Origin of the sequence: Schlegelella aquatica, from assembly GCF_026013905.1 — a bacterium.
In the GTDB taxonomy this organism is placed as follows: Bacteria; Pseudomonadota; Gammaproteobacteria; order Burkholderiales; family Burkholderiaceae_C; genus Caldimonas; species Caldimonas aquatica.
In genome coordinates this window covers 2,687,605-2,742,766 of the sequence record NZ_CP110257.1, presented here as the reverse complement: position 1 = coordinate 2,742,766, position 55,162 = coordinate 2,687,605, and the positions used below count along the sequence as shown (strand labels likewise).

The window sequence follows — 55,162 nt, the reverse complement described above, 5'->3', positions numbered from 1 at the left end:
CCCTCTACAGCTGCCCGGTGCCGGTGATCGGCCGCATCCAGGGCGATTGCTACGCCGGCGGGGTGGGCCTTGCGGCGGTGTGCGACGTGCTGGTCGCCGCCGAGGGCGTGCACTTCTGTCTGTCGGAGGCCAAGCTGGGTCTCTTGCCTGCGACGATCAGCCCGTACGTCATCCGCGCGATGGGCGAGCAGGCCGCTCGGCGCTACTTCGTCACCGCCGAGCGCTTCAGCGCAACCGAGGCGCACCGCCTGGGCTTCGTGCACGAGCTGTGCGCCCCGGAGGCGCTGGATGCCAAGGTGGAGGCCATTGTGCAGGCCATCGTCGCCAACGGCCCGCAGGCGGTCAAGGCCTGCAAACGGCTGGTGCAGGAGGTGGCGGGCCAGCCCCTCTCCGCCGAGCTGCGCGACGACACGGCCCGCCGCATCGCCGACATCCGGGCCAGCGACGAGGGCCGCGAGGGCGTGCGCTCCTTCCTCGACAAGCGGCCTGCCGCGTGGACCCAGCGGCAAGGGGTGTGAGAATGTTCGACAAGATCCTGATTGCCAACCGCGGCGACCAGCCGGCCCCGGCCGGCGCAGCGGCGAAGCCACAGCGCCTGGCACGCGCAGCGTGCGCAGGCGATCTCGCCGCGGGAGTCTGAAAATGTTCGACAAGATCCTGATTGCCAACCGCGGCGAGATCGCTTGCCGGGTGGCCGCCACCGCGCGGCGCCTGGGCGTCAAGACGGTCGCCGTCTACTCCGACGCCGATGCGCAGGCCAAGCACGTGCGCGCCTGCGACGAGGCGGTGCACATCGGCGGCTCCGCGCCGCGCGACAGCTACCTGCGATGGGAGCGCATCATCGAGGCGGCCCGTGCCACGGGCGCCCAGGCCATCCACCCCGGCTATGGGTTCCTCAGCGAGAACGAGGACTTCGCCGCGGCCTGTGCCGAAGCGGGGCTGGTGTTCATCGGCCCGCCCGCCTCGGCGATCGCGGCCATGGGCAGCAAGGCCGCGGCCAAGGCGCTGATGGAGCAGGCCGGCGTGCCGCTCGTGCCCGGCTATCACGGCGACCAGCAGGACGCCGACTTCCTGATGGGCGAGGCCGACCGCATCGGCTACCCGGTGCTCATCAAGGCGAGCGCCGGCGGCGGCGGCAAGGGCATGCGGCGAGTCGATCGCCCCGAGGACTTCATCGAGGCGCTGGCCTCGTGCAAGCGCGAGGCGCAGGCCAGCTTCGGCGACGACCACGTGCTCGTCGAGCGCTACGTCACCCGCCCGCGCCACATCGAGATCCAGGTCTTCGGCGACACGCAAGGCAACTATGTCTACCTCTTCGAGCGCGACTGCTCGGTGCAGCGCCGCCACCAGAAGGTGCTGGAGGAGGCGCCTGCCCCGGGCATGACCGAGGCGCGCCGGCGCGAGATGGGCGAGGCCGCGGTCGCCGCCGCGCGCGCGGTGGGCTATGTCGGGGCGGGCACGGTCGAGTTCATCGCCGAGCAGGATGGCCGGTTCTACTTCATGGAGATGAACACCCGCCTGCAGGTCGAGCACCCGGTGACCGAGGCCATCGTCGGCCACGATCTGGTCGAGTGGCAGCTGCGCGTGGCGGCCGGCGAACCGCTGCCGGCCCGGCAGGAGGACCTGCGCATCCGCGGCCACGCCATCGAGGCGCGGCTGTGCGCCGAGAACCCCGAGGCGCAGTTCCTGCCCGCCACCGGCCGGCTGGAGGTGTTCCGCACGCCGCCGGCCAGCGAGTTCAGCGTCGCCCCCGTGCGGCTGGACGCCGGCGTGCGCGAGGGCGACGAGATCTCGCCGTACTACGACTCGATGATCGCCAAGCTCATCGTGTGGGGCGACACGCGCGAGCAGGCGCTGGCCCGGCTCGATGCGGCGCTGGCGCACACGCACATCGTCGGGCTGCACACCAACGTGGCGTTCCTGCGGCGGGTGGTGGGCAGCCGCTCGTTCCGCGAGGCCGACCTCGACACCGCCCTCATCGAGCGCGAGCGCGAGGCGCTGTTCGGCGTCGAGGGCGTGCCGCTCGCCTGCGCCGTGGCGGGCGTGGCCGCCTGCGTGCTCGGCGAGGAGCGCCGGCTCGAGACGCCCGACCCCTGGTCGCGCCGCGACGGCTGGCGCTTGCACGGCATGGCGCGCCGCCGCATGGAGCTGGACGTGGCCGGGCAGCGGCATGTCGCCTTCCTCGACTACCTGCACGACGGCAGTCATGCGCTGGAACTGGGGGGCGAGCGCCTCGCACTGCGCAGCCGCGAGCTCGGCCAGGACCGCTACGACGTGCAGCTCGGCCAGGCGCGCTGGACGCTCGCGGTCTACCGGCGCGGCGAATCCTTCGCCGTGTTCGCGCCGCAGGGTGCGACGGCGGTGCAGTGGGTCGACGCCATCGCGCACGCCGGCGAAGGTGCTGGCGAGGGCGGCCGGCTCACGGCCCCGATGCCCGGCAAGCTCATCGCCTTGCACGTGCAGGCCGGGCAGGCCGTGAAGAAGGGCCAGGCGCTCGCGGTGATGGAGGCCATGAAGATGGAGCACAGCATCGCCGCGCCGATGGACGGCGTGGTCGAGGAGGTGCTGTACGCGGTGGGCGACCAGGTGGCCGAAGGGGCCGAGCTGCTGCGGCTCAAGACTGCTTGAGGCGCGGCGTCCGGCCGCCCGAAGCCGGGCCGCCACCCGCGCGGTCTGCCCCAAGGCGAAGATCCGAGGCGAGGCGGGGCGTCAGCGGGCGTCCTCGTCGCCTGGGGCTGCGGCTCGCGCCGCGCGGGGAGCCAGGTAGCGCAGCCAACGCTCCCACCAGCGCGCCCCGGGGGCCACGCCCGGCGTGCCCTGCAATGGGCCCGGCGGTGGCTCGGAGAGCCCGAAGCCCGACGTCTGGGCGGCCCAGGGGCTCGCATGGGGCGCGCGGAGTGCGGGGCCGGGGTCGGGCGTGGGCGTACTCGCGCCTCTGAAGGATTCGGCCAGCCCGCGCAGTTCGGCGTCGTCGCAGGCCAGACAGACGTTGATCACGTCGAGTGCGTAGTCTTCGCGTTTGAGCATGGCGCCGATGTCGATCCCTTCGCCCAGATGCCGCAGCAGCCCGAAGTGGATCTTCGTGGCCAGATGCAGGCGATGGTTGGCGTCCATGAAGCAAGTCCTTGTGGGAGATTGTCCCTTTGGCCCGCCGGGAGGCCCATCCCTCAAACAGGTGAAAGGCCGCGCCGGCGTGCAGAATCCGAAGTGGCCCACGCCACTGCGCATGGAGTAATGATGGTGTTGCCTACCCGTGTCACCCTGGTCGACGTCGGCCCCCGCGACGGGCTGCAAAACGAGAAGCAGCCGGTAGAGGCCGAGCACAAGATCGAGCTGGTCCACCGTCTGCAGGCCGCGGGCCTGCGCGAGATCGAGGTCACCAGCTTCGTGAGCCCCAAGTGGGTGCCCCAGATGGCCGACAACGCCGAGGTCATGGCGGGCCTGGCGCGCCGCCAGGGCGTGCGTTATTCGGTGCTCGTGCCCAACATGAAGGGGCTGGAGGCGGCGCTGCCCACCCGGCCCGACGAGGTCGTCGTGTTCGGGGCGGCCAGCGAGGCGTTCAGCCAGCGCAACATCAACTGCTCTATCGAGGAATCGATCGAGCGCTTCCGCCCGGTGGTCGCGCAGGCCCATGCCCACGGGCTCAAGGTGCGCGGGGCGATCTCCTGTGCGCTGGGCTGCCCCTACCAGGGGGAGGTGCCGCTGGACGAGGTCGAGCGCGTGGTGCGCCTCATGAAAGACATCGGCGTCGATCATGTGGGCGTGGCCGACACGATCGGCGTGGGCACGCCGCACAAGGTCCAGGCGGCGATGGAGCGGGCGCTCAAGCACTATCCGCTGCACGAGGTGAGCGGCCATTTCCACGACACCTACGGGCAGGCGCTCGCCAACATCTACGCCTGTCTGGAGATGGGCATCCACACCTTCGATGCGAGCGTCGCGGGCCTGGGCGGCTGCCCCTACGCGAAGGGGGCCACCGGCAACGTCGCGACGGAGGACGTCGTCTTCATGCTGCACGGCCTCGGCATCGAGACCGGCATCGACCTGGACGCGCTGGTCGACGCGGCCCGCTTTATCTCCGACGTGCTCGGACGCAAGCCGGTCTCGCGTGTGGCCAACGCCCTGCTGGCCAAGCGCACCCCGGCTGCGGCCGCAGGGAGGGCGGGCGAATGACGACCGTGCTCGACGAGCGTCCCGAGGGCTTTCGCCGGGTGGCGCACTTGCTGGCCTCGCTCGGCCACCCCCACGCGCCCGTGTACCTCGAGGTCGCGGCGCGCACCGCGCAGGAGGCCGCCGACGCCTTGCGCGTCACCGTCGGTCAAATCGCCAAGAGCGTGATCTTCCGCCGCAAGGAAGACGATCGCGCCGTGCTTGTGGTCACCTCCGGCGACAAGCGGGTCGACGAGAAGAAGGTGGCCGCCCTGGTGGGCCCCATCGGCCGGGCCGATGCCGAGTTCGTCAAGGAGCGCACGGGCTACAGCATCGGGGGCGTCTCGCCGGTGGGCCACGCGAGCCCGCCGGTCACGCTGATCGACCGTGAGCTGTTCCGCTTCGACGAGATCTGGGCCGCCGCTGGCCACCCGAACGGCGTATTCCGGCTTTCGCCGAAGGAACTGGTCGCGCTCACCGGCGGCGCCCCGGTGGCGGACGTCGTGCAGGGCTGAGATCGAGATGACCCGCCCACCCGCTGTCGCCGTCCGCAGCCCGTGCGTTGGCGTGTGCCGCATGGATCCCGCCACAGGGTGGTGCGAGGGGTGCCTGCGCACCATCGACGAGATCGCGTCGTGGTCCAGCCTGAGCGACGAGGACAAGCGCGCCGTGTGGATGCGGCTGCGTGAGCGGCGCCACGACCGAAGGGCGCAGGCCCGCAATCCTGCCAGCGGGAGCACGCGATGAAGCGCATCACCTTCTACTTCGACGTCGTCTCGCCCTACTGCTGGCTGGCGTTCGAACGTCTGCCGGTCGCACTCCAAGGGATCAGCCACGAAGTGGAGTACCAGCCGGTGCTGTTCGGCGCCATGCTCAAGCACCACGGCCAGCTCGGGCCTGCCGAGATCGCCCCGAAGCGCGCCTGGACGTACCGCCACGTCCTGTGGCTCGCCCGGCGCCACGGCCTCACGTTGCGGCTGCCCGCCGCCCATCCGTTCAATCCCTTGCCCTTGCTCAGGCTCGCACTCGCCTGCGGCGAGCCCGGCACGCTGCCCAATCGCCATGTGTGCGAAACGCTGTTCCGCCACGTCTGGACGACGGGAGACAACGCCGACGACCCGCAGCGCCTGGAAGCCCTCGCCCAGGCGCTCGCGCCGCGCCGCGCCCCGCAGGGCGAGGACGTGAAGACCGAGCTGCGCGCCGCGACGGAGGACGCCGTGCGGCGCGGCGTGTTCGGCGTTCCCACCTTTGCAGTGGACGACCGGCTCTTCTGGGGCTTCGACGCTCTCGACATGCTGCGCGCCTGCTTGCAGGGAGATCCCTGGTTCGACAGCGAGGACTGGCACGCCGCCGCACGCTGGCCTCGCGGCGCCTCGCGCCGCGAGGGCTGAGCTCCCCGACGTCCCCCGCCACGGCGGGGCACCCGGCAGCAGCTGCGTGCCGGGGGCCACCGATCGGCGCACAATGCTTTCCTTCAGCGCAGGCGCCGCCGGGGTGGCCTCGCTGCGCAAGGAGCAGATCATGAAGATCGCGGTGATGGGCGCGGGGGCCGTCGGCAGCTACTACGGGGCGATGCTCGCGCGTGGCGGGCAGGAGGTCGCCCTCATCGGGCGCCCCTCCCACGTCGAGGCGGTGCAGGCGGGGGGGCTCGTGCTGGAGGCGACGTTCGGGCGCTTTCGTGTGCCGATGCGCGCGAGCACGGACGCTTCGGCCGTGCGCGATGCGGACCTCGTGCTGTTCTGCGTGAAGTCCACCGACACCGAGGCGGCCGGGCGCGAGATGGCCCCTCACCTCGCCCCGCACACGCAGGTCTGGAGCCTGCAGAACGGTGTGGACAACGCCGAGCGGCTGGCCGCGGTGCTCGGCCGGCCGGTCAGTCCGGCGGTGGTGTATGTGGCCGTCGAGCTGGCCGGGCCGGGCCATGTGCGCCACCACGGCCGCGGCGAACTGGTCGTGCCCCCCGGGCCGCACAGCGAGCGTCTGGCGCCCGCCTTCACCGAGGCGGGTGTGCCTATCGCGTTCAGCGAGCACGTGCGCGGTGCGCTGTGGGCCAAGCTCATCCTCAACTGCGCCTACAACGCCCTGTCGGCGATCACGCGTCTGCCGTACGGCGTGCTGGTGCAAGGGCAGGGCGTCGAAGCGGTGATGCGCGACGTCGTGCGCGAGTGCCTCGAGGTGGCCCGGGCCGAAGGCGTCGAGGTGCCGGGCGACGTGTGGGAGGCCGTGCGTCGCATCGCCCAGACCATGCCGTCTCAGTACTCCTCCACCGCGCAGGACCTGATGCGCGGCAAACCCACCGAGATCGACCATCTCAACGGACACGTCGTGGCCCGCGGCGAGGCACTCGGCGTGCCGACGCCCGTGAACCGCGCGCTGTGGGCCTTGGTGCGGTTGATCGAGCGGCAGGTGCCGGCGCGCTGAACCCTGCGCGGGAGGTCGCCCGCGCACCGAAAAAGTCACGGCTTCGGCCCTCTGGACGGATATACAGTTGGCATCCGTTCCGCCCCGCCGACGCCGTTTGCCCGTGCCCTCTGTCCTCGCCCCGGATCTGGATCTCGCCGCGCCCGCGCAGGGGCCGTGGTCGAAGCTGAACGAGCAGCAGCTCGAGGCGGTGCAGCACGGCGTGGGCCAACCCTCGGCGCCGGCGCTGCTGGTGGTCGCCGGCGCCGGCAGCGGCAAGACCATGACCCTGGCCGCGCGCGTCGCGCGGCTGGTGCTCGCCGGGGCCGATCCCCAGCGCCTGCTGCTGCTCACATTCTCGCGCCGCGCCGCGCAGGAGATGGAGCGCCGCGCCGGGCAGCTGCTGCAACAGGCCCTGGGGCAGACGAGCACGCGACGCCCGCCGGAGTTGCCGTGGGCCGGCACCTTCCACGCGATCGGCGCGCGGCTGCTGCGTGAGTACGCCGCCCGCGTCGGGTTGTCCGAGCAGTTCACCGTGCTCGACCGGGGGGACGCCGAGGACCTGATGGGCTGGTTGCGGGAAGAACAAGGCCTGGGCCGGACCCACAAGCGCTTCCCGCTCAAAGGCACTTGCCTGGCCATCTACTCGCGTGCCGTCAACAGCGAGGAACGCCTGGTGGATGTGCTGCAGCTGCACTACCCCTGGTGCGCGGAGTGGGCGGCGGAACTGAAGGGGCTGTTCCGGGCGTACGTGAGCGCCAAGCAAGCCCAGCGGGTGCTGGACTACGACGACCTGCTGCTGTACTGGGCCCAGATGATGGAAGACGGCCGCCTTGCCCGGGAGTTGGGCGAGCGCTTCCAGCACGTGCTGGTGGATGAGTACCAGGACACGAACCGGCTCCAGGCTCGCATCCTGCGCGCGCTCAAGCCCGACGGCCGCGGCCTCACGGTGGTGGGCGACGACGCGCAGGCGATCTACGGCTTTCGCGCGGCCGAGGTGCGCAACATCCTCGACTTTCCTTCTCAGTTCGAGCCGCCGGCGCGCGTCGTGACGCTGGAGCGCAACTACCGCTCGACCCAGCCGATCCTCGATGCCTCGAACGCGGTGATCGAGCGGGCCGCCGAGCGCCACGCCAAGCGGCTGTGGACGGATCGGCGCGACGGCCCCCGACCGCAGCTCGTCACGGTCGAAGACGACATGGCGCAGGCGCGCTGGGTGGCCGACCAGGTGCTGGCGCACCGCGAAGGCGGGCTCGCCCTGCGTCGCCAGGCGGTGCTGTTCCGCTCCAGCCTGCACAGCGCGGCGCTCGAACTCGAGCTGATGCGGCGCAACATCCCATTCGTGAAGTACGGCGGCCTCAAGTTCCTCGAGGCCGCGCACGTCAAGGACGTGCTCTCGTTGCTGCGCTGGGTGGAGAACCCGCGCAGCCGGCTGGCCGGCTTTCGCGTCGCACAGCTCGTCCCGGGCATCGGCCCGGCGGCAGCGCGCCGGCTGCTGGATGCGATCCACGAGCAGGCCGATCCGCTTGCTGCGCTGGCCGCGTTCAAGCCGCCTTCGGCGGCGGCCGGCCAATGGCCCGAGCTGGTGCGCGCATTCACGCGCCTGCGTCGCGGCGAGGTCGCGTGGCCCGACGAGGTGGCGTATGCCGTGCAGTGGTACCGCCCGATGCTCGAGCGGCTGTACGAGGACGTCGCCGTGCGTCTGGCAGACCTCGACCAGCTGGCCCGCATCGCAGCGGGCTATTCCAGCCGCGAGCGGTTCCTCACCGAGTTGACGCTCGACCCGCCGGAAGCCACCAGCGACGAAGCCGGTGCCCCCGGCCGCGACGAGGACTACCTGATCCTGTCGACCATCCATTCCGCCAAGGGCCAGGAATGGCAGGCTGTCTACCTCCTCAACGCGGTGGACGGATGCATCCCCTCCGATCTGAGCACCGGCGAGATCGCGCAGATCGAGGAAGAGCGGCGCCTGCTGTACGTGGCGCTCACACGCGCGCAGCGCCACCTGCATGTGATGGTGCCGCAGCGCTTCTACGTGCATCAGCAGTCCCGGCTCGGCGGGCGCCACGTCTACGCCTCGCTCACCCGCTTCATCCCCGAGCCGGTCTCGCGCCTGTTCGAAGCCGTCGGGCCGCTTACGCCGGACGGCCAAGCGCGCCCGCAACCGACCGGGGGCGACGCGACACTCGACGTGCTCGCGCGGGTGAGGGCGCAGTGGGACTGAGGCGCGGGGGCCCAGTCGTGCCGCAAGCACGGCACCCGTTCGGCCACGCACCGCGCCTGGACGAGCAAGTACGCCGGCGCCACGGTCGCCGCCACGGTCGCCGACCTGGCCCGCGAGCGCGGAGCTGAGCACGAACGGCAGCAGCCCCGAGCTCAGGCCGTCGAGGCTGCCGATCGCGAGGGGTCCACGCGGTTCAGCCCGGCCGCTTCATCTGACAGGAGGTGGGCGTGCTGGACACGTAGGCGTCGTAGACCTTGACCGGCTGGAAGTTCAGGCCCGTGTTCTCGACGCTGTAGTTGAGCTTCGCGTCGGCCTTCTGCCACACGGAGATCCACAGCGGCTGCTGCAGCTGGTGGTCGGCACGTCGCATCTCCACCTCGCCGCTGTAGCTCTTGAACTTCAGCCCCTCCATCGCCGCGGCCACCTTGCCGGGGTCGACGGACTTGGCCTTGGCGATCGCCTGCGCCAGCAGCGCGTAGGCATGGAACACCGGGCCGTGGCTCCAGTCGTCGTTGAAGCGGGACTTGAACTCGTCGCCGTACTTGCGCACGTCGCCGCCCATCGCGGAATGCCGCGTGGACACCTCGAACACCTTGCCCGCGCCGGCGGCGCCGATCGCGGTGGGGCCGCCGGTGAGGCTGGCGTAGTAGGTGTAGAAGTTGACGTTCAGCCCCGTCTCGTTGGCCGATTTCACCAGCAGCGCAAGGTCCGAGCCCCAGTTGCCGGTGATCACCGTGTCGGCGCCGGAGGCCTTGATCTTGGCCACGTAGGGCGCGAAGTCGCGCACCTGCGCCAGCGGGTGCACGTCGTCGCCGACGATCTGCACGTCCGGGCGCTTACGCGCCAGCGTGTCCTTGGCGTAGCGCGAGACTTGGTGGCCGTGGGTGTAGTTCTGGTTGATCAGGTAGACCTTGGAGACGGCCTTCTGCTCCTTCAGGAAGGTGGAGAGCGCCTCCATCTTCATCGACGTGTCGGCATCCACCCGGAAGTGCCAGTAGTTGCACTTGCTGTTGGTCAGGTCCGGGTCCACGGCCGCGTAGTTGATGTACAGCACCTCCTTGCCCGGGTTGCGCTCGTTGAACTTGGCCACCGCGTCCGACAGCGCCAGCGCCGCGCTCGAGCCGGCACCCTGCACCACGTAGCGGATGCCCTGATCGGTGGCCGACTTCAGCGCGTTCAGGGTTTCCGACGGGCTGAGCTTGTTGTCGAAGGTGACCAGCTCGAACTTCACGCCCGACGGGTTGAGCTTGGGGTCGTTGTTGAACTTCTCGGCGAAGAACTGGAACGTCTTCAGCATGTTCTGGCCCACCGGGGCCATCAGGCCGGACAGCGGGTCGATCCAGGCGATCTTCACCGTCTCCCCCTTGGCCTGGGCGAAGGCCGCGCCGCTGAAGGCGAGCAGCACGGCGAGCGGGACGGCGTGGCGGTCGAACGTCATGGGGGATCCTTCAGTGAGCGGGGTGGGAATGGAGAAGGTGGTCTTTGAACTGCTCGCGCAGCTTCAGCTTCTGGACCTTTCCGGTGGCCGCGTGCGGCAGCGCCTCGACGAACACCACATCGTCGGGGACCTGCCACTTCGCGACGCGCCCTTCGAAGAACGCGAGCAGCTCCTCGCGCGTGAGGGCCGCGTCGGGCTTGCGCACCGCGATCAGCAGCGGGCGCTCGCCCCATTTCTCGTGACGCGCGGCGATCACGGCGGCCTCCTGCACCGCGGGGTGCGCCATCGCCACGTTCTCCAGGTCGATGGAGCCGATCCACTCGCCGCCGGACTTGATGAGGTCCTTGATGCGGTCGGTGATCTGCATGAACCCGTCGGCGTCGATGGTGGCGATGTCGCCGGTGGGGAACCAGGCGCCGCGGCCGGGCAGCTCCATCAGCGCGCTGCGCTCGTGCCGGTAGTAGCGCTCGATGATCCAGGGCCCGCGCACCACCAGGGCGCCGGCGCTGGCGCCGTCCCAGGGCAGCGGGCGGCCGTCGTCGTCCACCACTTCCATCTCCACGCCGAACAGCGCCCTGCCCTGCTTGTGCAGCAGGCGGTGGCGCTCGGCGGCCGGCAGGTGAAGATGCTTGGCCTTCAGCCGCGAGACGGTGCCGATCGGCGACATCTCGGTCATGCCCCAGCCGTGCAGCACCTCGACGCCGTACGACTCGAACGCCTCCATCATCGACGGCGGGCAGGCGGAGCCCCCGATCATCGCGCGCTGCAGGCTGGAGAACCGCAGCCCGTGGCGCCGCACATGCTCCAGCACCCCCAGCCACACCGTGGGCACGCCGGCGGTGAACGTGACCTGCTCGCGCTCGAACAGCTCGTACAGCGAGGCGCCGTCCAGCTGCCCGCCGGGCAGGACCAGCTTGGCGCCCACCATCGCGGCCGAGTACGGCAGGCCCCAGGCGTTGACGTGGAACATCGGCACGACCGGCAGCACCGAATCGCGCGACGACAGGCCCAGCGCGTCGGGGCAGGCCGAGGCCATCGCGTGCAGCACCGTGGCACGGTGGCTGTAGGCCACGCCCTTGGGGTCGCCGGTGGTGCCCGAGGTGTAGCAGATCCCGCAGGCAGCGTCCTCGTCGAGCTCGGGCCATTCGTACCCGCCGTCTTCGGCCTGCACCAGCGTCTCGTAGCACAGCAGCCCCGGCACGGTGGACGCCTCGGGCATGTCGGCCGCATCGGCCAGCAGCACGAAATGGCGCACGCAGCCCAGTTGCGGCCACAGCGATTCCACCAGCGGCAGAAAGCTGCGGTCGAAGCACAGCACCGCGTCCTGCGCATGGTGGACGATCCAGGCGATCTGCTCCGGATGCAGCCGCGGGTTGATCGTGTGGCACACGCGGCCCGAGCCGGCGCTGCCGTAGTAGATCTCCACGTGCCGGTAGCCGTTCCAGGCCAGCGTGCCCACGCGCTCGCCCGCGGCCACGCCCAGCCGCTCCAGCGCCTGCGCGAGGCGGCGCGCGCGCAGCTCCAGCGCGGCCCAGGTGGTGCGGTGCAGGTCGCCCTCGGCGCGGCGCGACACGATCTCGGTGTCGGCCGCGTGGCGCGCGGCGTGGCGGATCAGCGAGGACACCAGCAGCGGTGTCCCCATCATGCTGCCCATCAGCGTGTTCATCCCGCGCCTTTCCTCACTGCACGCTGATCTGCGCCTGCGTGAGCGAGGCATCGAAGACCAGCGTCGCGGGCCATGCCGGCCAGGTGACGCCGAGACTGGCATTGTTGGGGTCGCCGTTGCGCATGAAGGCGGCGATGCTCTGCATCATCGCGCCGGACAGCGCCAGCCGGCCCGGCTGGTTGGCGCTGCTGTTGACCGCGTTGGCGAACAGCGAGGGCCCGAAGTTGCCGAACACGAACGGCAGGTCGAACGCATGCGCGGCACCGTAGATGTCGTTCCACGGCGCGGGCTCCTGCGCCCAGCTGAACTTGTAGTACCAGACGTTGGACTGCTGCGTCTTCAGCGTGTTCAGCGCGTTGTCGCGGCTGGGGCCCATGAACACCGAAGCCAGCAGGGCCGTCTTGGCGTTCCAGCCGGTGCCGGGTGCCGTGACCGGCAGGTACGCCGGGTGGATCACCTGGTCGATCGTGACCGCGGCCGCCTGCGCAGGATCGAACATCTTCGCGAACCGTTCGGCGTCGCTCATGATGAAGCCCGGCGGGCCGCCCAGCAGCGTGAGGAAGGGCGCGAACAGCTTGCCTTCGTCGGCGGTGTTGCCGGCCAGCACCGGCACCTTGTTGTAGCGGCCGGCGGCGATCTCGTCGATCGGGTTCAGCGGCAGCACCGTGCCGTCGGGGATGGGGCCGCTTCCCGTCAGCCCCTTGGTCAGCAGCGTGGTCAGGATCGTGCCCGCCGGCTTGGCACGCAGGTAGTCGGCGATCTGCTGGTTGCTCTGCGTGGCCACGTAGGCCTGCGCGCCGGGCACATCGGCGGCCAGGCCGTCGGCGATCAGCAGCTGGTACAGCAGGTTGTCGGCCTGCGCCGCGTAGGTGGTCGCCGGGTTCAGCGTGGGGATGGTGCCGGCCGGCAGGTTGCTGGCCAGCGAGAGGCCGCCGGACAACGGGATCGCCTTGTGGAACAGGCCCGCCGCCTTCGGCGAGGCCAGCAGCGCCCAGGTGTTGATCGCGCCGGCCGACTGGCCCATCAGCGTGACGTTGCCGGGGTTGCCGCCGAAGTTCGCGATGTTCTGCTGCACGAACTTCAGCGCCTGCATGATGTCCAGCAGCGCGAAGTTGCCCGAGGCCTCCTCGGGGCTGGCGGCCAGCGCGTTGATCTGTGCGGCGTTGAAGAAGCCGAAGGGCCCCACGCGGTAGTTGGCCGTCACCACCACCGCGTTGGCGGTCTTGGCGAGGTTCGCGCCGTTGTAGACCGGATCGGCGGTGTAGCCGGAGATGTTGCTGCCGCCGTACACGAAGAACAGCACCGGCAGGTTGTTGTCGCGGTTGGCCGGGCGCCAGATGTTCAGGGTGAGGCAGTCCTCGCTGCCCACCGGGGTGTTCAGCGTGGTGCCGATGGTGGCGTCGTAGGTGTTGTTGCTGCCCGGGCCGTAGATGCGGCCGTTCTGGATGCAGGCGTTGCCGAAGGCCTTGGCGTCGCGCTTGCCGCTCCAGGCGTCGGGCTCGGCCGGTGCCCGCCAGCGCAGCGCGCCCACCGGGGGCTTCGCGAAGGGAATGCCCAGCCATGCGTAGGTGCCCGACTGCTCCACGCCCGCCACGGTGCCCAGCCGAGTGCTGCGCTCGGTGGGCGGCGGACCGTCGCTGCCGCCGCAGGCGGTGAGCAGCGTTGCCGCCAGGATGCACAAGCCGCCGGCGGCATGTCGAAGCTGTCTCATGGGGGTCTCCTCGTTCATGCTGGATCTGGGATGCCGGCCTGCAGACTACGGAGGCGGCCTGCACCGGACCATCGGAAATTTCCGAAAGCGCCTCGGGGTAAAGCCGCCTCTCGCCGGGGCCTCAGTGAAGACCCGAGAGCGACGCACGGCGCCCTCCTCACGACCGGTGCGCCCACCGTTCGATACATCCTGTTTCGCAGCCATCGGAAACTTCCGAGAACCGCTCCGGGGAAGCCCTGCGCCATCTGACGCCGGGCTTGCCTACCATGGACCGGTGCCCGACATGACCACCGACTTCGACCGCGCCACGCTCTCCGACGTGCCCTTCCACGCGATCGTGGAGCAGTCGGTGGCGGGCATCTACGTGCTGCAGGACGAGTGCTGCGTCTATACCAACCACACCTTCGCGGCCATCATGGGCTACACGCCCGAGGAAATGATCGGTGGCCACCTGACGAAGTTCATTGCACCGCACTTCCTGCCCGAGGTGCTGCGGCTGTACTACAAGCGGCTCAACGCCGACCCGCCCAGCATCCACTTCATCACCCACTTGCTGCACCGCGACGGGCGCGAGCTGCTGGTGGAAGTGCACGGCTCGCGCATCCTCTACCGCGGCCGGCCGGCGGTGATCGGCGTGGGCATCGACGCGACCGAGCGGCTGCGCAACGAGGAGGAGTTGCGCCGTTCGCGCGAGCAGTTGCAGCAGCTCTCGGCCTACACCCACCGCAAGCTGGAGGAGCAGCGCCTGAGCTTCGCGCGCGACGTGCATGACGTGCTCGGCGGCATGCTCACCTCCCTCAAGATGGACGCCACGCGCGTGCTGCGCCGCGCCGACAGCGCCGAGCTGCAGGAGCTCACGCGCGGGCTGATCGCGCTGACGCAGAAGACGATCGACACCGTGCGCGAGATGTCGGAGGCGCTGCGGCCCAGCGAACTGGAGCACCTGGACCTCGCGGCGGCCATCGCGCGAGAACTGGGCGAGTTCAGCGCGCGCTCGGGCGTGCCGCATACGCTGGACGCGCGAGCGCCCACGCCGGTGCGCCTGTCGCCCAAGCGTGCGATCGCGCTGTACCGCATCTTCCAGGAGGCGCTGACCAACGTGGCGCGCCATGCGCAGGCGGCGCGCGTGCGTGCGGCCCTCACGACCGAAGGCGACATGCTCATGCTGAGCCTCGAAGACGACGGCCTCGGCTTCGACCCCGCCGCGCAGGGCCGCAACGCACTCGGCCTGCTCAGCATGAGCGAACGCGCGCGCGAGATCGGCGCCGAGTTCAGCCTCGACTCGGCGCCCGGCGCCGGCACGCGGCTGCGCCTGCGTGCCCCGCTGCTGTAGGGAGCGCCGCCATGATCGACCTGCTGCTGGCCGACGACCACACCATCTTCCGCTCCGGCATCCGGCGCCTGCTGCTCGACGAGCCCGACATGCGCGTGGCCGGCGAGGCGCGCAACGGCAGCGAGGCGCTGGAGATGGTCAAGGAGCACCGCTATCACCTCGTGCTGCTGGACATCAACATGGACGGGCGCAGCGGCCTGGAGGTGCTGGAGTCGATCCGCGGCGCGGCCCCCACGCTGCCGGTGCTGATGCTGTCGATGTATCCGGAGGCGCAGTACGCGCTGGTCGCGGTGAAGGCCGGGGCGAACGGCTACCTGCCCAAAGACGCCGAACCCGCCGAGCTCGTGACCGCGATCCGCCGCGTGGCCGCCGGCGGCCAGTACCTGAGCGCGCGCGCCGCGCCGCTCGTGCAGGCGCAGCTGCACGGCGCCGACGAGCGCCCGCCGCACCAGCGCCTGTCCACGCGCGAGCACCAGATCATGCTGATGCTGCTCAAAGGCCTGTCGCTCACGCAGATCGGCGAGGAGATGATGATCAGCGTGAAGACCGTGAGCACGCACCGCACCCACATCCTCGAAAAGCTGGGCGTGGCCAGCACCGCGGAGCTGGTGCTGTATGCGGTGCGGCAGGGGCTGATCCATTGAGGGTTGGTCGCGGACGGGTGACCCCGCCGCCGCAGGACATCGAGGAGGAGGGGCGGCCACCGGCCGGCGCCGGGGGACACTCCGGCGACTGCGTGCCCCGCCGCCCAGGGCCCGCTCGATCTTCTTGGTAGGCCGTGCAGGGCTCGAACCTGCGACCAAAGGATTATGAGTCCTCTGCTCTAACCGACTGAGCTAACGGCCCCAGGGCGCACCCAAGACCGGTGCGCGCGAAAGCGTGGGATTGTAGAGCGGCACCCGGCGCGCGACCTACTTTTGACTCAGGGCATTGGAGACCAGCCGGGCGGTGATGTCCACGATCTGGATCATGCGGTCGTACGCCATGCGCGTGGGGCCGATCACGCCCAGCGTGCCCACCACCTGGCCGTCCACCTCGTAAGGTGCCGAGACGACCGACAGCTCCTCGTACGGCACCACCTGGCTCTCGCCGCCGATGTAAATGCGCACCCCTTCGGCACGGCTGGACACGTCGAGCAGCCGCATCAGCTGGGTCTTCTGCTCGAACAGGTCGAACAGCTTGCGCAGCGAGCCGAGGTCGCTGGAGAAGTCTTGCACCTGCAGCAGGTTGCGCTCGCCGGAGATCACCACGTCGTCGGTGCTTTCGGCGATCGCCTCGGAGCCGGCCTGCACGGCGGCCTGCATCAGTGCGGCGATCTCGCCGCGCAGCGCGTCGATCTCACCCTTGAGGCGCTCGCGCACCTCCTCGATCGTCAGCCCGGCATAGTGGCCGTTCAGGTAGTTGGTGGCCTCCACCAGCTCCGACTGCGAGTAGTCGTGTTGGGTGAAGATCACGCGGTTCTGCACGTCTCCGTCCGGGGCAACCAGGATGACCAACACCCGCCGGTCCGACAGACGCAGGAACTCGATGTGACGGAACACCGACGGCTTGCGCGGGGCGGTGACCACGCCGACGAACTGCGACAAATTCGACAGCAGCTGCGCGGCGTTGGCAATGACCTTCTTGGGCTGGTCGGGCTGCAGCTGACCGGCCACTTCGGGCGGGGCCTCGACCTCCAGCGGCCGCACGGTGAGCATGGTGTCCACGAACAGCCGGTAGCCGCGTGCGGTGGGCACCCGTCCGGCCGAGGTGTGAGGGCTGGCGATGAGGCCCAGCTCCTCCAGATCGGCCATCACGTTGCGGATGGTCGCCGGGGAGAGGTCCAGCCCCGACGCTTTGGACAGGGTGCGTGAGCCCACCGGCTGGCCTTCGGCGATGTAGCGCTCCACGAGGGCCTTGAGCAGGGTTTTCGCACGATCGTCCAGCATGCAAGTGATTGTAGGGCGGGGACTTTTTCCCGGGTAGCGTGTCGGGGCCGGCACTCCCCGCCAAGCGGCAGCGCTTCACGTTCCGGCGCAGGCGCTGTGGTGTAATCCTTCCATGCTTCCGCGCTTTCGTCATGTGGCCCTGATTGGCAAGTACCAGGCTCAAGGCATCGAGCCGGTGCTCAATGACATCGCGCAGCTGCTGCTGCGGCTGGGCGCCGAGGTGGCGCTGGAGCACGACACGGCGCTCAACACCTCACTGGCTGAGTACCCGATGCTCACCGTGGCCGAGATCGGTCTGCGCTGTGACCTGGCCATCGTCGTGGGCGGCGACGGCACCATGCTGCACATCGCGCGCGAGCTTGCCCGCTACGGCGTGCCGCTCATCGGCATCAACCAGGGGCGGCTCGGGTTCATCACCGACATTCCGGTGCAGGACGTGCGCGAGACGCTGCGCGAGATGTTCGCCGGCCACTACGAGGAAGAGCACCGCACGATGCTCGAGGGCCAGGTGCTGCGCGACGGCCATCCAATCTTCGACGGCTTCGCGATGAACGACGTCGTCGTCAGCCGCGGCGCGACGGCTGGCATGGTCGAGTTGCGGGTGGACGTGGACGAGCAGTTCATGGCCAACATCCGCGCCGACGGCCTCATCGTCGCCTCGCCCACCGGCTCCACGGCCTACGCGCTCTCGGCCAACGGTCCGATCCTGCATCCCGCGATCAAGGGCTGGGTGCTGGTGCCGATCGCCCCGCACACGCTGTCCAACCGCCCCATCGTCCTGCCCGACTCGAGCCAGATCACGATCGAGATCGTCGCCGGCCGCGACGCGAGCGCCAACTTCGATATGCAACGCCTGGCCAGCCTCCTGCACGGCGATCGCATCTGCGTGCGCCGTTCGGCGCACCAAGTGCGTTTCCTCCATCCGCGCGGCTGGAGCTACTACGCCACGCTGCGCAAGAAGCTGCACTGGAACGAGGGAGTGGGGGTCTGATGCTCAGACGCATCGCATTGCGCGATTTCGTCATCGTCAGCGAGCTCGAGATCGAGCTCGATTCCGGCTTTTCCGTCCTGACCGGCGAGACCGGCGCGGGCAAGTCCATCCTCATCGACGCGCTGCAACTTGCTCTGGGCAGCCGCGGCGACGCCGGCGTGGTGCGCGAGGGCGCCTCGCGCGCCGAGATCACGGCGGCCTTCGACCTGCCGCCCGCGCTCGTGCCCTGGCTGGAGGAGGCCGGCTTCGAGCCGGGCGACGAGTTGCTGTTGCGGCGTACGATCGACGCGCAGGGCAAGAGCCGCGCGTGGATCAACGGCAGCGCCGCGACGGTGGCGCAGCTCAAGGCCGCGGGCGAGCGTCTGGTGGACATCCACGGCCAGCACGCTTGGCAAAGCCTCACGCGCGCCGAATCCGTGCGGGCGCTCTTCGACGCCTACGCGGGCGTGCCGCTGGCGCCGCTCCAGGCCGCCTGGCAGGTCTGGCGCGAGGCGCAGGCGCGACTGGACGATGCCCGCGCCCGGCAGGCCGACCTGGATCGCGAGCGCGAGCGCCTGGCCTGGCAGATCGGCGAGCTCGAGAAGCTCTCGCCGGGCGAGCACGAGTGGGACGAACTCAACGCCGAGCACCGCCGGCTCAGCCATGCGCAGTCGCTGCTCGATGCGGTGCAGGGGGCCTTGGATGCGCTGTCCGAAGCCGAGGGCAGCGCCGACGAGCTGACGGCCCGCGCGGTCGATGCGCTGCAGTCCGTGGCCGAGTACGACGACAGCCTCGCGGCCGTGATCGAGGTGCTGCAAAGCGCGCAGGCCCAACTGCAAGACGCCTCGCACAGCCTGCACGGCTACCTGCGCCATGCCGACCTCGACCCGGCCCGCCTGCAGGAGCTCGACGAACGTCTCGGGGCCTGGGTGAGCCTGGCGCGCCGCTACCGCCGCCCGCCCGAGGAGCTGCCCGCCGTGCTGGCGGGCTGGCGCCAGGAACTCCACGAGCTGGAGGCAGCGGCCGACCTGGAGGCCCTGGAGGCCGCCGCGGCGACGGCGCGGCGCGAGTTCGAGCGGGTGGCCCGTGAGGCTGGACGCGCACGGCAGCAGGCGGCACCGCGCCTGGCCGCCGCGGTCACGCAGGCGATGCAGTCGCTCGGCATGGCGGGCGGGCGCTTCGAGGTCGCGGTCGTTCCGCTGCCCGCGCCGCAGTCGTGGGGGTTGGAATCGATCGAGTTCCTCGTCGCGGGTCACGAGGGGTCCACGCCCCGGCCGCTCGGCAAGGTGGCCTCGGGCGGCGAGCTCTCCCGCATCGCGCTGGCCATCGCCGTGACGACCAGCCAGCTCGGCGAGGCCGGCACGCTCATCTTCGACGAGATCGACGTGGGTATCGGCGGCGCCGTGGCCGAGACGGTGGGGCGCCTGATGAAGCAACTCGGCCGCGACCGCCAGGTGCTCGCCGTCACGCACCTGCCGCAGGTGGCCGCGTGCGCCGACCATCACTTCGTCGTCAGCAAGACCAGCCGCGCGGGCGTGACGACGAGCGCTGTGCAGACGGTCGCTGGCGAGCAGCGCGTCGCCGAGATCGCACGGATGCTGGGCGGCCAGCAACTGTCGGGTACGAGCTTCGCCCACGCGCAGGAGATGCTGTCGAGCGCCGCGGCTGCAGCCGCCCTCGCCCCGTCCCCGGGCAGCCCGAGCAAGACGCGCAGGCGCTCATGAATCCGACCCTGTCCGCCACTGCACCCGCGAGCGATCCCTTGCGTGAGCTGGTACTCATCACCGGCATCTCGGGCTCGGGCAAGTCGGTGGCGTTGCACGCGCTCGAGGATGCCGGCTACTTCTGCGTCGACAACCTGCCTCCCGAGCTGATCGAGACGTTCGTCTCGCTGGAACACTCGCGGTTCACGCCGCGCATCGCGATCGCCGTCGACGTGCGCAGCGCGCGCTCCTTGCCGCACCTGCTGCCCGTCATGGGCAAGCTGCGGGAGTCGGGCATCGCGATGAAGACCATCTTCCTCGACGCCTCGACCGACGCGCTCGTGCGTCGATTCTCCGAGACGCGCCGGCGCCACCCGCTCTCCCCGCCGGGCGACAGCGACGCCCACCATGCGCTGATGGAGGCGATCAACTTGGAGCGCGAACTGCTGTCGGACTTGCGCCAGGCCTCCAGCGTCGTGGACACGAGCGAGCTGCGTCCCGCCCAGCTGCGCAGCTGGATTCGCAGCTTCGTTCAGGCCCCGCCGGCCAAGCTGACGCTCGTGTTCGAATCCTTCGCCTTCAAGCACGGCGTGCCGCTGGATGCGGATTTCGTCTTCGACGTGCGCGTGCTGCCCAACCCCTACTACATCCGCGAGCTGCGCCCGCAGACGGGACGCGACCCCGACGTGATCGCCTACCTCGAATCGCAGCCGGAAGTGGGCGAGATGGTCGCGCAGATCGAAACCTTCCTGCGCCGCTGGCTGCCGGCCTTCGAGCAGGACCAGCGCAGTTACCTCACGGTCGCCATCGGCTGCACCGGGGGGCAGCACCGCTCGGTGTACTGCGTCGAACAACTGGCCCAGCGCCTGCGCGACCGGGGCGCGACCCTGGTGCGGCACCGCGAGCTGGACGCACGAGACTCCCCATGACCGCAGTACCCGAATCCACGCGTCTTGCGCTCTTTCCGCTGCAATCGGTTCTGTTTCCGGACGGACTGCTCGGACTGAAAGTCTTCGAGGCCCGCTATCTCGATCTCATCAGCACCTGCGTGCGCGACCGCGTGCCCTTCGGCGTCGTCGCGTTGCGACAAGGCCAGGAGGTGCGCCGCCCCGGCGAGCGCGTCGAGTTCGAGGCGGTGGGCTGCAGTGCCGAGGTGATCGAGATCGACGGCGCGCAGCCCGGCATCCTGCATGCGCGCTGCCGAGGCGTGCAGCGGTTCAATGTGCGCTCCAGCGAACAGCAGCCAGGCGGTCTGTGGGTGGCCGAGGTCGAGTGGATCGAGCCGGACGAGGCCGCCCTACCGGCCGAGGAGCACCTCGCCTGCGCGCAGGCGCTGGCGGCGCTCATCCGCACCATGCGCACCAAGGGGCCGGTGCCTTTCCTCGAACCCTACCGCTTCGAGGACGCCGGCTGGATCGCCAACCGCTGGTGCGAGGTGCTGCCGATCCCGCTGGCCGCACGCCAGAAGCTGATGGAACTGCCCGACCCGCAGGTGCGCCTGAAGCTGGTGGACCAGTTCCTCAAGCAAAAGGGGATCGTGCAGGCCCCGTGAGACGGGCCTCCAGCCGCGCGGTGGCCCGCCGTCCGGCGAGCGGCGTGCGCCGCAGCACCGGTGCCGGTTTCACCCCTGAAGCAGCCGCCGCAGCGGCGCCGGCAGGCCGACCTCGCTGAGCCGGGCGTAGGGGATCCACCGCGCATGCGGCCAGGCGGGGCGCTCGAGCGGCCGGACCTTCACCGGGTGCAGCACCCAGTCGAAGTGGGTCAGCGCGTGCTCCACGCGCGGCTGCGGCTGGGCCTCGACCTGCCAGCCGTCGAGGGCGGCGTGCAGGCCCTCGGCGCTGTCGAACTCCGGCAGGCTCAAGAGCCCCGCCCAGACGCCGCGAGCCGGGCGCGGCACGAGGCAGACCTCGCGCTCGTGCTCGATCCAGAGCCACCAGCTCTCGCGTCGACCGCGGGCGATGCGGCGCGTCTTGACGGGAAAACGCTCCGGCTGCCCGAGCGCGCGTGCGCGGCACAGCGACGCCACCGGGCAGAGCAGGCAGGTGGGCGAGCGCACGCTGCACAGCCCCGCGCCCAGGTCCATCAGACCCTGGGTGTAGGCATCGATGCCTTCGTCCGGCAGGAGGGCCTCGGCGTGCGCCCACAGCTCGCGCTCGGCGCGCGCCTGCGACAGGTCGCCTTCGAAGGCCAGCACACGGCCCAGCACCCGCTTGACGTTGCCGTCCAGGATGGCCGCCTTCTCGCCGAAGCAGAAGGCCGCGACCGCGGCAGCGGTGGAGCGGCCGATGCCGGGCAGCTCGGCCAAGCCCGCGGCGGTGGGCGGAAACCGGCCGCCGTGACGGTCGCGCACCTCCTGGGCGCAGCGATGCAGGTTGCGGGCGCGACTGTAGTACCCCAGGCCGCTCCACAGGGCCAACACCTCGTCCAGCGAGGCGTCGGCCAGCGCCACCACGTCCGGGAAGCGGGCCAGGAAGCGCTCGTAGTAGGCGAGCACGGTGGAGACCTGCGTCTGCTGCAGCATGATCTCCGACAGCCACACGCGGTAGGGGTCGCGCGTCTGCTGCCAAGGCAGCCGATGGCGGCCGTGCTCGCGCTGCCACGCGACGAGGCGCGCTGCGAACTCGCGACGCAGCATGTCCAGGTCGCTGCCCGCCGAGAGCGCGGCCGGGCCCGGGCGGCTCACCTCAGACACCGTCGGCTTGGGCCTCGAGCGGCAGCTCGATCGTCACGCTGGAGACCTGCACGTTCGGCAACGGCCCTGCGGCGGCGGCCTGCAAGGCCTGGACGCGGGCGGCCAGCTGGGCCTGCAGTTGCTTCAGGCGCGCTTCTTGCGATTCCACTTCGTAGATGCGCGCCTCCAGTTCCTGGCTCGCGCCTTGGGCACGCTCGAGCGACTCGCGCCGGCGCTTGAAGTTGCGGCGGCGGTCGCGCAACTGGGAGTCGATCTGGGCCGAGGCGGTCTTGTTCCACAGCTCGAGCTCGCCGCAGGCGCCCTCGAACACCACCCGCAGCTTGGACACCAGCATGCGCCGGAACTGCTCCAGGAAGCGCGCATTGGACAGCCGCACCGCGTACGACAGGCCCAGGTACTGCATGTAATTGCGCTCGATGAGGTCCAGGTCGCGGACGAAGCGCGTCAGGTCGGGCGCCTTCGGTGTGGCCAGGCCGAATCCGTACTCGGCGTTGAGCTTGGCGAACGACGCAGCCAGCATCTCCTGGATCTCGCCGCCCTTGCGCTGGGCGTCCTCGAGCCGCTCGCGCAGCGCCGCGCACATCTCGGAGAACGCCTTCTTGGCACCCAGGTTCAGCACCGCGTGGCGCAGCTTGTCCTGCAAGACCTCGGTGTGCTCGCGCAGCACGTCGTTGCCGATGGACACCAGCGCTTCTTTCAGCATGCGCGTGTGCACCGCGCGCATTGCCTGCACGTGGCCGATGCACTCCTCGAATTCGGCGCTCTCGGCCTCGGCCCGCTTCAAGAGCGCAGCGAGCATGCCGCTGTTCTTGCCTCGCAGGCTGCGCAGCTCGACGAGCTGCTCGGCCACCTGGCGCCGGCGGTCCGCGAGGCGCCGCCCCACATGGGCTTCGAGCTGCGCGAGGCCGTCGGTCACCACCTGCTCGATCACCTCGCGCCGCTGGGGCAGCAGTTGCTGCCCGAGAGCGTCCTCCAAGTCGAGGATACGACTGGCCCGCAGGTCGTCGGCATCGCCCGTCACGCGGCCCGCGAGCGCGAGTTTCGCGGAGAGGGGGAACACCCGGTTCTCGGGCACCTCGAGGATGCGGGCCGTCTGGGCACGCTGGCGGGCGATGTGGATCTCCACCTCGGCGTGCGCGCTCAAGGGGTCGGCCAGCGTGTCGATCTTGTTGAGCGCGACATAGCGTGCGAGCGGTTGCCCGCACAGGTGGTCTCGCCAGATCGCGAGATCGGTCTTGGTCACGCCGGTGTCGGCGGCCAGGATGAACACCGTCGCATGGGCCGACGGCAGCAGGCTCACGGTGAGTTCGGGCTCCGCGCCGATGGCGTTGAGCCCCGGCGTGTCGAGCACGACCAGGCCGCGCTTGAGCAGGGGGTGCGGGTAGTTGATGACCGCGTGGCGCCAGGCGGGCACCTCGACCAGGCCGTCCTCGCCGATCGGCGGGTTGTCCTGGGGGTGCTCGTCGTCCCAGAAGCCCAGCGCCCGCGCCGCCTCCACCGGCACCCGCTTGGTCTGTGTCACCTGGGTGAGCTCCTCGGCCAGCAGGTCGGGCCGCTTCACGTTCAGCGGCACTTCCCGCCAGGCGCTCGGGTGGGCGCGCAATTCCGTCAGCGACTGCGTGCCCAAGCGCGTGTCGATGTCCAGCAGCTTCAGCGAGGGCGGCTCGTCGGGGTCGTAGCTCAGTTCCACCGGGCACATCGTCGTGCGCCCCGGCGTGGCCGGCAGGATGCGCCGTCCGGTGTCGGCGAAGAAGATCGCGTTGATGAGCTCCGACTTGCCGCGCGAGAACTCGGCGACGAAGGCGACGACCAGCTTCTCGGCCGCCACCCGCTGTGCGAGCGATTCCAGCTGCTGGGAGGCGGGCTCGTCGAGCAGGTCGTGGTCGAAAAGGAATCGCGACAGCTCGCCGATCTGCGTTTGCAGTCCGGCGCGCCAGGCACCCAGCGCATCGAGTTTGTTCGCAAAGGAGGCAACCATGGAGATCCCGGGGCCGCTCGGGTCGTCGGCAGGCGGACTATGGTAGCCCAGCGTGTGCGCGGGGCGCCCAAGCGCCCGCCCGGCGGCGCGCCGGGATGCCGCGAAGTGCGCGCCGAGCGCCGGCGTTACGAGCGGTTTCGCGATCCGCCGCGGCCGCTCCCGCCCCGGCCGGCCCGCACGAGGGGGCTTCAGCGGCGCTGGCAGCGCGGGCAGTAGTACGTCGAGCGCTGGCCTTGCACGATGCGCCGTATCGGGCTCGCGCAGCGCGGGCAGGGCCGGCCCTCGCGGTCGTAGACCTGGGCGGTCAGCTGGAACTGGCCGCCGCGCCCGTGCGCGTCGCGGAAATCGCGCAGTGTCGAGCCGCCCGCCTCGACGGCCGCGTGCAGCGTCTGCCGCACCGCCTCGGCCAGGCGCTCGCAGCGCTCGGGCCCGAGGCGGCCGGCCTGCGTGCGGGGGTCGATGCCGGCCCGGAACAGCGCCTCGGACGCGTAGATGTTGCCCACGCCGACCACGACGTCACCGGCGAGGAGCGCCTGCTTGATGGCGGTGCGCCGCCCCCGCAGGCGCTCGCGCAGGAAACTGCCTGTGAACGCCGGATCGAATGGTTCGATGCCCAGCGACGCGAGCAGCTTGCGCGCCGGCTCCCCCTCCAGCGAGGGCGACCACACCACGGCCCCGAAGCGGCGCGGGTCGTGCAGCCGAAGCACGCCCTGGGAGGTGACGAGGTCGAAGTGGTCGTGGGGCCCCGGCGGGGGCGGGGCGGCCTGGAAGCCCAGCGACCCCGACATGCCCAGGTGCAGCAGCAGCCCGCCGCGGTCCAGCTCGACCCAGAGGTACTTGCCCCGGCGGTGCACGTCGCGCACCAGCGCCCCGGCCAACCCCCCCGGCTCGCAGCCCAGCGGCCAGCGCAGGGGCTTGCCCAGGCGCACCGACTCCACCCGCGCGCCGCGGATGCGGTCCGCAAAGCTGCGGCGGGTCACCTCGACTTCAGGCAATTCCGGCATGACGGGGAATTATCGGGGCCTCCGTAGAATCAGACGGCATGTGAAGCCGCAGCGCTTCGCCTCACCCGCAGAGACATCGCCCATGCCGGTCGCCGCCCCCCATTCCCTGCGCCTGCTGCTCGCCGCGGCCGGTTTGGCCCTCGCGTGCGGGCAGCCTGCCCGTGGCCAGGCGGCGGCCGATCCAGCCGAGTCGGTGGTGCGCACGCACGTCCCCTCGGCGATGGACGCGGAACTGTTCTACCAGGTGCTGATCGGCGAGATGGAACTGCGCCAGGGGCAGGCCGGCGTGGCCTACGAGGTCATGCTCGATGCCGCGCAGAAGACGCGTGACGAGGCGCTTTTCCGCCGGGCCGTCGAGATCGCGCTGCAGGCGCGCGCCGGCGACCAGGCGCTCGCCGCCACCCAGGCCTGGCGCATGGCCGTGCCCGCGTCGGCGGAAGCGCACCGTCTCACCGCCCAGGTGCTGGTCGGCCTGAACCGCTCGGCCGAGGCGCTCGATCCGTTGCGCGGGTTCCTGGCCGCGACGCCCGCCGCCGAGCGGCCGGCGGCCATCGGCCTGCTGCCCCGCCTGTTCGGCCGGGCGGGCGATCGCAAGACGCTCGCGAGCGTGGTCGAACAGGTGCTGCAACCCTACGCTGCGCAGGACGCCACGCGCGTGCCGGTGCTGCTGACCAACGCCCGGATGCGATGGCTCGCGCAGGAGCCCCAGCGTGCGCTGGAGCTGGCCCAGGAGGCCGCGCGGCTGGAGCCTGCCGCCGAGGGCCCGGTGCTGCTCGCGCTCGAGATGCTGCCCGGCGAGCCTCGGGCCGAGGCGCTCGTGCGGTCGTATCTCGACCGCAAAGCCGACGCCGCCGCCGTGCGGCTGGCCTATGTGCGCGCGCTGTTCACCAGCCAGCGCTATGCCGAGGCCGTCTCGCAACTGGAGCAGGCGACGCAGGCCGACCCAAAGGCCGCGCCCATGTGGCTGACGCTGGGCGCCTTGCGGCTGGAGCTCAAGCAGCCGCGCGAGGCCGAGCGGGCCTTGCTGCGCTACGTGGAACTGGCGTCCGCCAGCGCCGGCGCACCGGCCGAGGGCAGCACGCAGGCCGAGCCGGCGAGCGAGGAGGGCAGCGGGCCCGCCCCGGCCACTGCCGAGGCGCTCCGGCAGGCTTCGGCCGAGGGGCTCACGCAGGCCTACCTGCTGCTCGCCCAGGCCGCCGAGGCGCAACGCAACTACCGGCAGGCCGAGCAATGGCTCGCCAAGATCGACAACGCCGAGAGTGCGTTGTCCGTGCAACTGCGACGCGCGATGCTGCTGGCCAAGCAGGGCAAGGTGCAGGAAGCGCGGGAGCTGCTGCGGCGCACGCCCGAGCGCACGCCACAGGACGCGCGCGCCAAGCTGATGGCCGAGTCGCAGCTCATGCGCGAGCTCAAGCTCTGGGCCGAAGCGCACGCGGTGCTGTCGGAGGCCAACCGCCGCTACCCGGACGACGCCGACCTCCTGTACGAGCAGGCGATGATGTCCGAGAAGCTCGGGCGATTGGAGGAGATGGAGCGGCTGCTCAGGCGCGTCATCCAGATCAAACCCGATCACTTCCATGCCTACAACGCGCTCGGCTACACGCTGGCCGATCGGAACGAGCGGCTCGAGGAGGCCCGCACCCTCGTGCTGAAGGCGCTCGAGCTGGCGCCCAACGAGCCGTTCATCATCGACAGCCTCGGCTGGGTCGAGTACCGGCTCGGCCGCCGCGAGGAGGCGCTCAAGCATCTGCAGCGCGCGTTCGAGGCGCGGCCGGACGCAGAGATCGCCGCCCATCTGGGGGAGGTGCTGTGGATGCTCGGCCGACGCGAGGAAGCGCGTCGCGTGTGGCGCGAAGGTCGCGAGCGCGACGCGACCAACGAAGTGCTGCGCGAGACGCTCTCGCGCCTGAAGGTCGACCTGTGAGCGCGCCCGGCTCGTGCAGCGCGTGGCGCCCCGGTGCCCACAGCGCGGGGCTGCGATGGGCGGCTGCGCTGGTATGCGCCGCGTGGCTCGCCGGCTGCGCCGGGCTCCCACGTGCGCCTTTGGGGCCCGAGGCGCTGCCCATCGTGGCGGCAGGGCGGCTCGCGGTGCGGGTCGATCCCGGGGAGTTCGGCGAGCCGCCACGCATTTCGAGCGCGGTCTTCGAGTTGTCCGGTGCGCCGGAGCGCGGCGAGCTGAGGCTGGCCAGCCCGCTCGGCACCACGCTCGCCGTCGCGCGCTGGCAGCCCGGCGGCGTGTGGTTGGAGGCCGAGGGCCGCACGCGCGAGTTCGCGGACCTAGACGAACTCTCGCGCGAGGTGATCGGCGAGGTCGTGCCGCTGGCTGCGCTCTTCCACTGGGTGCGCCGGCAGCCGTGGCCCGGGGCCCCGGCGGCGCCGCTGGCCGGTGCCGCGGGCTTCGAGCAGCTCGGCTGGGCCGTCCACACCGATCGCGCCGACGAGGGCCTGATCGTCGCCGAGCGGCGCACGCCCCCACCGCCGGTCACGGTGCGCGTCAAGCTCGACTCGATATGACCGCCCCGCGCCGTTGCTCACCCCGCCGATTCCGAGTGCCACGATGAGGGCGTTGTACGACGTGCCGGCTCCGGCCAAGCTGAACCTGTTCCTGCACGTGCTCGGTCGCCGCGACGACGGCTACCACCTGCTGCAGTCGGTGTTCGTGCCCATCGACTGGATGGACACGCTGCACTTCGAGCGCCGCGACGACGGTCAGCTGCGGCGGCACGACCTGACCGAGCCGCTGCCCGCGGACGACCTGTGCCTGCGGGCGGCGCGCGCGCTCCAGGAGGCGAGCGGCTGCCGGTGGGGCGTGGACATTTCGATCGACAAGCAAGTGCCCAGCGGCGCCGGCATGGGCGGCGGAAGCTCCGATGCCGCCACCGTGCTGCTCGCCCTCAACCGCCTGTGGGGCCTGCACTGGCCGAGGGCTCGGTTGCAGGCACTGGGCCAGCGTCTGGGCGCCGACGTGCCGTTCTTCCTCGGGCCCGGGCCGGCGTGGGTCGAAGGCATCGGCGAGCGGCTTTCGCCCGTGGCCCTGCCCGCGGCCGATTACTTCGTCGTCAAGCCCGCCGTGAGCCTGCCCACGCGCGAGATCTTCGCCCACCCCCTCTTGGCACGCGATACAAGAGCTGCTATAGTGGAGGACTTTCTCGCCGACCCCGCAACTTTCGGCAAGAACGACCTCCAAGCGGCTGCTCGAGCGCTCAGCGACGAGGTCGGGCAAGCCGGGCGGTGGCTCGAGGCTCGCTTCGGCAACAGCCGCATGACGGGCTCGGGCAGTGCAGTGTTTGCGGTCGTTTCGGCGAGGAATGGCGCAGCGGCTGCAGCGCCCGGCAAGGAGGCTCGGTGGTTGAAAGAGCTTCCGGCCGGTTGGGTGGGTCGTCTGTGCCGCGGTCTGGAGCAGCATCCGCTATCGGGTTGGGCGTCGGACTGAAGACGATTTCGGGGCTCGCGCCCGGGCCTTCGGGCCAGGGGCGAGGGCCTGTGTAGGGGAGTCGCCAAGTCGGTTAAGGCATCGGATTTTGATTCCGACATTCGAGGGTTCGAATCCTTCCTCCCCTGCCAAAGCCATCGAGGAACCTCTGGACGGTCATTCGCAACGAGTGGCATCCAGAGGTTCCGTAGTTTTTGAGCGGTGCATGCAAGTGCCGCTTCGGGCCGATACGACGCTCGAACCACGCTGAAGACCCACGCCTCGACGGAGAGGAAGATGTTGTCCGACACGCTGCTGTTCACCGGCAACGCCAACCCGGCACTCGCGCAGGAAATCGCCAATCATCTGGGACTGCCGCTGGGGCAGGCGGCCGTGGGCCGCTTCTCGGATGGCGAGGTCTCGGTCGAGATCCAACAGAACGTGCGCGGCCGCGAGGTGTTCGTCGTGCAGCCCACCTGTGCGCCGACCAACGAGCACCTGATGGAGCTGTGCATCATGGTCGACGCGCTCAAGCGCGCCTCGGCTCGCCGCATCACCGCCGTCATTCCGTACTTCGGCTACGCCCGCCAGGACCGCCGCCCGCGCTCGACGCGCGTGCCGATCAGCGCCAAGGTGGTCGCCAACATGCTGGAAGTCGTCGGCGTCAACCGCGTGTTGACGATGGACCTGCACGCCGACCAGATCCAGGGCTTCTTCGACATCCCGGTCGACAACATCTACGCCTCACCGGTGCTGCTGTCGGACCTCAAGTCGCGCAACTACGACGACCTCGTGGTCGTCTCGCCCGACGTGGGCGGCGTGGTGCGCGCGCGTGCGCTGGCCAAGCAGCTGGGCTGCGACCTGGCCATCATCGACAAGCGCCGGCCCAAGGCCAACGTGTCCGAGGTGATGCACGTGATCGGCGAGATCGAAGGTCGCAACTGCGTGATCATGGACGACATGATCGACACCGCCGGCACGCTGGTGAAGGCGGCCGAGGTGCTCAAGGAGCGCGGCGCGAAGTCCGTCTATGCGTACTGCACGCACCCGGTGTTCTCCGGCCCCGCGCTCGAGCGCATCCGGGCTTCCGAGCTCGACGAGGTCGTGATCACCAACACGATTCCGCTCGCCGACGCGGCCCGGCAGATCCCCAAGATCCGCCAGCTGTCGGTGGCCTTCCTGTTTGCCGAGACGATCCGCCGCATTTCCGACGGCGAATCGGTCACGTCGCTGTTCGCGGAGCAGAACAACAACTTCTGATCCGCCACACCGGGCGGCCGAGAGGCTGCCCACCGCGGGGCTGCCTGCGGGCGGCCCGTGTTGCGTCTGGTCGCGGACGCTTATTGACTGGAGAGATGAATGAAATTCGTCGCATTTGAGCGCCAAGTGCAGGGGACCGGAGCGAGCCGCCGCCTGCGCAAGGCCGGCAAGGTCCCCGGCATCGTGTACGGTGCGGGCGAGCCGAAGATGATCGAGCTCGACCACAACGCGCTGTTCCACGCCATGAAGAAGGAAGCGTTCCATTCCTCGATCCTCGAGATGGAACTGAACGGGCAGGTCGAGAAGGTGCTGCTGCGCGACTACCAGATGCACGCGTACAAGCCGCAGGTCCTGCACGTGGACTTCCAGCGCGTCGACGCGAACACCCGCATCGTCAAGAAGGTGCCGCTGCACTTCGTCAACGAAGAGAACTCGCCGGCCGTCAAGACCGACAAGTGCACGATCAGCCACGTGGCGACCGAGCTCGAGATCGAGTGCCTGGCGTCGGTGCTGCCCGAGTTCCTCGAGGTCGACCTGGGCAACCTCTCCAAGGGCCAGTCCCTGCACGTCAACGACCTGAAGCTGCCCAAGGGCGTGAAGGTCGTGACGCACGGCAAGCCGAACCCGGTGATCGCCGCGGTCGTGGCCCCGGCCGAGGAAACCGAGGCGGAGGCTGCACCCGCGCCGGCTCCGGCCCCCGCGCCGGCCAAGGGCAAGGGCAAGAAGTAATTCCCGAGCCGCCACGGCTGTGCCGTCACGAAGCCCCGCCTTGGCGGGGCTTCGTGTTTTCTCCGCGCGTTCGACCGGCCCTTCGGAGGGAGTGCGGGCGCGCAAGCGCTTCCCGATAATGGCGAACCCATGATCCGACTTCTCGTGGGGCTGGGCAACCCCGGCCCGGAATACGAAGCCACCCGGCACAACGCAGGCTTCTGGTGGATCGACGCGGTCGCGCGTCGGCTGGGAGCCCGTCTGCAGCCCGACCGGGCCTACCACGGCCTCGTGGCCCGGGTGAGCCGGCCGCTGGCCGGGGTGGAGGGGCCGGTGTGGCTGCTCGAGCCGCAGACCTACATGAACCTCTCCGGCAAGTCGGTGTCGGCCCTCGCGCGGTTCTTCAAGATCGCGCCACACGAGATACTCGTGGCGCACGACGAACTCGACCTGCCGCCGGGACAGGTCAAGCTCAAGCAAGGCGGCGGGCACGCGGGGCACAACGGGCTGAAGGACATCCAGGCCCAGCTGGGCAGCGCCGACTACTGGCGCTTGCGACTGGGCATCGGCCACCCGGGCGTGAAGGCGGAGGTGGCCGCGTACGTGCTGCGCAAGCCCAGCCCCGAACACCGCGAGGCCCTGGAGGCGGCGATCGAGCGCACCATGGCGGCCGTCGAGCCGCTGCTCAAAGGCGACATGCAAGCCGCCGTGCGGCTCGTGAACGCCAAGCCTCCCCAGCCGAAGGCGCCGCCGCCTTCCGAGACCACCGCATCGAAACCCTCGACATGAAATCCCTCGCCCGGCTCCCGGCCGGTGTTCTCACCGGCGTCTGCCTCCTCGTCTTGCCCGCCGCCGCGCAAGAGGCCATCTACCGCTGCGGCAACGAGTACAGCCAGCGACCTTGCGAGGGTGGCCGCCAGATACGCCCGGCACCGCCGGCCAGTGAGGACGAACGCGAGGCCGCGCGCTTGACGCACTGGCGCCAATCGCTGCTGGCAGAGGAACTCGCGGGCGAGCGGCACAGGCAAGAGCGGGAGGCACGGGGCGGACCCTCCGGCATCCGTGGCCGTGTGGGAGCCGCCGAGCCGCAGGAGCCGCCGGCCCGCGAGCGCAAGCGATCTGCGCGGGAGCGCGGCGCCGAGTCCCGTCGGGGCGACACCTTCAAGGCCGTCGTGCCGAAGTCCCCGCGCCGCGCTCCCAAGTTCTGAGGGAGTGGGGCGCACGCCCCGGGGTCAAAGAGATAGGCCCGGCGCTCGGCCGCCCGGGGGCGAAGATACAAGAGCCGCACCCCAGGCCGGCAGCAGACGCTGTCTGCCTGCGGCTCGCCTCACCCGCGCGCTTCCTTCGGGCGGGCTTCCTTCAGGGGGCCTTGGGGGCGGACGCCGCAGCCCCTTCTTGTTCCGCGCGCCCCGACAGGCGCAGGTACTTCTGCCACAGCTGCTCGCGGCTTTCGACGTGCGCGGGGTTCACTGGAATGCATTCCACCGGGCAGACCTGCACGCACTGCGGCTCGTCGAAGTGGCCCACGCATTCGGTGCATCGGGCCGGGTCGATCACATAGATCTCGGGCCCCATCGAGATGGCCTGGTTGGGGCACTCCGGCTCGCAAACGTCGCAGTTGATGCACTCGTCGGTGATCATCAAGGCCATGGTGTGCCTACTCTCGAAGGTCGGGCGATCCGAAAAGACGTGGGGAGGTTCAGGCGCCGGCGGACTTCACCCGCTCTTGCAGGCGGCGCAGTACGGAGGGTGCCACGAACTTGGAGACATCACCGCCGAGCATGGCAATTTCGCGCACGAAGGTGCCCGAGACGAACTGGTACTGGTCCGAGGGGGTGAGGAAGACGGTCTCGACGTCCGGCATCAACTGGCGGTTCATGCCGGCCATCTGGAACTCGTACTCGAAGTCGCTCACCGCGCGCAGGCCGCGCACGACCACGCGCCCGCCTTGTTGCAGCACGAAGTCGCGCAACAGGCCCCGAAAGGCCATCACTTCCACATTGGCATAGGGGCGCGCTTCCTCTCGTGCGATCTCGATGCGTTCGTCGAGCGTGAACATCGTGCGCTTGTGGTGCCCCGCGGCGACCGCCACGATGAGGCGATCGAACAGGGCACTGGCGCGGCGCATCAGGTCCTCGTGCCCGAGCGTCATGGGGTCGAAGGTACCGGGGTAGATGGCAGTAAGGCGGGTGGGGGTCATGCAGCAACTCCTGCTCGGCCTGTGAGGTCAGTGTAGCCGCCGCAGCAGGCGGAATCGGACCGCGCCGGCCGTCTGCTCGCGCCACAGTTCCAGGCCCAGGCCTTCCAGGTCGACCGGCTCGGCGTCGGCCGATTCCAGGTAGATCCAGCCGCCCCGCGGCACCAGCCGGACGGCCTCGCGCAAGGCCGGGCCGAAGAGCCCGGCCGCAAACGGGGGGTCCAGGAACACCAGGTCGAACCGCTGGGGCTCGCAGCGGCGCATCCAGGCGAGCGCGTCGGTGCACACCACCTGCACCGCCTCGGCGCCTTGCAGGCGCTCCAGCACGGCGCGAAGTTGCTGCACGAGGCGGGGATCGCGCTCGAGCAGCACCACCTGCTGCGCCCCGCGCGAAGCCGCCTCCAGCCCCAACGCCCCGGTGCCGGCGAAGGCGTCCAGGCAGCGCCAGCCGCTCAGGTCCTGCCCCAGCCAGTTGAACAACGTCTCGCGCACGCGGTCGAGCGTGGGCCGCAGCCCCGGCAGGTCCGGCACCGGCAGCTTGGTGCGCTTCCAGCGGCCGCCGATCAGCCGGATCTCGTGCGCAGGGGGGCGGGCGGCGGGCTTGCTCATGATGTGCGGCGCGATTGTAGGCGCCGCAGGGCGAGGTGCCCCGAGCAGCGGCCGGGCTGCGGGCGAGGGGGTTCGTAGAATCGGATCTTGAAAGCACCCGGTATGTTCAGTTTCTTCAAGAAAAAGCCCAAGACGCAGGAGGCGCCGCCGCCTGCGCCCGCCGCCCCCGAGTCCGCCCCCGCGACCCCCGAGCCCGAGAAGCGTTCCTGGCTCGACCGCCTGCGGGGCGCTCCCGCACCCGCGTCTGCACCCGCGCCTGCACCGGCGCCTGCACCCGCGCCTGCACCGGCGCCTGCACCCGCGCCTGCGCCTGCGCCTGCGCCTGCGCCTGCGCCAGCCCCGCAAGCGCCGGCCATCTCCCAACCTGCGCCGGCGGTGCCTGAACCCGCAGCCGCGCCCGCGAGCGTGGCCGCCGCAGCCTCGGCGCGGGCCCCGGCAGCCGAGGTCCCGGCCGTCCCGCCCCCTGCGGCCGCGGTCGTGGAGGAGGCCCCGGCCGAAGAGGTGCAGCCGGCCGCGGCCGCCGAGTCGCGCCGCTCGTGGATCGAGAAGCTCAAACAAGGGCTGCGCAAGACAGGCACGAGCCTGACGCAGGTCTTCACGGGCACCCGGATCGACGAGGCGCTCTACGAGGAACTGGAGGCCGCGCTGCTGATGGCCGACGCGGGGGTGAAGGCCACGGAGTACCTGCTGCAGGACCTGCGGCGGCGGGTCAAGGAGTCCAAGGCCACGGAGCCCTCGGCGGTCAAGGCGCTGCTCGCGGACGCGATCACCGATCTGCTCAAACCGCTCGAGAAGTCGCTGGCCATCGGCTTGCACACGCCCACCGTCATCATGGTGGTGGGCGTCAACGGTGCGGGCAAGACGACCACCATCGGCAAGCTCACGCGGCGCCTGGCCGAGGCGGACCAGAAGGTGCTGCTCGCCGCAGCCGACACCTTCCGTGCCGCGGCACGCGAACAGTTGGCCGTGTGGGCGGACCGCAACCAGGTGGAGATCGTGAGCCAGGAAGGCGGCGATCCGGCCGCCGTCACCTTCGACGCCGTGCACGCGGGCAAGGCGCGGGGATGCGACGTGGTGATCGCCGACACCGCCGGGCGTCTACCGACGCAGCTCCACTTGATGGAGGAGTTGCGCAAGATCCGCCGTGTCATCACGAAGGCCGACCCCACCGCGCCGCACGAAGTGCTGCTCGTGGTGGACGGCAACACGGGCCAGAACGCGCTGGCGCAGGTCAAGGCGTTCGACGATGCGCTGCAACTCACGGGTCTCATCGTCACCAAGCTCGACGGCACCGCCAAGGGGGGCGTGCTGGCGGCCATCGCGCGCGAGCGTCCGGTGCCGGTGTACTTCATCGGCGTGGGCGAGAAGCTCGAAGACCTGCAGACCTTCGACGCGCGCGAGTTCGCGCAGGCGCTGCTCAGCTGAGAGCCGGCCCGTCGCGCCTGTCCCTGGCGGGGGTCAGCTCCGGCGCGCAGGCGCCAAGGGAATCGGCGTCGAGTCGAGGTCGTCGAACCAGGTCGACGGCGGCGGCTCGACGGCCCCCGCATCGGGCCGGGACTGCTCGCTTCTTGCGGGCGAAAGCGCGGGCACCTGTGGCGCGGGCACGGGACGACCGAGCGCCACGCTGGCCGGGCCTTCCTCCTGGGAGAGCACGATGCGAGCCTCCAGCAAGGCCTCACGAGCCGCCGCAGCGCCGGGCAGCCGGCCCTCGCGCCACACGTGCAGCGGGATGCCCGCGGCATGCAGCACGCGGTCCATGCGTGCATGGCGCCGCCGCGTGCGCTCGCTCTCCTGCGATTCGTCAGCGCGGACCTCGACCACGGCCACCACGTCGGTTTCCGCATCGCACACGACGAAGTCGGCGCACAGGTGGCCCACCCGGCGCAGCCACTCCGAGTAGGAGTGCCGCGTCGGCACTTTGAGAAAGCGGGCGAGCGGCACCTGGGCGAACACGACGTGCTCGGGCACCGCGTGTCTGAGCACCGCGTAGGCTTGGCGTTCGCAGGAGGTGAGGATGCGCGTGGGCTGCGGCGTCCAGGCCATCAAGGTGTCCAGGCCCTCGGCACCGCGCGCCTTCTTCGATTTGGTACTGCCTGCGGCCTGCGCGGCCCGCTGGCGCCACCACCATCCCGCCAGCAACACGGCGAGCGCGGCCACCGCGATCGCAAGCACCCACGGATCCATCGTCGATTCGCAACCAACAACACAGGAGCCCCATGCCGCACCGGACGGCCTGCCCCGGGAGGGGTCAAGGAAGCTGGGGGCTCTGTGGCGTTTCCCGATTCCCTGAGGGAGCGAGGACGCACCTTAGCGGCCGCGCGGCGAGCCGGTCAACGCAACGCAGGTAACGAAAGGTCTACGCCCCGATGGATGTGGAAAACCGCACGATCTGCGGGCGGCCTTCACGCAGGAACGGCGTTCGGCCGAGGTGTCAGCGCCCGCCCATGCCGGGCAGGCCCTTCATGCCGCCCATGCGCTTCATCATCTTCATGAGGCCGCCGCCCTTCATCTTCTTCATCATGCCTTGCATCTGCTCGAACTGGTTGAGCAGGCGGTTGACCTCCTGCACCTGCACGCCGGCGCCGGCGGCGATGCGGCGTTTGCGGCTGGCCTTGATGATCTCGGGCTTGCGGCGCTCCAGCGGCGTCATCGCGTTGATGATGCCTTCCATGCGGCGCACCTCTCGCTCGGCGCGCTCCATGTCGGCTTGGCCGGCCTTGGCCGCGATCTGCGTGGGCAGCTTGTCGAGCAGGCCGGACAGCCCGCCCATCTTCTTCATCTGACTGATCTGGGCGAGGAAGTCGTTGAGGTCGAAGCCGGCGCCGGACTTGACCTTCTCGGCGAGCTTTTGCGCCGCTTGCAGGTCGACGCCTTTTTGCACCTCCTCGACCAGCGCGACGATGTCGCCCATGCCGAGCACGCGGCCTGCGTGGCGTTCGGCATCGAAGAGTTCGAGCCCGTCGATCTTCTCGGACACGCCGGCGAACTTGATCGGCGCGCCGGTGACCTGCTTGACCGACAGCGCCGCGCCGCCGCGCGAATCGCCGTCGAGCTTGGTCAGCACCACACCCGTCAGGGGCAACGCCTCCTTGAAGGCGCGCGCGGTGTTGACCGCATCCTGGCCCTGCATCGCATCGACGACGAACAGCGTCTCGACGGGCTTGAGCTCGGCGTGCAACTGCTTGATCTCGGCCATCATGGCCTCGTCGATCGCCAGCCGACCGGCGGTGTCGACCAGCAGCACGTCGAAGTAGTGCCGCTTGGCGTGGTCCAGTGCGGCACGGGCGATCGCCACCGGCTGATCGCTCGCGCTCGACGGGAACCACTCGGCGCCCGCCGCCTTGGTCACCGTCTTGAGCTGCTCGATCGCCGCGGGGCGGTACACGTCGGTCGAGACGGTGAGCACCTTCTTCTTGCGCTTTTCGATCAGGTACTTGGCGAGCTTGGCGGTGGTGGTCGTCTTGCCGGCGCCTTGAAGGCCGGCCATCAGGACGACCGCCGGCGGTTGGGTGGCGAGGTTGAGGTCGCTCGTGCCTTCGCCCATCGTCGCGGCGAGCTCGCGGTGGACGACACCCACCAGGGCCTGCCCTGGCGAGAGCGAGCCGACCACCTCCTGGCCGAGCGCCTTGTCCTTGACGCGGGCAATGAAGTCGCGCACCACCGGCAGCGCCACGTCGGCCTCGAGCAAGGCCATGCGCACCTCGCGCAGCATGTCCTGCACGTTGCTTTCGGTGATGCGGGCCTGGCCGCGCATCTGCTTGACGAGGCGCGAAAGGCGTTCGGAAAGGGTCGATGCCATGGCGGACGAACGGCTGCAGAGGATGGGGAAGGGCCGTGCCAGAACGGCGGGCCGCGAAAGTACACTGTCCGGATGATTCTAGCTGCCGGCCCTGGGGCCCTGACGATGGCGCAGTCTTCCTTGACCGTGGCGGCCAGTGTGGTCGCCGTCCTCGCCTATGCACTGGCGCTCGTGGAGCACGAGCGCCTGGCTGCGGTGGTGCGGTGGTCGCTGCCGGTGGGATGGGCCGCACACGGCGCAGCGATCGTGCTGGAAGCCTCGGGTGTCGGTGCCGTGCATGCAGGGGCGCGCTTCGGCTTCGCGCCGGCCTTGTCGGTCACGGCCTGGCTGGTCCTCGCGGTCTACGGCATCGAGAGCCGCCAGGTCCCATTGCCCGGCGTGCGTCGAGTGCTGGCGTTGCTCGGGCTGTGCGCGGTGGGGCTGGCGCTGTTCTTTCCCGGCGAGGTGCGCCCGCATCTCACATCGCCCTGGATGCCGGTGCACTGGGTGCTCGGCATCGCCTCGTACGGGCTGTTCGGAGCCGCGGTGCTTCACGCGGCGCTGCTGACCAATGCCGAACGCAAGATGCGCGGACCGCGCGCGGCGGTCCCCGCTGCGCCGACGGGGCTGCCCCTGCTCAAGCTGGAGAAGCTCACCTTCCGGTTCGTCGAGGCGGGATTCGTGGTGCTGTCGGCGGCGTTGCTCCTCGGCTGGTGGTATGCATCGCCCTGGCGCTGGGACCACAAGACCCTGTTCTCGATGCTCGCGTGGCTGGTGTTTGCCGCGCTGCTGGCCGGTCGGCGCGCCTTCGGCTGGCGCGGTCGGATGGCCACACGCTGGATCTACACCGGGGCGGCCCTGCTGCTGCTCGCCTACGTCGGCTCGCGCTTCGTGCTCGAGGTGTTGCTGACCCGGGCGGCCGGGCCGGTGTGAAGGGCCGAGAATGAAGTACCTCATCCTGATCGGGGTGGTCGTGCTGGTGCTCTGGCTGGCCCGCACCGTGCGTCCCCGAGTCCGGGGCGACTCGCGCCATTCCGCGACCTCTGCCCCGCGCGCGCCGCAGCCCATGGTGCGCTGCGCTCATTGCGGGCTCCATCTGCCCGAGCAGGACGCGCTGCCCGGGCGCGGGGGCCACTACTGTTCGGAGGAGCATCGTCGTGCAGCAGGCGGATGAGGTAGGGCCCGAGGAGGGCGGCCGTCGATCGCCGCCGGCGACGAACCCCTGCAGGGGACGGAGGCCGGTGCGATGACGCGCAAGGACCGCCCGCGCGCGGCCGAGCGGGGCGCGCCGCGTGGGGACGCGACGATCGATTCGTGGTTCGCCGCGATCGGCGTGGGGCACGACACGCAACTCGAGGATGACGGCGAGTCGCGGCACGGGGCATGGGCCGGCGAGAAGGTGGATTCGCGTTTCCTCTCGCGCCAAGCCAAGCGCCTGATCGCCTCGCCGCAGCCGTCGTTTCAGCGCATCTACAGGGCCTTTCTCGGGGCGCGCGCCGCCGTGGGGCTGCTGCTGGTGGCCACCCAGATCGCGGCCTACCTGTCCGGCACCACCGGCACCCCGCAACACTGGGCGTTCCTCGTGTGCCTGGCCTATGCGGCGCTCACCGTCTGGATGTGGCGATCCCCCAGCTTCGGTGCGCGCGGCGACGCCTCCCCGCTCGGTCCGCACCGCCTGTCGCGCGGCCAGTGGATCTTCAGCATCGGCGTGGACCTTGCCGTGTTCGGCGTGCTGCACGTGGTCGCGCCGCGCGGCAGCGTCAACTTCGTGCCGCTCCTGGTGCTGCCGGTGCTCATGGCCGGCGTCCTGACGACCCGCATGTCGGCCCTGGCGGTGGCTTCGGCGGTCACTTTGCTGCTGCTGGCCGAGGCCTGGCTGCAGGTGATGGGCGGGGCGGACATCGCCGCGATCATGGCTCAGTCCGGCCTCGTGGGCACCGGCTTCTTCGTCATCGCGATCCTTGCGGGCGAACTGGCCGGGCGGCTGGCGCGCCAGGAACTCGCGGCGCGCGGCAGCATCGAGCTGGCACGCCAGCAGGCGCAGCTCAACCGCCTGGTCATCGAGGAGATGCAAGACGGCGTGCTGGTGGTCGACCGGCGCTCCCTGGTGCGCGCAGCCAATCCTGCCGCCCGGCGCCTTCTGGCCGCCGACGGGGTGGTGCGGCCGGCTCCCTTTCGCTTGCAGCAGCACGCGTCGTGGTTGCCGCTGGCCGAGGCGGTGCAGCGGGGGTTCGATGAGGGGCACTGGCCCGCGGCGGGTCGCGAGCTGACGCTCGTCTTCGGCAACGGCATCGCGCGTGACCTGCGCGTGCGCATGCGCTTCACCAAGCGCCGCGACGCGCAGATCGCGGAGGACTTGTGCGTGCTCTTTCTGGAGGACCTGCGCGACGTGCAGGCCCGCATCCGCCAGGAGAAGCTGGCGGCGATGGGCCGCGTTTCGGCGGGCATCGCCCACGAGATCCGCAACCCGCTCGCGGCGATCGCGCAGGCCAATGCCTTGCTCGCGGAGGATGCCACCATTCCCGCTCAGCGCCAGCTCACGCAGATGGTGGCGGACAACGTCGAGCGGCTCAAGCGCATCGTGGACGACGTGATGGAAGTGGCACCCGGCGGCCCGGCGGTGCAGGCGCCGGTCATCGACGTGACTGCCGCGGTCGGTCGCATCTGCAGCGACTGGGCCCGCACCGCCCGGGTGTCGCCCGGTGAGGGCAGCGCATTGCGTACGGAGCTCCCCACCGAGCCGGTGGCCGCGAGATTCGATGCTGAGCATTTGCGCCGGGTGTTGGTCAATCTGCTGGACAACGCCTTGCGCCATTCCTCGCAACAGCCGGGCAGCGTGGAGGTGCGGCTGGAAAAGCAGGACCAGGCGATCGTGCTGTCGGTCGCGAGCGACGGTCCCCCCATCGCACCCGACGTGGAACGGCATTTGTTCGAGCCCTTCTTCTCCACGCGCAGCCGCGGCACGGGACTCGGCTTGTATATTTGCAAGGAGCTGTGCGAGCGCTACGGCGCGAGCATCGACTACCGCCTGCGCAGCGGGCAATACGCCGCGCGCAACGAGTTCATGATCGTCATGAGCGCCGAGCCCCTTGCCCAGTACGACGAGCCGTCCGTCAGTCTGCATCTCGCCCGATGACATCCGCCTCCCACTACAGCCTCCTGGTCGTCGACGACGAGCCGGACTTGCGCACCCTCTACGAGCTCACCTTGTTGCGTGAGGGTTACGACGTGGAGACGGCCGCCTCGGTGGAGGACGCCTGGGCACGCTTGCGCGATCGCACCTACAGCGCGGTCATCTCCGACATGCGGCTGCCCGACGGCAGCGGGCTGGATCTGCTGCGCCGGCTGGAGGAGGCCGGGCGGCGCGAGAAGACCATCGTCATCACGGCCTTCGGTTCGCCCGAAAACGCGGTCGAGGCCCTCAAGGCGGGCGCCTACGACTACCTGACCAAGCCGGTGGACCTCAAGCAATTCCGCTCCGTCATCGCGTCGGCATTGGGCCGTCCGAATGCGGGGGGCGGCGCGTCGGCAGCGCCGGGTTCTGCCGCACCCGGCTCCGCGGTGCGTGGGGCGGGCCGATCGGCGGCGCCGGTGGTCGTTCTCACCGGCAGCAGCGGCGCACTCGATCGCATGGCAGGGCAGTCGGCCGCGATGCGGCAGGTCCGCGGCCTGATCGAAAAGGTGGCGCGCAGCATGGCCCCGGTGCTGGTGAGCGGCGAGTCGGGCACCGGCAAGGAGTTGGTCGCCCGCGCCATCCACGAGGGCAGTGCGCGGCGGGCGCAGCCGTTCATCGCGGTCAACTGCGGGGCCATCCCGGAGCAGTTGCTGGAGGCGGAGTTCTTCGGCTATCGCAAGGGAGCCTTCACCGGTGCCGCAGAAGACCGCGAAGGATTCTTCCAGGCCGCGCGCGGCGGCACGCTGTTCCTCGATGAGATCGGTGACTTGCCGCTGGCCATGCAGTCCAAGCTGCTGCGCGTGATCCAGGAGCGCGCGGTGCGCCCCGTGGGCGCGGTGAGCGAGGCGCCGGTGGACGTGCGCATCATCAGCGCGACGCACAAGGACCTCGGCGCGGAGGTCCAGGCCGGTCGCTTCCGGCAGGACCTCTACTACCGCCTCAACGTCATCCAGATCCGCGTGCCGTCGCTGCGCGAGCGGCTGGAGGACCTGCCGGCCATTTGCGAGCGGGTGCTCGAACGCATCGCGCAGGACGCGGGCGTCTGGCCCCCGCCGCGCCTCGCCCCCGAAGCGCTGGCCCGTCTCGCGCGCTACGCCTTCCCCGGCAACGTGCGCGAACTGGAGAACCTGCTGCATCGCGCGGTGGCCCTGACCGACAGCGAGTGGATCGACGAGAGCGACTTGGGCCTGCCCGATGCGGTGTTTGCCGACTCGCTCGCGCAGGAGCTCGAGACGCCGGTCACGCCGGCCCCGGCCACGCCCCCGGCTCCCGGTGAGCCGCCGCTGCCCAGCGATCTCGCGGCCTACCTCGATGCCGTCGAACGCGACATCCTGATCCGCGCGCTGGAGAAGCACCGCTTCAACCGCACCGCCGCGGGCGCGAGCTTGGGCCTGTCGTTGAGACAGATGCGCTATCGCATGGCGCGCCTGGGCGTGATGGTCGCCGAGCACGGCGTCACCGTGGACCCCGACGAGCCGTGACACTGCACCTGGTCCGTGCCGTGCCGGCGCCACCGGCGCAGGGCTGGACGCCCGACGGGTGGCACCGCGGTGCTCGATGGGTGCGCTCGCCCAATTTCGGCCCGCGGCCGGCCGGTGTCGCCGTCGACCTGGTGATCGTCCATTCGATCAGCCTGCCCCCTGGCGAGTACGGCGGGCCCTACATCGAGCAGCTGTTCACCAACACGCTCGACTGGTCGGCGCACCCGTACTTCGAGCAGATCCGGGGCGCCGAGGTCTCCGCGCATTTCCTCATCCGCCGCGACGGCGAACTCGTGCAGTTCGTCTCCTGCGACGACCGCGCCTGGCATGCAGGCGTCTCCTCCTTCGACGGGCGGCCCGCCTGCAACGACTACTCGGTGGGCATCGAGCTGGAGGGGCTGGAAGACCACCCCTTCGAACCGGCGCAGTACGCCAGGCTCGCAGCCCTGATCGGCGAGTTGCGGGCGCGTTACCCGATCGCGGCGGTGGCCGGACACGAGCACGTGGCGCCCGGCCGCAAGCGCGACCCGGGCAGGGCGTTCGACTGGGCAGGGTTGCGCGCGCGCCTGGGCGTGTGAGCCGCACCCATCGCCGCTGCGCCTTGCGGCGGTGCGACATCGAGGTGCGCCATCGAGGCGCGACGCGGCTTGCAAAGGCAAATGGGCTCGCAATGCCTCTGTGTGGAGGAGGTCGAAGGCAGACCCTCAATGAGCATGCGGGTTGCACGAGCATCGGCGGCTCGGAGCTGTGCGTTCATGCAAAAAATGAGCGGCTCGTCAATCCCTCCTTGCCCCCTCGTAAACACTATTCGTAGCGCTTGAACCTGTCATGGGCCCTAGATATAGTGTCCCGTCATGGTATGCTCCGCCCCTCGCAAAACGCCTGGCGCACCTCCTTCGTGCGTGCGCTTGGCACACATGTCCCGCGAGGGGTCGCCGGCCCCCAATGCGAGCGGCCGGCGTCCTGCGGGGCGCACCCACCCAGGCTTCGAGACGTGCGTGCGCGCCTCAGTCCCTTAGAGGCGCGCTCGTCGCTCTTTTGTTTTCTTGCAGCAGCAACGCAGAGAAAGGGAATGCCCATGCAAACCGTCACCAGCGCCGATCCCCACTTGGTCACGCCGGCCGCCGCGACCCGTCCCGTCGCCTCCGGCTCGGCCTACGCCGGCTACCAGATCATTCGCCGCAACGGCGCGGTGGTCGCGTTCGAGCCCAACAAGATTGCGGTGGCGCTGATGAAGGCTTTCCTGGCCGTGCATGGCACCCAGGGGGCGGCCTCGGCCAGCGTGCGCGAGACGGTCGACGGCTTGACCGAAGCCGTGGTGCGCGCGCTGCTGCGCTCGCGCCCGAGCGGCGGCACCTTCCACATCGAGGACGTGCAGGATCACGTCGAGCTGGCGCTCATGCGCGGCGGCCATCACGAGGTGGCGCGAGCTTACGTGCTGTACCGCGAGCGTCGCGCGCAGGAGCGTGCGCGCCAGCAGCAACAGGAGCCCGCGCCTCAGGAGCCGGTGCTGTACGTCACCGACGGCGGCGAGCGCCTGCCGCTGGACATGGGCAAGTTGCAGGCGCTGGTCGTCTCGGCCTGCGAGGGTCTCGGAGACGAAGTCCGCCCCGAGCCCATCCTGGCCGAGACCAAGCGCAACCTGTATGACGGCGTGGCGATGGACGAGGTCTTCAAGGCCGCGATCCTCGCCGCGCGCACCCTGATCGAGAAGGACCCGGGCTACACCAAGGTCACCGCACGCCTGCTGCTGCACACCATCCGCAAGGAGATCCTCGGCGAGGAGGTGACGCAGGCCGAAATGCACGAGCGCTATGCCGAGTACTTCCCCACCTTCGTCAAGAAGGGCGTGGAAGCCGAGCTGCTGGACGAGCGCCTGCTCCAGTTCGACCTCGACCGCCTGGGCCGGGCGTTGAATGCCGACCGCGACCTGCAGTTCGACTACCTGGGGTTGCAGACCCTGTACGACCGCTACTTCCTGCATGTGGACGGCGCCCGCATCGAGATGCCGCAGGCCTTCTTCATGCGGGTGGCGATGGGCCTGGCACTCAACGAGATCGACCGGGAGGCGCGCGCCATCGAGTTCTACGAGGTGCTCTCCAGCTTCGACTTCATGTCGTCCACGCCGACGCTGTTCAACTCCGGCACCCGCCGCTCGCAGCTGTCCTCGTGCTACCTGACCACCGTGCCGGACGACCTGGACGGCATCTACGAGGCCATCAAGGAGAACGCGCTGCTGTCCAAGTTCGCCGGCGGCCTGGGCAACGACTGGACCCGCGTGCGGGCGCTGGGCAGCCACATCAAAGGCACCAACGGCAAGAGCCAGGGGGTCGTGCCATTCCTGAAGGTCGTCAACGACACCGCAGTGGCCGTCAACCAGGGGGGCAAGCGCAAGGGGGCCGTCTGCGCCTATCTGGAGAGCTGGCACCTGGACGTCGAGGAATTCCTGGAGCTGCGCAAGAACACCGGCGACGACCGCCGCCGCACCCATGACATGAACACGGCCAACTGGATTCCCGACCTGTTCATGAAGCGGGTGATGGAGGACGGCGAGTGGACGCTGTTCTCGCCCTCGACCTGCCCCGACCTGCACGACAAGTTCGGCAAGGACTTCGAGGAGGCCTACACCCGCTACGAGGAGAAGGTCGCGCGCGGCGAGATCAAGCTGTACAAGAAGGTGCGCGCCGTCGATCTGTGGCGCAAGATGCTGACGATGCTGTTCGAGACCGGGCATCCCTGGATCACCTTCAAGGACGCCTGCAACGTGCGCAGCCCGCAGCAGCACGTCGGTGTGGTGCACAGCAGCAATCTGTGCACCGAGATCACGCTCAACACCAGCGACTCCGAGATCGCGGTCTGCAACCTCGGCTCGATCAACCTCGCCCGCCACATCAAGGACGGGGGCATCGACCACGACAAGCTGAAGAAGACCGTGCGCACGGCGATGCGCATGCTCGACAACGTCATCGACATCAACTACTACGCCGTCAAGAAGGCACGTGACTCCAACCTGCGTCACCGACCGGTGGGGCTGGGCATCATGGCCTTCCAGGACTGCCTGTACCAGCTGCGCATCCCCTACGCCAGCCAGGAGGCGGTCGAGTTCGCCGACCGCTCGATGGAGGCGGTGTGCTACTACGCCTACTGGGCGTCCACCGAGCTGGCCGAGGAGCGCGGGCGCTACTCCAGCTACCGCGGCTCGCTGTGGGACCGCGGCATCCTGCCGCTGGACACGCTCAAGCTGCTGGCCGAGCAGCGTGGCGGCTACGTCGAGGTCGACACCTCGGCCACGCTCGACTGGGAGGCCCTGCGCGAGCGCATCCGGCAGTACGGGATGCGCAACTCCAACTGCGTGGCGATCGCGCCGACCGCGACCATCTCCAACATCGTCGGGGTGGATGCCTCCATCGAGCCGTGCTTCGGCAACCTCTCGGTCAAGTCCAACCTCTCCGGGGAGTTCACCGTCGTCAACGAGTACCTGGTGCGCGACCTGAAGAAGCTGGGCCTGTGGGACGACGTGATGGTCATGGACCTCAAGCACTTCGACGGCTCGCTGCGCCGCATCGACCGCGTGCCGGAGGACCTGAAGCAGCTGTACGCCACCGCGTTCGAGATCGAGCCGCGCTGGCTGGTCGAGGCCGCCTCCCGTCGCCAGAAGTGGATCGACCAGGCGCAGTCGCTGAACATCTACATGGCCGGCGCCTCCGGCAAGAAGCTGGACGAGACCTACAAGCTCGCCTGGCTGCGGGGCCTGAAGACGACGTACTACCTGCGCACCATCGGCGCCACGCACGCCGAGAAGTCCACCGTCAAGGCCGGCCAGCTCAATGCGGTGCCCACCGGCGGCGGCGTCTCGGGCATGTCCGCCATCGAGCAGGCCGCGTTGGCTGCGCAGACGCAGATGTCCGCCGAGCCCGCCACCGACATCAAGTTCTGCTCGATCGACAACCCCGACTGCGAGGCGTGCCAGTGACGCGTGCGGTCGCCGGGTTGCGGCGCAGGCTCACGTCGCGAGAGCGACGTGAAGCGCAAGCGGGCCGCAGCCACAACCCCGACTGCGAGGCGTGCCAGTGACACGTGCGGTCGCCGGGTTGCGGCGCAGGCTCACGTCGCGAGAGCGACGTGAAGCGCAAGCGGGCCGCAGCCACAACCCCGACTGCGAGGCGTGCCAGCGACGCGTGCGGTCGCCGGGTTGCGGCGCAGGCTCACGTCGCGAGAGCGACGTGAAGCGCAAGCGGACCGCAGCCACAACCCTGACTGCGAGGCGTGCCAGTGAGGCATGGGTGAGTGAACGCGCGAGCGGCTTCACTCGCTCAACGACTCACCGACTCACTCTCACTCACCGAGGGCCGTGCAATGTGCGGCCCTCGTCCTTCTAACGTTGGAGAGCGTTCGCGAGCATCGATGACGATGCACGACCGCAACAGACGCGTCGTGCAAATGTCAAGAAGTGCTTGGTGTTTGCACACAACACTCTCATAATTCATCTTTACAGGAAGTCCACCATGCTGGTTTGGGAAGAAGAGTCCACTCCCTCGACACCGCATTCGACGAGCACCGCGCCCACCTCTCCACAAGCTGCGCGGGCTATGCCTTCATCGCCTTCTTTCGCGGACCCTGTCGTTGCCCACGCGACTGCGCTGCAAGCGGTCGCCCCCACCTCGGCTGCTGCCACCAAAGCACAAGCGCCGCTCGCCGCCTCCAGCGTGCAGTCGGCCAGCAAGCGCCGGGTCAACGTCGCCGACAAGCGCATCATCAACGGCCAGACGGACGTCAACCAGCTCGTCCCGTTCAAGTACAAGTGGGCCTGGGAGAAGTACCTCGCCACCTGCGCGAACCACTGGATGCCGCAAGAGATCAACATGTCTCGCGACATCGCACTGTGGAAGGACCCGAACGGCCTGACCGAGGACGAGCGCCGCATCATCAAGCGCAACCTCGGCTTCTTCGTGACGGCCGACTCGCTGGCCGCCAACAACATCGTCCTGGGCACCTACCGCCACATCACGGCGCCCGAGTGCCGTCAGTTCCTGCTGCGCCAGGCCTTCGAGGAGGCCATCCACACGCACGCCTACCAGTACATCGTCGAGTCGCTGGGCCTGGACGAGAGCGAGATCTTCAACGCCTACCATGAGATCCCGTCCATCCGCGACAAGGACGAGTTCCTGATCCCGTTCATCGACGCGATCATGGACCCGGACTTCCGCACCGGCACGCCCGAGAACGACCAGAAGCTGCTCAAGTCGCTGATCGTCTTCGCCTGCCTGATGGAGGGCTTGTTCTTCTACGTCGGCTTCACGCAGATCCTCGCGCTCGGCCGGCAGAACAAGATGACCGGTGCGGCCGAGCAGTACCAGTACATCCTGCGCGACGAGTCGATGCACTGCAACTTCGGCATCGACCTCATCAACCAGATCAAGCTGGAGAACCCGCACCTGTGGACGCCGGCGTTCCGCGAGGAGATCAAGGGCTTGTTCCTGAAGGCGGTCGAGCTCGAGTACCGCTACGCGGAAGACACCATGCCGCGCGGCGTGCTGGGGCTCAACGCTTCGATGTTCAAGGGCTATCTGCGCTACATCGCGAATCGGCGCGCCACGCAGATCGGCCTGGAGGAGCTCTTCCCGAACGAGGAGAACCCGTTCCCGTGGATGAGCGAGATGATCGACCTGAAGAAAGAGCGCAACTTCTTCGAGACCCGTGTGATCGAGTATCAGTCCGGCGGCGCCCTGTCCTGGGACTGAGGCGCGCGGGCACGAAACACGCTCTGCGGGTCATGAAGAACGGAAGAACAACAACAATGGCGGGCCTTGCCCGGCGGACGCAGAAGCCGCAGGCAGGGACCGCGACCCCATTCACCGTACCGGGGCGTCTCTCCAAGGCAGCCCGAGGGGCGGTGGATCGCCGTGCTGTATCGAGCGGTGCGGCGCTCTTTGCCACTTGATCAAGGAGAACTGTGATGGCAACTGCGAAGAAGGCTGCGGCCAAGAAGGCCCCGGCGAAGAAGGCGGCGGCGAAGAAGGCCGCTCCGGCCAAGAAGGCTCCGGCCGCCAAGAAGGCCGCCCCGGCGAAGAAGGCCGCGGTGAAGAAGGTCGCCGCCAAGAAGGCGGCACCGGCCAAGAAGGCCGCCGCGAAGAAGGCGGCGCCTGCGAAGAAGGCCGCGGTGAAGAAGGTCGCCGCCAAGAAGGCGGCACCGGCCAAGAAGGCCGTCGCGAAGAAGGCAGCGCCTGCGAAGAAGGCTGCGGCCAAGAAGGCCACCGCCAAGACCGCGGCGAAGAAGCCTGCTGCCAAGAAGGCCACTGCCAAGAAGGCCGCGAAGAAGCCCGCTGCGAAGAAGGCGGCTGCTGCCCCTGCTGCTGCCGCGGCGCCTGCGCCTGCGCCGAAGCCCGCGCCCGCTCCTGCCGCGAAGACCACGCTCAGCCCCCAGGCCGCGTGGCCCTTCCCGACCGGCGCGAAGCCCTGAGCGCCTTTCGCGATGTCTCACGAACCCGGCTGCGGCCGGGTTTTTTCATCGCGTCGATCTCTGTGAACACCTGTCGGCGCCAGCCGCCTTGGTCTGCGATGAGCCGCCCGTCCCCCGTCCCGCCGACGTGCCCCTACGCGCGCTGCGTGGAGCGTGGCGTCGAACTGCGTGTGGCGGCGGCGCCCAATGCCAAGCGCACCGAAGTGGCCGGTCTGCACGCCGACGCACTGCGCGTCCGGGTGCATGCGCCTGCCGTGGAGGGACGCGCCAATGAGGAGCTGCTGCGATGGCTTGCCAGGCAGCTCGACGTGCCGATGTCCGCCTTGACCCTCGTGCGGGGCGCACAGGCGAGGCGCAAGACGGTGCGCTGCGCCGTCGCGGCGCAAGAGCGCGACGCCGTGTGGGGGCGGGTGTGCGCCTTGTGGCCTCCGGAGGGCGGGGGCGAGGCGGCCTCATGACGCTGGCCTAGGGTCGCCCCGAACCGGGCCGCCACCCCCAGGGCCGGTGGCGTGAGGCCCGTGGCACGATGCCGCAGGGGCGGCGCTCCTTCCTCACTGCAGCTCGAGGGCCCGGCGATCGAGGCGGTGGTTCTGCGGGCCGGCGCAGGCGATCTTGATGGCGCCGACGCGGTTGCCGAGCTGGGCGCAGCGCTCGAGCGACCATCCTCGCTCCAGGCCGTACAGCAGGGCCGCGCGGAAAGCGTCGCCGCAGCCGGTGGGATCGACCACCGCCGTAGCCGCCACTGCGGGCACGTGCTGCTTCTCGCCGCCTTGCCACACCTCGCAGCCGTGCGCACCCAGCGTGACGACCACGCCGCGCAGATGCGGCATGCGGGAGAGGGCGGCAAGGTCCGCGCCGGTGCGCTCGCACAGCATCTTGGCCTCGTAGTCGTTCACGGCGATCCACGTGGCCTGCGCAATGAAGCGGCGCAGCTCGGCACCGTCGAACATCGGCAGCCCCTGGCCCGGGTCGAAGATGAACGGAATGTCCGCATGGGCGAGTTGCTCGGCATGTCGCAGCATGGCCTCGCGTCCGTCAGGCGCGATGATGGCCAGGCGCAGTCCCCGGTCGGTGGGGACGTCGATCTCGTGCGCACGCTGCATCGCCCCGGGGTGGAAGGCAGTGATTTGGTTGTTGTCGGCGTCGGTGACGATGATCGCCTGGGCGGTGTAGCTGTCGTCGATGACGCGCACGCAATCGGTGGGCACCCCCCACTCCTGCATGCGGCGCAGGTAGCTCTCGCCATCGGCTCCGAGCGCGGCCATCACGACCGGCTCGCCACCGAGCTGGTGCAGGCTGTAGGCGATGTTGCCTGCACAGCCGCCGAACTCGCGGCGCAACGTGGGCACCAGGAACGAGACGTTGAGGATGTGGATCTGCTCCGGCAGGATCTGGTCGCGGAACCGGCCGTGGAAGTTCGTGATCGTGTCGAATGCGAGCGATCCGCAGATGAGGGCGGGCATGCGTCGTCCTTGCGTCAGGGATAGAAGGCTTCCACCGTGTAGCCTGCGATGCGATGGCCGGGCGTGGTGAATTCGAGCGTGAGGGTCGCGTCCTGACGGGCCCCCAGCGTCGGCGACGCCCGGAACGTGGCCGGATCGAGGCTGCGCCGCGCGACCAGGCGCCCCTCGGTGTCGGTGAGGTTGAGGTCGATCCAGGGCATGGCGAGCGTCTCCTGGCCGCGGTTGCGCACGAGCACGGTGAGGCGATAGCCGTCGATCGCGGCGAGCCGGGTGAGACTGCTGCTGTCCACCACCACGTCGTCGATGCGTCGGGGCGCCGAGATCTCGCAGCCCAGCCAGTCGCACGCCTGGGCGAGCGAGGGCGCGAGGGCCGGCTGCCGCACGGCCAGCGTGTCGCGGAAGTGGAAGACGGCCTGCGCGGCGAGCGATAGCGTCAGCGCGAACGCGGCCAAGCCGAGCAGGAAGCGCACCGCAGGGTGGTGCCAGCGCTGTGCGCGCTCCGCGCGGCGCAGGAACTCGGGCGTCGCGTCCGAGAGCGTGCGCACCTTGCTGCGCCGCAGGCTGCGGCGCGAGCGCCCCGGGGCCTCCTCGGCGTGCAAGGGTTCTTCCGGCCCACCGGCCGAGGCGGCGTCGTGCTCGCCCCGCGGCGGGTGCACGCTCAGTTCGCTGTCGAAGCGGGCGTCGGCGAAGTCTTCGGCCCCGCGCTCGCGGTCGCGTTCGGGCCGGTAGGTGCTTTGGTCGAGGAAGCGCGAGTCGAGCACCTCGTAGGCGGTGGCCGCGTCTGCGTCCTCGGTGGACAGGGCGGGGGCGGCAAGCCCGCTGCCTTCGGCCTGCGCTTGGCCGCCCGGGCGCGAGACGGCCCGCTCAGGGCTGGGCGACCCTGCCTCGCCCGCTGGGGCACGCACCTGCGGGCCGGCTCCCTCGGCCTCGGGCGTCACGAGGAACTGCGCCGCAGGGGCGACGGGGGCAGGAGGAACGGCTCCGGGCGGAGAAGACGGTGCCGTGCCCGGTGCCGGGGGCGGCGGGACATCGCGCTCCAGGTCGAACAGGCCCTCGATCGCGTTGAACACCTCGCCGCAGCGGCCGCAGCGCACCCACCCCTCGGAGACTCTCAGCTGGTCCTGGACGACGCGGAAGGCGGTGCCGCAGGCGGTGCAGCGGGTGGCAAGACTCATGGCGCGAATGATGCCATCGGATGGCTCATCGGCCGAGCGGGGGAGCCACGAGTTCGGGGATGACGACGTGCCGAGGCGACGTGTGGCGTCGCACGCGGGCTGTGGTGCTGCGCCCGCGCCTCACGTCGGCTCGCCGAAACGGGCGGTCATCAGGACCCAGCCCTCTTCGCGCTCGCTCACTTCCAGCGCACACCAGGGTGCATAGGCCGACTGCAGTTCCTGCGCCTGACGCTCCAGGATGCCGGCGAGCACGAGGTGGCCGCCCGGCGCCACATGGGCCGCCAGCAGCGGCGCGAGCAGCTTGAGCGGCGTAGCGAGGATGTTGGCGAGCACCAGCTCATAGCGACCGGAGGCGAGTTCGGGCAGGCCCGCCTGCACGGCGACTGCGTTGGCCTGCGCGTTGGCCCGGGTGGCCTCCACGGCGGCCGGGTCGATGTCCACCGCGTCGACGCACTGGCCGCCGTGCAGCGCAGCCCCGATGGCGAGAATGCCCGAGCCGCAGCCGTAGTCGAGCACGCGGCTCCAGCCCTGAGGGCTCGCATGGCGCGCGATCCACCTGAGGCACATGCGCGTCGTCGGGTGGGTGCCGGTGCCGAAGGCCAAGCCCGGGTCGAGTCGGATGACCCGGCGCGCTTGCGCAGGCGGCTCGTGCCAACTCGGGACGATCCAGAACTCGGACGTGATCTCGACCGGCGAGAACTGCGACTGGGTCAGCCGCACCCAGTCTTGCGGCTGGACTTCGCGCAGCGCCTGCACATGCACGTCGTGCGCCCACTCCTGGGCGAGCAGCAGCGTGGCGGCTTCGGTGGCGGTGTCCTCATGCTCGAAGAGCGCCGTCAACACCGAGCGCTGCCACCCCGCGCGGGGGGCGGGCAAACCGGGTTCGCCGAAGATCGCCCGCTCCTCGTCGGTGTCGGCATCGGCGTCCTCCACCGAAACCGACAGCGCCTCGAGCTCGTTCATCAGCGCCTCCGAGACGGACTCGACCAGCGCCTCGGGAGCGACGAGGACCAGTTCGAACATGGCGGGCACCGCTCGCGCCCTCAGCGCTTGTGCTGGTTCATCCAGCCTTCCAGGTAGTGGATGCTGGTGCCGCCCTCGACGAACTTGGCGTCCACCATCAGTTCGCGGTGCAGCGGGATGTTGGTCTGGATGCCCTCGACCACGGTCTCGGACAGCGCGATGCTCATGCGGGCCAGCGCCTGCTCGCGCGTGTCGCCATGCACGATGATCTTGCCGATCATCGAGTCGTAGTGCGGGGGCACGAAGTAGTTGGTGTAGACGTGCGAGTCCACGCGCACGCCCGGGCCGCCCGGCGGATGCCACATCGTGATGCGGCCGGGCGAGGGCGTGAACTTGAACGGGTCCTCGGCGTTGATGCGGCACTCGATCGCGTGCCCGCGCATCTCGATGTGACGCTGGGAGAAGGGCAGTTTCTCGCCGGCGGCCACACGGATCTGCATCTGCACGATGTCGATGCCGGTGACGAGTTCCGTGACCGGGTGCTCCACCTGCACCCGCGTGTTCATCTCGATGAAGTAGAACTCGCCGTTCTCGTACAGGAACTCGAACGTGCCGGCGCCGCGGTAGCCGATCTTCTTGCAGGCGTCCGCGCAACGCGCGCCGATCTTCTCGATGATGCGCCGCGGAATGCCGGGGGCCGGCGCCTCCTCGATGATCTTCTGGTGGCGCCGCTGCATCGAGCAGTCGCGCTCGCCGAGGTACACCGCGTTGCGGTGCTGGTCGGCGAGCACCTGGATCTCCACATGGCGGGGGTTCTCGAGGAACTTCTCCATGTAGACCGCCGGATTGCCGAATGCAGCGCCTGCTTCGGCGCGTGTCGTCTGCACCGCGTGCACGAGGGCCGCCTCGGTGTGGACCACGCGCATCCCGCGACCGCCCCCGCCACCGGCCGCCTTGATGATGACCGGGTAGCCGATCGAGCGGGCGATGCGGATGATCTCCTTCGGGTCGTCCGGCAGCGCGCCTTCGGACCCGGGCACCGTGGGCACGCCGGCCTTGATCATCGCCTGCTTGGCGGAGACCTTGTCGCCCATCAGGCGGATGGACTCTGGGGTCGGGCCGATGAAGACGAAGCCGCTCTTTTCGACGCGCTCGGCGAAATCCGCGTTCTCGCTCAGAAAGCCGTAGCCCGGGTGGATCGCTTCGGCGTCGGTCACCTCGGCCGCCGAGATGATCGCCGGCATGTTGAGGTAGCTCTGGGACGACGGGGCGGGGCCGATGCACACGGCCTCGTCGGCCAGCTTCACGTACTTGGCGTCGCGGTCGGCTTCCGAGTAGACGACCACCGACTTGATGCCCAGCTCGCGGCAGGCGCGCTGGATGCGCAGGGCGATCTCGCCCCGGTTGGCAATCAGTATTTTTTTGAACATACGGTGCTCTCGGCTCAAGCGCCCGGGCGCGCGGTGCACGCCGGACGATGGGCCGCGCCTTGGGCGCGAGCGCGCCGGTGGGCCATGAGGATCTTCTTCAACATCGAGAAGCGCGGCTTCACTCGATCACGAACAGCGGCTGCCCGTACTCGACGGCCTGGCCGTTCTCGCACAGGATCTGAGTGACCGTGCCCGACTTGTCGGCCTCGATCTCGTTCATGATCTTCATCGCTTCGATGATGCACAGCGGGTCGCCTTCCTTGACCTGCTGACCGAGTTCGACGAAAGGCTTGGCGCCCGGGCTGGAGGCGCGATAGAAGGTGCCGACCATCGGGGACTTCACGACATGGCCCGTCGGCTGGGGCTCGGCGGCGGGGGCCGCGGGGGCGCTCGAGGGTGCCGCCGCGATGGCCGTGGACGGCTGCGGGGCGACCGGTGCAGCCATCGGCACCATCGCGGGCGCGGCGACCATGGCCGCCTGCCCGCCGGACTTCACGATGCGCACCTTGCCGTCGGCCTCGGTGATCTCGAGTTCGGAGATGTTCGACTCGGACACGAGGTCGATCAGGGTCTTGAGCTTGCGTAGATCCATGAGCGCTCCAACGATGTTGTGAGGGGCGGGGCGGCGGCCGCAAGGCGCCCCGGCCCGGCTTTCTTGGTTGACCGAAGGGTCGGGATTATCTCAAGTCGCGGCGGCGACCCGATCCAGGGCATACAGCAGGGCCAGCCGGTAGCCGGCCGGCCCCAGGCCGCAGATCACCCCCTCGGCCACGTCCGAGAAGTAGGAGTGGTGGCGAAAGGGCTCGCGGCGGTGGATGTTGGACAGGTGCACCTCCACGAACGGCAGGGCCACGGCCGCCAGGGCATCGCGCAAGGCGACGCTGGTGTGGGTGTAGCCCCCGGGGTTGATGAGGATGAAGCGGGTGCCGTCGGTGCGTGCCGCCTGAATGCGGTCGATCAGCGCGCCTTCGTGGTTGCTCTGGAAAGAGGAGAGATCCACGCCCCGATCGGCTGCGATCTGCTTCAGTTCTGCGTCGATCTGCGCAAGAGTCGTGGAGCCATACACGCCCGGTTCGCGCACCCCGAGGAGATTCAGGTTGGGGCCGTGCAAGACGAGGATGGACATGAGGCAGCCCGCAGAAGCGTTACAGAAGGCGACACTTTACGCGCAATTCGGCGCAAATGTCGAGCGGTTTATCCCTCGATGGCCGCGAGTTCCCGCACGAGCCGGTCATAGGTGGTCTCGCCGAGGTGCCGCCACACGGGCTGCCCCCGGCGGTCGAACGCGACGGTGAACGGCAGCCCCCCTTGCGTGTTGCCCAGTTCCTTGGACAGCGCCACTGCGGGGAACCCCGCGATCGCGATGGGGTAGCGCACCGGGAGCTTGGCGAGGAACTGCCGTACCTGTGCCGGGTTGTCCACCGCGAGCCCGAGCACGGCCCAGCCGCGCGGCCCTTGCTCGGCGGCAAACCGGTCCAGGGCGGGCATCTCGCGCACGCAGGGCGCGCACCAGGTGGCCCAGAAGTTGAGGAGCAGCGGCCGGCCGCGCCAGTCGGCCAGGCGCAGCGGCGTACCCTCGGGCGTGGGGAATTCGAGCCCCCACAGCGCCGGCGCCTCCTGGCGCGCGCGCCACCACGCGGCCACCCCCGCGCCGCCGGCCGCGGCGGCCACGGCCACGCCGGCCGCCAGCCAGCGCCGTCGCCTCATCCGGTGGGCTCCAGGAGGGCCCGGACCGCCTGGGTGTTGCCCCGCTCCGCTCGGCCGCGCGCGTCGGGCTTGAGCGCACCGCGCAGGTCGTCGCGGTCGTAGACCACCAGGTGCACCAGCACCCGTTCGCCCAGTTCAGGGCTGCGAT

The 55,162-nt window shown here is 70.0% G+C and carries 52 protein-coding genes and 2 tRNA genes (2 of these 54 running past the window's edge); 32 read left to right on the top strand and 22 right to left on the bottom strand.

What is annotated here, in order from left to right:
- Positions 1–518 carry the 3' portion of an enoyl-CoA hydratase/isomerase family protein gene (locus OMP39_RS12475; RefSeq protein WP_264892035.1) on the top strand. 277 nt of this gene lie to the left of the window's left edge, so 518 of the gene's 795 nt are visible here — the last part of the coding sequence; its start codon lies beyond the left edge, outside the window; the stop codon is at positions 516–518.
- Positions 519–642: 124 nt separating this feature from the next.
- Positions 643–2,628, top strand: a complete 1,986-nt coding sequence (locus OMP39_RS12470) for an acetyl/propionyl/methylcrotonyl-CoA carboxylase subunit alpha (protein WP_264892034.1) — start codon at positions 643–645, stop codon at positions 2,626–2,628.
- Positions 2,629–2,709: 81 nt separating this feature from the next.
- On the opposite strand, the gene OMP39_RS12465 is transcribed toward OMP39_RS12470, so the two are convergent.
- On the bottom strand, positions 2,710–3,114 hold the full coding sequence (locus OMP39_RS12465; protein WP_264892033.1) for a hypothetical protein: 405 nt from the start codon (positions 3,112–3,114) through the stop codon (positions 2,710–2,712).
- A gap of 120 nt (positions 3,115–3,234) precedes the next feature.
- Between OMP39_RS12465 and OMP39_RS12460 the strand changes: the two genes are divergently transcribed.
- The 6 genes from OMP39_RS12460 to OMP39_RS12435 all read left to right on the top strand — a co-directional run bounded on the left by OMP39_RS12460 (position 3,235) and on the right by OMP39_RS12435 (position 8,773).
- On the top strand, positions 3,235–4,173 hold the full coding sequence (locus tag OMP39_RS12460; protein WP_280925513.1) for a hydroxymethylglutaryl-CoA lyase: 939 nt from the start codon (positions 3,235–3,237) through the stop codon (positions 4,171–4,173).
- Positions 4,170–4,664, top strand: a complete 495-nt coding sequence (locus OMP39_RS12455) for a YbaK/EbsC family protein (protein WP_264892031.1) — start codon at positions 4,170–4,172, stop codon at positions 4,662–4,664. The genes OMP39_RS12460 and OMP39_RS12455 overlap by 4 nt, the downstream gene beginning before the upstream one ends.
- 7 nt (positions 4,665–4,671) lie before the next feature.
- Positions 4,672–4,896, top strand: a complete 225-nt coding sequence (locus OMP39_RS12450) for a DUF1289 domain-containing protein (RefSeq protein ID WP_264892030.1) — start codon at positions 4,672–4,674, stop codon at positions 4,894–4,896.
- Positions 4,893–5,540, top strand: a complete 648-nt coding sequence (locus OMP39_RS12445; RefSeq protein ID WP_264892029.1) for a 2-hydroxychromene-2-carboxylate isomerase — start codon at positions 4,893–4,895, stop codon at positions 5,538–5,540. The genes OMP39_RS12450 and OMP39_RS12445 overlap by 4 nt, the downstream gene beginning before the upstream one ends.
- Before the next feature lie 130 nt (positions 5,541–5,670).
- Entirely contained in the window at positions 5,671–6,570 is a 900-nt protein-coding gene (locus tag OMP39_RS12440) for a ketopantoate reductase family protein (RefSeq protein WP_264894572.1), read from the top strand.
- Positions 6,571–6,673: 103 nt separating this feature from the next.
- Positions 6,674–8,773: an ATP-dependent helicase gene (locus OMP39_RS12435; protein WP_264892028.1), complete on the top strand. Its 2,100-nt coding sequence runs from the start codon at positions 6,674–6,676 to the stop codon at positions 8,771–8,773.
- Between the two features lie 193 nt (positions 8,774–8,966).
- On the opposite strand, the gene OMP39_RS12430 is transcribed toward OMP39_RS12435, so the two are convergent.
- Genes OMP39_RS12430 through OMP39_RS12420 form a run of 3 tightly spaced genes read right to left on the bottom strand, consistent with a single transcriptional unit; the run spans position 8,967 to position 13,588 of the window.
- Positions 8,967–10,211 carry a branched-chain amino acid ABC transporter substrate-binding protein gene (locus OMP39_RS12430; protein WP_264892027.1) on the bottom strand — a complete coding sequence of 415 codons (1,245 nt, stop codon included), beginning with the start codon at positions 10,209–10,211 and terminating at the stop codon, positions 8,967–8,969.
- 10 nt (positions 10,212–10,221) lie between these two features.
- Entirely contained in the window at positions 10,222–11,877 is a 1,656-nt protein-coding gene (locus OMP39_RS12425) for a 3-(methylthio)propionyl-CoA ligase (RefSeq protein ID WP_280925512.1), read from the bottom strand.
- 13 nt (positions 11,878–11,890) lie between these two features.
- On the bottom strand, positions 11,891–13,588 hold the full coding sequence (locus tag OMP39_RS12420) for a carboxylesterase/lipase family protein (RefSeq protein WP_264892026.1): 1,698 nt from the start codon (positions 13,586–13,588) through the stop codon (positions 11,891–11,893).
- A 283-nt stretch (positions 13,589–13,871) separates the two neighbouring features.
- On the opposite strand from OMP39_RS12420, the gene OMP39_RS12415 reads away from it, so the two are divergent.
- Together OMP39_RS12415 and OMP39_RS12410 are read left to right on the top strand one after the other, a co-directional pair.
- Complete coding sequence (locus OMP39_RS12415) at positions 13,872–14,921, top strand: PAS domain-containing sensor histidine kinase (protein WP_264892025.1); 1,050 nt, start codon at positions 13,872–13,874, stop codon at positions 14,919–14,921.
- An 11-nt stretch (positions 14,922–14,932) separates the two neighbouring features.
- Positions 14,933–15,565 carry a response regulator gene (locus OMP39_RS12410; protein WP_264892024.1) on the top strand — a complete coding sequence of 211 codons (633 nt, stop codon included), beginning with the start codon at positions 14,933–14,935 and terminating at the stop codon, positions 15,563–15,565.
- 125 nt (positions 15,566–15,690) lie between these two features.
- Here OMP39_RS12410 and OMP39_RS12405 read toward each other — a convergent pair.
- Both OMP39_RS12405 and hrcA read right to left on the bottom strand, forming a co-directional pair.
- A tRNA-Ile gene (locus OMP39_RS12405) sits at positions 15,691–15,767 on the bottom strand.
- Positions 15,768–15,832: 65 nt separating this feature from the next.
- Positions 15,833–16,849 (bottom strand): heat-inducible transcriptional repressor HrcA, encoded by a 1,017-nt coding sequence (hrcA, locus tag OMP39_RS12400; protein WP_264892023.1) that lies wholly within the window; start codon positions 16,847–16,849, stop codon positions 15,833–15,835.
- Between the two features lie 112 nt (positions 16,850–16,961).
- Here hrcA and OMP39_RS12395 point away from each other — a divergent pair, with 112 nt between their 5' ends.
- From OMP39_RS12395 to OMP39_RS12380, 4 genes are read left to right on the top strand one after another with little or no spacing between them, the layout of a single operon-like run.
- On the top strand, positions 16,962–17,840 hold the full coding sequence (locus tag OMP39_RS12395) for an NAD kinase (RefSeq protein WP_264892022.1): 879 nt from the start codon (positions 16,962–16,964) through the stop codon (positions 17,838–17,840).
- Positions 17,840–19,543 (top strand): DNA repair protein RecN, encoded by a 1,704-nt coding sequence (gene recN, locus OMP39_RS12390; RefSeq protein WP_264892021.1) that lies wholly within the window; start codon positions 17,840–17,842, stop codon positions 19,541–19,543. The genes OMP39_RS12395 and recN overlap by 1 nt, the downstream gene beginning before the upstream one ends.
- Complete coding sequence (gene rapZ / locus OMP39_RS12385) at positions 19,540–20,451, top strand: RNase adapter RapZ (RefSeq protein ID WP_264892020.1); 912 nt, start codon at positions 19,540–19,542, stop codon at positions 20,449–20,451. Before recN ends, rapZ begins: the two co-directional genes overlap by 4 nt.
- The gene (locus OMP39_RS12380) at positions 20,448–21,074 is read left to right on the top strand and encodes an LON peptidase substrate-binding domain-containing protein (RefSeq protein WP_264892019.1); all 627 of its coding nucleotides are present in this window, start codon (positions 20,448–20,450) and stop codon (positions 21,072–21,074) included. The genes rapZ and OMP39_RS12380 overlap by 4 nt, the downstream gene beginning before the upstream one ends.
- A gap of 69 nt (positions 21,075–21,143) precedes the next feature.
- On the opposite strand, the gene mutY is transcribed toward OMP39_RS12380, so the two are convergent.
- The 3 genes from mutY to mutM form a co-directional block, all read right to left on the bottom strand.
- Positions 21,144–22,157, bottom strand: a complete 1,014-nt coding sequence (gene mutY, locus OMP39_RS12375) for an A/G-specific adenine glycosylase (protein ID WP_264894569.1) — start codon at positions 22,155–22,157, stop codon at positions 21,144–21,146.
- A 49-nt stretch (positions 22,158–22,206) separates the two neighbouring features.
- Positions 22,207–24,192, bottom strand: coding sequence for a dynamin family protein (locus OMP39_RS12370; RefSeq protein WP_264892018.1), 1,986 nt, complete (start codon positions 24,190–24,192; stop codon positions 22,207–22,209).
- A 188-nt stretch (positions 24,193–24,380) separates the two neighbouring features.
- Positions 24,381–25,196, bottom strand: a complete 816-nt coding sequence (gene mutM / locus OMP39_RS12365; protein ID WP_264892017.1) for a bifunctional DNA-formamidopyrimidine glycosylase/DNA-(apurinic or apyrimidinic site) lyase — start codon at positions 25,194–25,196, stop codon at positions 24,381–24,383.
- Between the two features lie 82 nt (positions 25,197–25,278).
- Here mutM and OMP39_RS12360 point away from each other — a divergent pair, with 82 nt between their 5' ends.
- From OMP39_RS12360 to OMP39_RS12325, 8 genes are all read left to right on the top strand, one after another.
- Positions 25,279–27,120 carry a tetratricopeptide repeat protein gene (locus OMP39_RS12360; RefSeq protein WP_264892016.1) on the top strand — a complete coding sequence of 614 codons (1,842 nt, stop codon included), beginning with the start codon at positions 25,279–25,281 and terminating at the stop codon, positions 27,118–27,120.
- Positions 27,117–27,710, top strand: a complete 594-nt coding sequence (locus tag OMP39_RS12355) for a lipoprotein insertase outer membrane protein LolB (RefSeq protein ID WP_264892015.1) — start codon at positions 27,117–27,119, stop codon at positions 27,708–27,710. Before OMP39_RS12360 ends, OMP39_RS12355 begins: the two co-directional genes overlap by 4 nt.
- Positions 27,711–27,753: 43 nt before the next feature.
- A complete protein-coding gene (gene ispE, locus OMP39_RS12350; protein WP_264892014.1) occupies positions 27,754–28,629 on the top strand; it encodes a 4-(cytidine 5'-diphospho)-2-C-methyl-D-erythritol kinase in 876 nt (291 codons plus the stop codon).
- A gap of 54 nt (positions 28,630–28,683) precedes the next feature.
- Positions 28,684–28,760 (top strand) — tRNA-Gln (locus OMP39_RS12345).
- Positions 28,761–28,905: 145 nt separating this feature from the next.
- Positions 28,906–29,868, top strand: coding sequence for a ribose-phosphate pyrophosphokinase (locus OMP39_RS12340; RefSeq protein ID WP_280925511.1), 963 nt, complete (start codon positions 28,906–28,908; stop codon positions 29,866–29,868).
- A gap of 99 nt (positions 29,869–29,967) precedes the next feature.
- Positions 29,968–30,597, top strand: coding sequence for a 50S ribosomal protein L25/general stress protein Ctc (locus OMP39_RS12335; protein ID WP_264892013.1), 630 nt, complete (start codon positions 29,968–29,970; stop codon positions 30,595–30,597).
- Positions 30,598–30,726: 129 nt separating this feature from the next.
- Positions 30,727–31,365 (top strand): aminoacyl-tRNA hydrolase, encoded by a 639-nt coding sequence (pth, locus tag OMP39_RS12330; RefSeq protein ID WP_264892012.1) that lies wholly within the window; start codon positions 30,727–30,729, stop codon positions 31,363–31,365.
- Complete coding sequence (locus OMP39_RS12325; RefSeq protein WP_264892011.1) at positions 31,362–31,784, top strand: DUF4124 domain-containing protein; 423 nt, start codon at positions 31,362–31,364, stop codon at positions 31,782–31,784. Before pth ends, OMP39_RS12325 begins: the two co-directional genes overlap by 4 nt.
- A gap of 151 nt (positions 31,785–31,935) precedes the next feature.
- Here OMP39_RS12325 and OMP39_RS12320 read toward each other — a convergent pair whose 3' ends face one another.
- From OMP39_RS12320 to rsmD, 3 genes are read right to left on the bottom strand one after another with little or no spacing between them, the layout of a single operon-like run.
- The gene (locus OMP39_RS12320) at positions 31,936–32,226 is read right to left on the bottom strand and encodes a YfhL family 4Fe-4S dicluster ferredoxin (protein WP_264892010.1); all 291 of its coding nucleotides are present in this window, start codon (positions 32,224–32,226) and stop codon (positions 31,936–31,938) included.
- Between the two features lie 49 nt (positions 32,227–32,275).
- Positions 32,276–32,776 (bottom strand): pantetheine-phosphate adenylyltransferase, encoded by a 501-nt coding sequence (gene coaD / locus OMP39_RS12315; RefSeq protein ID WP_264892009.1) that lies wholly within the window; start codon positions 32,774–32,776, stop codon positions 32,276–32,278.
- Between the two features lie 27 nt (positions 32,777–32,803).
- A complete protein-coding gene (gene rsmD, locus OMP39_RS12310) occupies positions 32,804–33,382 on the bottom strand; it encodes a 16S rRNA (guanine(966)-N(2))-methyltransferase RsmD (protein ID WP_264892008.1) in 579 nt (192 codons plus the stop codon).
- Positions 33,383–33,484: 102 nt separating this feature from the next.
- On the opposite strand from rsmD, the gene ftsY reads away from it, so the two are divergent.
- Positions 33,485–34,807 (top strand): signal recognition particle-docking protein FtsY, encoded by a 1,323-nt coding sequence (gene ftsY / locus OMP39_RS12305; protein ID WP_264894566.1) that lies wholly within the window; start codon positions 33,485–33,487, stop codon positions 34,805–34,807.
- A gap of 33 nt (positions 34,808–34,840) precedes the next feature.
- Here ftsY and OMP39_RS12300 read toward each other — a convergent pair whose 3' ends face one another.
- The gene (locus tag OMP39_RS12300) at positions 34,841–35,566 is read right to left on the bottom strand and encodes a DUF2726 domain-containing protein (protein WP_264892007.1); all 726 of its coding nucleotides are present in this window, start codon (positions 35,564–35,566) and stop codon (positions 34,841–34,843) included.
- Positions 35,567–35,813: 247 nt separating this feature from the next.
- Complete coding sequence (ffh, locus tag OMP39_RS12295; RefSeq protein ID WP_264892006.1) at positions 35,814–37,181, bottom strand: signal recognition particle protein; 1,368 nt, start codon at positions 37,179–37,181, stop codon at positions 35,814–35,816.
- 105 nt (positions 37,182–37,286) lie between these two features.
- On the opposite strand from ffh, the gene OMP39_RS12290 reads away from it, so the two are divergent.
- The 9 genes from OMP39_RS12290 to OMP39_RS12250 all read left to right on the top strand — a co-directional run bounded on the left by OMP39_RS12290 (position 37,287) and on the right by OMP39_RS12250 (position 48,734).
- Positions 37,287–38,093 (top strand): cytochrome C assembly family protein, encoded by an 807-nt coding sequence (locus tag OMP39_RS12290; protein ID WP_264892005.1) that lies wholly within the window; start codon positions 37,287–37,289, stop codon positions 38,091–38,093.
- 10 nt (positions 38,094–38,103) lie between these two features.
- Positions 38,104–38,334, top strand: a complete 231-nt coding sequence (locus OMP39_RS12285) for a PP0621 family protein (RefSeq protein ID WP_264892004.1) — start codon at positions 38,104–38,106, stop codon at positions 38,332–38,334.
- A 72-nt stretch (positions 38,335–38,406) separates the two neighbouring features.
- Positions 38,407–40,296 (top strand): sensor histidine kinase, encoded by a 1,890-nt coding sequence (locus OMP39_RS12280; protein WP_264892003.1) that lies wholly within the window; start codon positions 38,407–38,409, stop codon positions 40,294–40,296.
- On the top strand, positions 40,293–41,816 hold the full coding sequence (locus OMP39_RS12275; RefSeq protein WP_264892002.1) for a sigma-54-dependent transcriptional regulator: 1,524 nt from the start codon (positions 40,293–40,295) through the stop codon (positions 41,814–41,816). Before OMP39_RS12280 ends, OMP39_RS12275 begins: the two co-directional genes overlap by 4 nt.
- Positions 41,813–42,394 carry a 1,6-anhydro-N-acetylmuramyl-L-alanine amidase AmpD gene (ampD, locus tag OMP39_RS12270; protein WP_264892001.1) on the top strand — a complete coding sequence of 194 codons (582 nt, stop codon included), beginning with the start codon at positions 41,813–41,815 and terminating at the stop codon, positions 42,392–42,394. Before OMP39_RS12275 ends, ampD begins: the two co-directional genes overlap by 4 nt.
- 500 nt (positions 42,395–42,894) lie before the next feature.
- The gene (locus tag OMP39_RS12265) at positions 42,895–45,789 is read left to right on the top strand and encodes a ribonucleoside-diphosphate reductase subunit alpha (protein ID WP_264892000.1); all 2,895 of its coding nucleotides are present in this window, start codon (positions 42,895–42,897) and stop codon (positions 45,787–45,789) included.
- Between the two features lie 532 nt (positions 45,790–46,321).
- Positions 46,322–47,557 (top strand): ribonucleotide-diphosphate reductase subunit beta, encoded by a 1,236-nt coding sequence (locus OMP39_RS12260; protein WP_264891999.1) that lies wholly within the window; start codon positions 46,322–46,324, stop codon positions 47,555–47,557.
- Between the two features lie 215 nt (positions 47,558–47,772).
- Positions 47,773–48,276 (top strand): histone H1-like DNA-binding protein, encoded by a 504-nt coding sequence (locus tag OMP39_RS12255; protein ID WP_264891998.1) that lies wholly within the window; start codon positions 47,773–47,775, stop codon positions 48,274–48,276.
- Positions 48,277–48,422: 146 nt separating this feature from the next.
- Positions 48,423–48,734 (top strand): DUF167 domain-containing protein, encoded by a 312-nt coding sequence (locus OMP39_RS12250; RefSeq protein ID WP_264891997.1) that lies wholly within the window; start codon positions 48,423–48,425, stop codon positions 48,732–48,734.
- Between the two features lie 93 nt (positions 48,735–48,827).
- Here OMP39_RS12250 and OMP39_RS12245 read toward each other — a convergent pair whose 3' ends face one another.
- The 8 genes from OMP39_RS12245 to OMP39_RS12210 all read right to left on the bottom strand — a co-directional run.
- Positions 48,828–49,739 (bottom strand): carbohydrate kinase family protein, encoded by a 912-nt coding sequence (locus tag OMP39_RS12245; RefSeq protein WP_264891996.1) that lies wholly within the window; start codon positions 49,737–49,739, stop codon positions 48,828–48,830.
- A gap of 14 nt (positions 49,740–49,753) precedes the next feature.
- Complete coding sequence (locus tag OMP39_RS12240; protein WP_264891995.1) at positions 49,754–50,914, bottom strand: zinc-ribbon and DUF3426 domain-containing protein; 1,161 nt, start codon at positions 50,912–50,914, stop codon at positions 49,754–49,756.
- A 120-nt stretch (positions 50,915–51,034) separates the two neighbouring features.
- The gene (gene prmA, locus OMP39_RS12235) at positions 51,035–51,937 is read right to left on the bottom strand and encodes a 50S ribosomal protein L11 methyltransferase (RefSeq protein WP_264891994.1); all 903 of its coding nucleotides are present in this window, start codon (positions 51,935–51,937) and stop codon (positions 51,035–51,037) included.
- A gap of 20 nt (positions 51,938–51,957) precedes the next feature.
- The gene (gene accC / locus OMP39_RS12230; protein WP_264891993.1) at positions 51,958–53,307 is read right to left on the bottom strand and encodes an acetyl-CoA carboxylase biotin carboxylase subunit; all 1,350 of its coding nucleotides are present in this window, start codon (positions 53,305–53,307) and stop codon (positions 51,958–51,960) included.
- Between the two features lie 118 nt (positions 53,308–53,425).
- Positions 53,426–53,899, bottom strand: a complete 474-nt coding sequence (accB, locus tag OMP39_RS12225; RefSeq protein ID WP_264891992.1) for an acetyl-CoA carboxylase biotin carboxyl carrier protein — start codon at positions 53,897–53,899, stop codon at positions 53,426–53,428.
- A 90-nt stretch (positions 53,900–53,989) separates the two neighbouring features.
- Positions 53,990–54,433, bottom strand: coding sequence for a type II 3-dehydroquinate dehydratase (gene aroQ, locus OMP39_RS12220; RefSeq protein ID WP_264891991.1), 444 nt, complete (start codon positions 54,431–54,433; stop codon positions 53,990–53,992).
- A 68-nt stretch (positions 54,434–54,501) separates the two neighbouring features.
- Positions 54,502–55,014: a TlpA family protein disulfide reductase gene (locus OMP39_RS12215; RefSeq protein WP_264891990.1), complete on the bottom strand. Its 513-nt coding sequence runs from the start codon at positions 55,012–55,014 to the stop codon at positions 54,502–54,504.
- A protein-coding gene (locus OMP39_RS12210) for a hypothetical protein (RefSeq protein ID WP_264891989.1) crosses the window boundary here: on the bottom strand, positions 55,011–55,162 show its final stretch. 454 nt of this gene lie beyond the right edge of the window; 152 of the gene's 606 nt are visible here — the last part of the coding sequence; its start codon lies beyond the right edge, outside the window — the gene reads right to left on this strand; its stop codon occupies positions 55,011–55,013. The genes OMP39_RS12215 and OMP39_RS12210 overlap by 4 nt, the downstream gene beginning before the upstream one ends.

Excerpts from the sequence above, each read along its gene's own strand:
- accB (WP_264891992.1), bottom strand. The coding sequence starts at position 53,899 with ATGGATCTACGCAAGCTCAAGACCCTGATCGACCTCGTGTCCGAGTCG.
- mutM (WP_264892017.1), bottom strand. The coding sequence starts at position 25,196 with ATGCCGGAATTGCCTGAAGTCGAGGTGACCCGCCGCAGCTTTGCGGAC.
- OMP39_RS12370 (WP_264892018.1), bottom strand. The coding sequence starts at position 24,192 with ATGGTTGCCTCCTTTGCGAACAAACTCGATGCGCTGGGTGCCTGGCGC.
- OMP39_RS12470 (WP_264892034.1), top strand. The coding sequence starts at position 643 with ATGTTCGACAAGATCCTGATTGCCAACCGCGGCGAGATCGCTTGCCGG.
- OMP39_RS12260 (WP_264891999.1), top strand. The coding sequence starts at position 46,322 with ATGCTGGTTTGGGAAGAAGAGTCCACTCCCTCGACACCGCATTCGACG.
- OMP39_RS12395 (WP_264892022.1), top strand. The coding sequence starts at position 16,962 with ATGCTTCCGCGCTTTCGTCATGTGGCCCTGATTGGCAAGTACCAGGCT.
- ftsY (WP_264894566.1), top strand. The coding sequence starts at position 33,485 with ATGTTCAGTTTCTTCAAGAAAAAGCCCAAGACGCAGGAGGCGCCGCCG.
- OMP39_RS12265 (WP_264892000.1), top strand. The coding sequence starts at position 42,895 with ATGCAAACCGTCACCAGCGCCGATCCCCACTTGGTCACGCCGGCCGCC.
- OMP39_RS12240 (WP_264891995.1), bottom strand. The coding sequence starts at position 50,914 with ATGAGTCTTGCCACCCGCTGCACCGCCTGCGGCACCGCCTTCCGCGTC.
- OMP39_RS12360 (WP_264892016.1), top strand. The coding sequence starts at position 25,279 with ATGCCGGTCGCCGCCCCCCATTCCCTGCGCCTGCTGCTCGCCGCGGCC.
- OMP39_RS12415 (WP_264892025.1), top strand. The coding sequence starts at position 13,872 with ATGACCACCGACTTCGACCGCGCCACGCTCTCCGACGTGCCCTTCCAC.
- OMP39_RS12215 (WP_264891990.1), bottom strand. The coding sequence starts at position 55,014 with ATGAGGCGACGGCGCTGGCTGGCGGCCGGCGTGGCCGTGGCCGCCGCG.
- ffh (WP_264892006.1), bottom strand. The coding sequence starts at position 37,181 with ATGGCATCGACCCTTTCCGAACGCCTTTCGCGCCTCGTCAAGCAGATG.
- OMP39_RS12425 (WP_280925512.1), bottom strand. The coding sequence starts at position 11,877 with ATGAACACGCTGATGGGCAGCATGATGGGGACACCGCTGCTGGTGTCC.
- hrcA (WP_264892023.1), bottom strand. The coding sequence starts at position 16,849 with ATGCTGGACGATCGTGCGAAAACCCTGCTCAAGGCCCTCGTGGAGCGC.
- aroQ (WP_264891991.1), bottom strand. The coding sequence starts at position 54,433 with ATGTCCATCCTCGTCTTGCACGGCCCCAACCTGAATCTCCTCGGGGTG.
- OMP39_RS12285 (WP_264892004.1), top strand. The coding sequence starts at position 38,104 with ATGAAGTACCTCATCCTGATCGGGGTGGTCGTGCTGGTGCTCTGGCTG.
- coaD (WP_264892009.1), bottom strand. The coding sequence starts at position 32,776 with ATGACCCCCACCCGCCTTACTGCCATCTACCCCGGTACCTTCGACCCC.
- mutY (WP_264894569.1), bottom strand. The coding sequence starts at position 22,157 with ATGCTGCGTCGCGAGTTCGCAGCGCGCCTCGTCGCGTGGCAGCGCGAG.
- OMP39_RS12455 (WP_264892031.1), top strand. The coding sequence starts at position 4,170 with ATGACGACCGTGCTCGACGAGCGTCCCGAGGGCTTTCGCCGGGTGGCG.
- rsmD (WP_264892008.1), bottom strand. The coding sequence starts at position 33,382 with ATGAGCAAGCCCGCCGCCCGCCCCCCTGCGCACGAGATCCGGCTGATC.
- OMP39_RS12300 (WP_264892007.1), bottom strand. The coding sequence starts at position 35,566 with ATGGATCCGTGGGTGCTTGCGATCGCGGTGGCCGCGCTCGCCGTGTTG.
- accC (WP_264891993.1), bottom strand. The coding sequence starts at position 53,307 with ATGTTCAAAAAAATACTGATTGCCAACCGGGGCGAGATCGCCCTGCGC.
- recN (WP_264892021.1), top strand. The coding sequence starts at position 17,840 with ATGCTCAGACGCATCGCATTGCGCGATTTCGTCATCGTCAGCGAGCTC.
- OMP39_RS12290 (WP_264892005.1), top strand. The coding sequence starts at position 37,287 with ATGGCGCAGTCTTCCTTGACCGTGGCGGCCAGTGTGGTCGCCGTCCTC.
- OMP39_RS12245 (WP_264891996.1), bottom strand. The coding sequence starts at position 49,739 with ATGCCCGCCCTCATCTGCGGATCGCTCGCATTCGACACGATCACGAAC.
- OMP39_RS12410 (WP_264892024.1), top strand. The coding sequence starts at position 14,933 with ATGATCGACCTGCTGCTGGCCGACGACCACACCATCTTCCGCTCCGGC.
- OMP39_RS12445 (WP_264892029.1), top strand. The coding sequence starts at position 4,893 with ATGAAGCGCATCACCTTCTACTTCGACGTCGTCTCGCCCTACTGCTGG.
- OMP39_RS12335 (WP_264892013.1), top strand. The coding sequence starts at position 29,968 with ATGAAATTCGTCGCATTTGAGCGCCAAGTGCAGGGGACCGGAGCGAGC.
- OMP39_RS12440 (WP_264894572.1), top strand. The coding sequence starts at position 5,671 with ATGAAGATCGCGGTGATGGGCGCGGGGGCCGTCGGCAGCTACTACGGG.
- OMP39_RS12325 (WP_264892011.1), top strand. The coding sequence starts at position 31,362 with ATGAAATCCCTCGCCCGGCTCCCGGCCGGTGTTCTCACCGGCGTCTGC.
- OMP39_RS12280 (WP_264892003.1), top strand. The coding sequence starts at position 38,407 with ATGACGCGCAAGGACCGCCCGCGCGCGGCCGAGCGGGGCGCGCCGCGT.
- OMP39_RS12340 (WP_280925511.1), top strand. The coding sequence starts at position 28,906 with ATGTTGTCCGACACGCTGCTGTTCACCGGCAACGCCAACCCGGCACTC.
- OMP39_RS12380 (WP_264892019.1), top strand. The coding sequence starts at position 20,448 with ATGACCGCAGTACCCGAATCCACGCGTCTTGCGCTCTTTCCGCTGCAA.
- rapZ (WP_264892020.1), top strand. The coding sequence starts at position 19,540 with ATGAATCCGACCCTGTCCGCCACTGCACCCGCGAGCGATCCCTTGCGT.
- OMP39_RS12430 (WP_264892027.1), bottom strand. The coding sequence starts at position 10,211 with ATGACGTTCGACCGCCACGCCGTCCCGCTCGCCGTGCTGCTCGCCTTC.
- OMP39_RS12320 (WP_264892010.1), bottom strand. The coding sequence starts at position 32,226 with ATGGCCTTGATGATCACCGACGAGTGCATCAACTGCGACGTTTGCGAG.
- OMP39_RS12465 (WP_264892033.1), bottom strand. The coding sequence starts at position 3,114 with ATGGACGCCAACCATCGCCTGCATCTGGCCACGAAGATCCACTTCGGG.
- OMP39_RS12450 (WP_264892030.1), top strand. The coding sequence starts at position 4,672 with ATGACCCGCCCACCCGCTGTCGCCGTCCGCAGCCCGTGCGTTGGCGTG.
- OMP39_RS12460 (WP_280925513.1), top strand. The coding sequence starts at position 3,235 with ATGATGGTGTTGCCTACCCGTGTCACCCTGGTCGACGTCGGCCCCCGC.
- OMP39_RS12420 (WP_264892026.1), bottom strand. The coding sequence starts at position 13,588 with ATGAGACAGCTTCGACATGCCGCCGGCGGCTTGTGCATCCTGGCGGCA.
- OMP39_RS12275 (WP_264892002.1), top strand. The coding sequence starts at position 40,293 with ATGACATCCGCCTCCCACTACAGCCTCCTGGTCGTCGACGACGAGCCG.
- prmA (WP_264891994.1), bottom strand. The coding sequence starts at position 51,937 with ATGTTCGAACTGGTCCTCGTCGCTCCCGAGGCGCTGGTCGAGTCCGTC.
- ispE (WP_264892014.1), top strand. The coding sequence starts at position 27,754 with ATGAGGGCGTTGTACGACGTGCCGGCTCCGGCCAAGCTGAACCTGTTC.
- OMP39_RS12255 (WP_264891998.1), top strand. The coding sequence starts at position 47,773 with ATGGCAACTGCGAAGAAGGCTGCGGCCAAGAAGGCCCCGGCGAAGAAG.
- pth (WP_264892012.1), top strand. The coding sequence starts at position 30,727 with ATGATCCGACTTCTCGTGGGGCTGGGCAACCCCGGCCCGGAATACGAA.